At 37.5% G+C, this 57,671-nt stretch carries 47 protein-coding genes, 26 tRNA genes and 2 rRNA genes (1 of these 75 running past the window's edge); 14 read left to right on the top strand and 61 right to left on the bottom strand.

Translation table 11 applies throughout. From position 1 onward, the window contains the following. The 7 genes from AAA923_RS09585 to AAA923_RS09555 all read left to right on the top strand — a co-directional run. Nucleotides 1-166, top strand: partial view of a DMT family transporter gene (locus AAA923_RS09585; protein WP_338216646.1) — the 3' portion only. 155 nt of this gene lie to the left of the window's left edge; 166 of the gene's 321 nt are visible here — the last part of the coding sequence; the start codon falls outside the window, past its left edge; the stop codon is at nucleotides 164-166. 91 nt (nucleotides 167-257) lie between these two features. Continuing rightward, the gene (locus AAA923_RS09580) at nucleotides 258-575 is read left to right on the top strand and encodes a hypothetical protein (protein ID WP_338216644.1); all 318 of its coding nucleotides are present in this window, start codon (nucleotides 258-260) and stop codon (nucleotides 573-575) included. Nucleotides 576-659: 84 nt separating this feature from the next. Continuing rightward, nucleotides 660-1,523 (top strand): glycerophosphodiester phosphodiesterase, encoded by an 864-nt coding sequence (locus AAA923_RS09575; protein WP_338216643.1) that lies wholly within the window; start codon nucleotides 660-662, stop codon nucleotides 1,521-1,523. Nucleotides 1,524-1,869: 346 nt separating this feature from the next. Next, nucleotides 1,870-2,949: a glycosyltransferase gene (locus AAA923_RS09570; protein WP_338216641.1), complete on the top strand. Its 1,080-nt coding sequence runs from the start codon at nucleotides 1,870-1,872 to the stop codon at nucleotides 2,947-2,949. Next, nucleotides 2,942-4,927 carry a glycosyltransferase family 2 protein gene (locus tag AAA923_RS09565; protein WP_338216639.1) on the top strand — a complete coding sequence of 662 codons (1,986 nt, stop codon included), beginning with the start codon at nucleotides 2,942-2,944 and terminating at the stop codon, nucleotides 4,925-4,927. Before AAA923_RS09570 ends, AAA923_RS09565 begins: the two co-directional genes overlap by 8 nt. A 14-nt stretch (nucleotides 4,928-4,941) precedes the next feature. After that, the gene (locus AAA923_RS09560) at nucleotides 4,942-6,783 is read left to right on the top strand and encodes a glycosyltransferase family protein (protein WP_338216636.1); all 1,842 of its coding nucleotides are present in this window, start codon (nucleotides 4,942-4,944) and stop codon (nucleotides 6,781-6,783) included. 17 nt (nucleotides 6,784-6,800) lie between these two features. Next, entirely contained in the window at nucleotides 6,801-8,660 is a 1,860-nt protein-coding gene (locus AAA923_RS09555; protein ID WP_338216635.1) for a glycosyltransferase family protein, read from the top strand. A 47-nt stretch (nucleotides 8,661-8,707) separates the two neighbouring features. Here the strand turns inward: AAA923_RS09555 and AAA923_RS09550 are convergent, their stop codons facing one another. The 18 genes from AAA923_RS09550 to AAA923_RS09465 all read right to left on the bottom strand — a co-directional run bounded on the left by AAA923_RS09550 (nucleotide 8,708) and on the right by AAA923_RS09465 (nucleotide 31,942). Then, complete coding sequence (locus AAA923_RS09550; RefSeq protein WP_338216633.1) at nucleotides 8,708-9,952, bottom strand: MFS transporter; 1,245 nt, start codon at nucleotides 9,950-9,952, stop codon at nucleotides 8,708-8,710. A 157-nt stretch (nucleotides 9,953-10,109) separates the two neighbouring features. Continuing rightward, nucleotides 10,110-10,484 carry a hypothetical protein gene (locus AAA923_RS09545; protein WP_338216631.1) on the bottom strand — a complete coding sequence of 125 codons (375 nt, stop codon included), beginning with the start codon at nucleotides 10,482-10,484 and terminating at the stop codon, nucleotides 10,110-10,112. A 231-nt stretch (nucleotides 10,485-10,715) separates the two neighbouring features. Next, entirely contained in the window at nucleotides 10,716-13,325 is a 2,610-nt protein-coding gene (gene adhE / locus AAA923_RS09540; protein ID WP_338216629.1) for a bifunctional acetaldehyde-CoA/alcohol dehydrogenase, read from the bottom strand. 286 nt (nucleotides 13,326-13,611) lie between these two features. Next, a complete protein-coding gene (locus AAA923_RS09535; RefSeq protein ID WP_338216627.1) occupies nucleotides 13,612-15,288 on the bottom strand; it encodes an oleate hydratase in 1,677 nt (558 codons plus the stop codon). Nucleotides 15,289-15,798: 510 nt separating this feature from the next. Continuing rightward, on the bottom strand, nucleotides 15,799-16,995 hold the full coding sequence (locus AAA923_RS09530) for an acetate/propionate family kinase (RefSeq protein WP_338216625.1): 1,197 nt from the start codon (nucleotides 16,993-16,995) through the stop codon (nucleotides 15,799-15,801). A 10-nt stretch (nucleotides 16,996-17,005) separates the two neighbouring features. Further along, complete coding sequence (locus tag AAA923_RS09525; protein ID WP_041499335.1) at nucleotides 17,006-18,019, bottom strand: class I SAM-dependent methyltransferase; 1,014 nt, start codon at nucleotides 18,017-18,019, stop codon at nucleotides 17,006-17,008. A gap of 267 nt (nucleotides 18,020-18,286) precedes the next feature. Continuing rightward, nucleotides 18,287-18,733: a competence type IV pilus minor pilin ComGF gene (locus AAA923_RS09520; RefSeq protein WP_338216623.1), complete on the bottom strand. Its 447-nt coding sequence runs from the start codon at nucleotides 18,731-18,733 to the stop codon at nucleotides 18,287-18,289. Next, nucleotides 18,711-18,992, bottom strand: coding sequence for a hypothetical protein (locus tag AAA923_RS09515; protein ID WP_338216622.1), 282 nt, complete (start codon nucleotides 18,990-18,992; stop codon nucleotides 18,711-18,713). Before AAA923_RS09515 ends, AAA923_RS09520 begins: the two co-directional genes overlap by 23 nt. Beyond that, nucleotides 18,976-19,359, bottom strand: coding sequence for a hypothetical protein (locus AAA923_RS09510; RefSeq protein ID WP_338216620.1), 384 nt, complete (start codon nucleotides 19,357-19,359; stop codon nucleotides 18,976-18,978). The genes AAA923_RS09515 and AAA923_RS09510 overlap by 17 nt, the downstream gene beginning before the upstream one ends. Nucleotides 19,360-19,408: 49 nt before the next feature. After that, nucleotides 19,409-19,726, bottom strand: coding sequence for a competence type IV pilus major pilin ComGC (comGC, locus tag AAA923_RS09505; protein ID WP_338216618.1), 318 nt, complete (start codon nucleotides 19,724-19,726; stop codon nucleotides 19,409-19,411). Beyond that, nucleotides 19,726-20,739 carry a type II secretion system F family protein gene (locus AAA923_RS09500; RefSeq protein WP_338216616.1) on the bottom strand — a complete coding sequence of 338 codons (1,014 nt, stop codon included), beginning with the start codon at nucleotides 20,737-20,739 and terminating at the stop codon, nucleotides 19,726-19,728. The genes comGC and AAA923_RS09500 overlap by 1 nt, the downstream gene beginning before the upstream one ends. Beyond that, nucleotides 20,705-21,673 (bottom strand): competence type IV pilus ATPase ComGA, encoded by a 969-nt coding sequence (gene comGA, locus AAA923_RS09495; RefSeq protein WP_338216614.1) that lies wholly within the window; start codon nucleotides 21,671-21,673, stop codon nucleotides 20,705-20,707. Before comGA ends, AAA923_RS09500 begins: the two co-directional genes overlap by 35 nt. A gap of 78 nt (nucleotides 21,674-21,751) precedes the next feature. Continuing rightward, the gene (locus AAA923_RS09490) at nucleotides 21,752-22,486 is read right to left on the bottom strand and encodes a YebC/PmpR family DNA-binding transcriptional regulator (RefSeq protein WP_041499340.1); all 735 of its coding nucleotides are present in this window, start codon (nucleotides 22,484-22,486) and stop codon (nucleotides 21,752-21,754) included. A 112-nt stretch (nucleotides 22,487-22,598) separates the two neighbouring features. Then, on the bottom strand, nucleotides 22,599-26,138 hold the full coding sequence (locus AAA923_RS09485; protein WP_338216612.1) for a leucine-rich repeat protein: 3,540 nt from the start codon (nucleotides 26,136-26,138) through the stop codon (nucleotides 22,599-22,601). Nucleotides 26,139-26,360: 222 nt separating this feature from the next. Further along, entirely contained in the window at nucleotides 26,361-26,879 is a 519-nt protein-coding gene (locus tag AAA923_RS09480) for a VanZ family protein (RefSeq protein WP_338216610.1), read from the bottom strand. Continuing rightward, nucleotides 26,879-28,474, bottom strand: a complete 1,596-nt coding sequence (locus AAA923_RS09475) for an APC family permease (RefSeq protein ID WP_338216608.1) — start codon at nucleotides 28,472-28,474, stop codon at nucleotides 26,879-26,881. Before AAA923_RS09475 ends, AAA923_RS09480 begins: the two co-directional genes overlap by 1 nt. 490 nt (nucleotides 28,475-28,964) lie before the next feature. Further along, complete coding sequence (gene glmS, locus AAA923_RS09470; RefSeq protein WP_338216798.1) at nucleotides 28,965-30,776, bottom strand: glutamine--fructose-6-phosphate transaminase (isomerizing); 1,812 nt, start codon at nucleotides 30,774-30,776, stop codon at nucleotides 28,965-28,967. A 602-nt stretch (nucleotides 30,777-31,378) separates the two neighbouring features. Continuing rightward, entirely contained in the window at nucleotides 31,379-31,942 is a 564-nt protein-coding gene (locus AAA923_RS09465) for a TetR/AcrR family transcriptional regulator (RefSeq protein WP_338216606.1), read from the bottom strand. 78 nt (nucleotides 31,943-32,020) lie between these two features. Between AAA923_RS09465 and AAA923_RS09460 the strand changes: the two genes are divergently transcribed. After that, nucleotides 32,021-32,776 carry a sulfite exporter TauE/SafE family protein gene (locus tag AAA923_RS09460; RefSeq protein ID WP_338216604.1) on the top strand — a complete coding sequence of 252 codons (756 nt, stop codon included), beginning with the start codon at nucleotides 32,021-32,023 and terminating at the stop codon, nucleotides 32,774-32,776. Between the two features lie 468 nt (nucleotides 32,777-33,244). On the opposite strand, the gene glmM is transcribed toward AAA923_RS09460, so the two are convergent. From glmM to murB, 5 genes are all read right to left on the bottom strand, one after another. Then, nucleotides 33,245-34,597 carry a phosphoglucosamine mutase gene (gene glmM / locus AAA923_RS09455; RefSeq protein WP_338216602.1) on the bottom strand — a complete coding sequence of 451 codons (1,353 nt, stop codon included), beginning with the start codon at nucleotides 34,595-34,597 and terminating at the stop codon, nucleotides 33,245-33,247. A gap of 20 nt (nucleotides 34,598-34,617) precedes the next feature. Beyond that, complete coding sequence (locus AAA923_RS09450) at nucleotides 34,618-35,712, bottom strand: CdaR family protein (protein WP_338216600.1); 1,095 nt, start codon at nucleotides 35,710-35,712, stop codon at nucleotides 34,618-34,620. Continuing rightward, nucleotides 35,690-36,553, bottom strand: coding sequence for a diadenylate cyclase CdaA (gene cdaA, locus AAA923_RS09445; RefSeq protein ID WP_338216598.1), 864 nt, complete (start codon nucleotides 36,551-36,553; stop codon nucleotides 35,690-35,692). The genes AAA923_RS09450 and cdaA overlap by 23 nt, the downstream gene beginning before the upstream one ends. A gap of 75 nt (nucleotides 36,554-36,628) precedes the next feature. Then, nucleotides 36,629-38,755 (bottom strand): cation:proton antiporter, encoded by a 2,127-nt coding sequence (locus AAA923_RS09440; protein WP_338216596.1) that lies wholly within the window; start codon nucleotides 38,753-38,755, stop codon nucleotides 36,629-36,631. 494 nt (nucleotides 38,756-39,249) lie between these two features. Continuing rightward, the gene (gene murB, locus AAA923_RS09435) at nucleotides 39,250-40,152 is read right to left on the bottom strand and encodes a UDP-N-acetylmuramate dehydrogenase (RefSeq protein WP_338216595.1); all 903 of its coding nucleotides are present in this window, start codon (nucleotides 40,150-40,152) and stop codon (nucleotides 39,250-39,252) included. A 109-nt stretch (nucleotides 40,153-40,261) separates the two neighbouring features. Here murB and AAA923_RS09430 point away from each other — a divergent pair, with 109 nt between their 5' ends. Both AAA923_RS09430 and AAA923_RS09425 read left to right on the top strand, forming a co-directional pair. Beyond that, nucleotides 40,262-41,041: an exodeoxyribonuclease III gene (locus AAA923_RS09430; RefSeq protein WP_338216593.1), complete on the top strand. Its 780-nt coding sequence runs from the start codon at nucleotides 40,262-40,264 to the stop codon at nucleotides 41,039-41,041. A gap of 189 nt (nucleotides 41,042-41,230) precedes the next feature. Continuing rightward, nucleotides 41,231-41,767: a 3'-5' exonuclease gene (locus AAA923_RS09425; RefSeq protein WP_338216591.1), complete on the top strand. Its 537-nt coding sequence runs from the start codon at nucleotides 41,231-41,233 to the stop codon at nucleotides 41,765-41,767. A gap of 282 nt (nucleotides 41,768-42,049) precedes the next feature. Here the strand turns inward: AAA923_RS09425 and AAA923_RS09420 are convergent, their stop codons facing one another. Genes AAA923_RS09420 through AAA923_RS09405 form a run of 4 tightly spaced genes read right to left on the bottom strand, consistent with a single transcriptional unit; the run spans nucleotide 42,050 to nucleotide 44,645 of the window. Next, a complete protein-coding gene (locus AAA923_RS09420) occupies nucleotides 42,050-42,514 on the bottom strand; it encodes a GNAT family N-acetyltransferase (RefSeq protein ID WP_338216589.1) in 465 nt (154 codons plus the stop codon). Continuing rightward, a complete protein-coding gene (gene tsaE / locus AAA923_RS09415; RefSeq protein WP_338216588.1) occupies nucleotides 42,511-42,972 on the bottom strand; it encodes a tRNA (adenosine(37)-N6)-threonylcarbamoyltransferase complex ATPase subunit type 1 TsaE in 462 nt (153 codons plus the stop codon). Before tsaE ends, AAA923_RS09420 begins: the two co-directional genes overlap by 4 nt. Before the next feature lie 9 nt (nucleotides 42,973-42,981). Continuing rightward, the gene (gene pta, locus AAA923_RS09410) at nucleotides 42,982-43,950 is read right to left on the bottom strand and encodes a phosphate acetyltransferase (RefSeq protein WP_338216586.1); all 969 of its coding nucleotides are present in this window, start codon (nucleotides 43,948-43,950) and stop codon (nucleotides 42,982-42,984) included. Beyond that, the gene (locus AAA923_RS09405) at nucleotides 43,950-44,645 is read right to left on the bottom strand and encodes a uracil-DNA glycosylase (protein WP_338216585.1); all 696 of its coding nucleotides are present in this window, start codon (nucleotides 44,643-44,645) and stop codon (nucleotides 43,950-43,952) included. The genes pta and AAA923_RS09405 overlap by 1 nt, the downstream gene beginning before the upstream one ends. An 83-nt stretch (nucleotides 44,646-44,728) precedes the next feature. On the opposite strand from AAA923_RS09405, the gene AAA923_RS09400 reads away from it, so the two are divergent. Both AAA923_RS09400 and AAA923_RS09395 read left to right on the top strand, forming a co-directional pair. Then, the gene (locus AAA923_RS09400; RefSeq protein ID WP_338216583.1) at nucleotides 44,729-45,607 is read left to right on the top strand and encodes a Cof-type HAD-IIB family hydrolase; all 879 of its coding nucleotides are present in this window, start codon (nucleotides 44,729-44,731) and stop codon (nucleotides 45,605-45,607) included. 3 nt (nucleotides 45,608-45,610) lie between these two features. Then, nucleotides 45,611-46,159 carry a hypothetical protein gene (locus AAA923_RS09395; protein ID WP_338216581.1) on the top strand — a complete coding sequence of 183 codons (549 nt, stop codon included), beginning with the start codon at nucleotides 45,611-45,613 and terminating at the stop codon, nucleotides 46,157-46,159. Nucleotides 46,160-46,441: 282 nt separating this feature from the next. Here AAA923_RS09395 and AAA923_RS09390 read toward each other — a convergent pair whose 3' ends face one another. The 6 genes from AAA923_RS09390 to AAA923_RS09365 form a co-directional block, all read right to left on the bottom strand. Further along, nucleotides 46,442-48,784, bottom strand: a complete 2,343-nt coding sequence (locus tag AAA923_RS09390) for a glycosyl hydrolase family 65 domain-containing protein (protein WP_338216580.1) — start codon at nucleotides 48,782-48,784, stop codon at nucleotides 46,442-46,444. Between the two features lie 18 nt (nucleotides 48,785-48,802). Further along, entirely contained in the window at nucleotides 48,803-50,323 is a 1,521-nt protein-coding gene (locus tag AAA923_RS09385; protein WP_338216579.1) for a PTS transporter subunit EIIC, read from the bottom strand. A gap of 19 nt (nucleotides 50,324-50,342) precedes the next feature. Continuing rightward, the gene (locus tag AAA923_RS09380; protein WP_338216577.1) at nucleotides 50,343-50,825 is read right to left on the bottom strand and encodes a PTS sugar transporter subunit IIA; all 483 of its coding nucleotides are present in this window, start codon (nucleotides 50,823-50,825) and stop codon (nucleotides 50,343-50,345) included. A 29-nt stretch (nucleotides 50,826-50,854) separates the two neighbouring features. Further along, nucleotides 50,855-51,559: a trehalose operon repressor gene (gene treR / locus AAA923_RS09375; protein WP_338216575.1), complete on the bottom strand. Its 705-nt coding sequence runs from the start codon at nucleotides 51,557-51,559 to the stop codon at nucleotides 50,855-50,857. A gap of 358 nt (nucleotides 51,560-51,917) precedes the next feature. Continuing rightward, complete coding sequence (locus AAA923_RS09370; RefSeq protein WP_041501684.1) at nucleotides 51,918-52,484, bottom strand: GNAT family N-acetyltransferase; 567 nt, start codon at nucleotides 52,482-52,484, stop codon at nucleotides 51,918-51,920. Nucleotides 52,485-52,677: 193 nt separating this feature from the next. Then, nucleotides 52,678-53,181 (bottom strand): hypothetical protein, encoded by a 504-nt coding sequence (locus tag AAA923_RS09365; RefSeq protein ID WP_338216572.1) that lies wholly within the window; start codon nucleotides 53,179-53,181, stop codon nucleotides 52,678-52,680. A gap of 241 nt (nucleotides 53,182-53,422) precedes the next feature. On the opposite strand from AAA923_RS09365, the gene AAA923_RS09360 reads away from it, so the two are divergent. Both AAA923_RS09360 and AAA923_RS09355 read left to right on the top strand, forming a co-directional pair. Next, nucleotides 53,423-53,908, top strand: coding sequence for a hypothetical protein (locus tag AAA923_RS09360; protein ID WP_338216571.1), 486 nt, complete (start codon nucleotides 53,423-53,425; stop codon nucleotides 53,906-53,908). An 80-nt stretch (nucleotides 53,909-53,988) separates the two neighbouring features. Further along, nucleotides 53,989-54,660: a 3'-5' exonuclease gene (locus AAA923_RS09355; RefSeq protein ID WP_338216570.1), complete on the top strand. Its 672-nt coding sequence runs from the start codon at nucleotides 53,989-53,991 to the stop codon at nucleotides 54,658-54,660. Nucleotides 54,661-54,853: 193 nt separating this feature from the next. On the opposite strand, the gene AAA923_RS09350 is transcribed toward AAA923_RS09355, so the two are convergent. From AAA923_RS09350 to AAA923_RS09215, 28 genes are all read right to left on the bottom strand, one after another. Further along, nucleotides 54,854-54,937, bottom strand: a tRNA-Leu gene (locus tag AAA923_RS09350). A gap of 44 nt (nucleotides 54,938-54,981) precedes the next feature. Beyond that, a tRNA-Cys gene (locus AAA923_RS09345) sits at nucleotides 54,982-55,052 on the bottom strand. A gap of 20 nt (nucleotides 55,053-55,072) precedes the next feature. After that, nucleotides 55,073-55,144, bottom strand: a tRNA-Gln gene (locus tag AAA923_RS09340). A 9-nt stretch (nucleotides 55,145-55,153) separates the two neighbouring features. Further along, nucleotides 55,154-55,226 (bottom strand) — tRNA-His (locus tag AAA923_RS09335). A gap of 18 nt (nucleotides 55,227-55,244) precedes the next feature. Continuing rightward, nucleotides 55,245-55,315, bottom strand: a tRNA-Trp gene (locus AAA923_RS09330). 8 nt (nucleotides 55,316-55,323) lie between these two features. Next, nucleotides 55,324-55,406 (bottom strand) — tRNA-Tyr (locus AAA923_RS09325). A 4-nt stretch (nucleotides 55,407-55,410) separates the two neighbouring features. Continuing rightward, a tRNA-Phe gene (locus tag AAA923_RS09320) sits at nucleotides 55,411-55,483 on the bottom strand. 6 nt (nucleotides 55,484-55,489) lie between these two features. After that, nucleotides 55,490-55,563 (bottom strand) — tRNA-Asp (locus tag AAA923_RS09315). Between the two features lie 22 nt (nucleotides 55,564-55,585). Further along, nucleotides 55,586-55,659 (bottom strand) — tRNA-Met (locus tag AAA923_RS09310). A gap of 32 nt (nucleotides 55,660-55,691) precedes the next feature. Continuing rightward, a tRNA-Ser gene (locus AAA923_RS09305) sits at nucleotides 55,692-55,781 on the bottom strand. A gap of 48 nt (nucleotides 55,782-55,829) precedes the next feature. Then, nucleotides 55,830-55,901: transfer RNA gene (locus AAA923_RS09300), tRNA-Glu, on the bottom strand. A gap of 8 nt (nucleotides 55,902-55,909) precedes the next feature. After that, nucleotides 55,910-55,997: transfer RNA gene (locus AAA923_RS09295), tRNA-Ser, on the bottom strand. A gap of 8 nt (nucleotides 55,998-56,005) precedes the next feature. After that, nucleotides 56,006-56,080 (bottom strand) — tRNA-Ile (locus tag AAA923_RS09290). 13 nt (nucleotides 56,081-56,093) lie between these two features. Continuing rightward, nucleotides 56,094-56,164, bottom strand: a tRNA-Gly gene (locus AAA923_RS09285). A gap of 50 nt (nucleotides 56,165-56,214) precedes the next feature. Beyond that, nucleotides 56,215-56,288 (bottom strand) — tRNA-Asp (locus tag AAA923_RS09280). A 22-nt stretch (nucleotides 56,289-56,310) separates the two neighbouring features. Further along, nucleotides 56,311-56,384: transfer RNA gene (locus AAA923_RS09275), tRNA-Met, on the bottom strand. 37 nt (nucleotides 56,385-56,421) lie between these two features. Then, nucleotides 56,422-56,495 (bottom strand) — tRNA-Ile (locus tag AAA923_RS09270). Between the two features lie 8 nt (nucleotides 56,496-56,503). Next, a tRNA-Met gene (locus AAA923_RS09265) sits at nucleotides 56,504-56,577 on the bottom strand. Nucleotides 56,578-56,610: 33 nt separating this feature from the next. Next, nucleotides 56,611-56,684, bottom strand: a tRNA-Pro gene (locus AAA923_RS09260). Between the two features lie 13 nt (nucleotides 56,685-56,697). After that, nucleotides 56,698-56,771 (bottom strand) — tRNA-Arg (locus AAA923_RS09255). A 13-nt stretch (nucleotides 56,772-56,784) separates the two neighbouring features. Beyond that, a tRNA-Leu gene (locus tag AAA923_RS09250) sits at nucleotides 56,785-56,870 on the bottom strand. 14 nt (nucleotides 56,871-56,884) lie between these two features. After that, a tRNA-Gly gene (locus AAA923_RS09245) sits at nucleotides 56,885-56,956 on the bottom strand. 4 nt (nucleotides 56,957-56,960) lie between these two features. After that, nucleotides 56,961-57,033: transfer RNA gene (locus tag AAA923_RS09240), tRNA-Thr, on the bottom strand. Between the two features lie 61 nt (nucleotides 57,034-57,094). Next, a tRNA-Leu gene (locus tag AAA923_RS09235) sits at nucleotides 57,095-57,177 on the bottom strand. Nucleotides 57,178-57,203: 26 nt separating this feature from the next. Further along, a tRNA-Lys gene (locus AAA923_RS09230) sits at nucleotides 57,204-57,276 on the bottom strand. Between the two features lie 6 nt (nucleotides 57,277-57,282). Then, nucleotides 57,283-57,355 (bottom strand) — tRNA-Val (locus tag AAA923_RS09225). An 11-nt stretch (nucleotides 57,356-57,366) separates the two neighbouring features. Then, nucleotides 57,367-57,483 (bottom strand): 5S ribosomal RNA (gene rrf / locus AAA923_RS09220). A gap of 94 nt (nucleotides 57,484-57,577) precedes the next feature. Next, nucleotides 57,578-57,671: ribosomal RNA gene (locus tag AAA923_RS09215) — 23S ribosomal RNA — on the bottom strand; the annotation flags it as partial.

Below are 57,671 nucleotides of genomic sequence, written 5' to 3'. Positions count from 1 at the left end.
AATGCCCATGAGTTTAGCGTACCCAATTTGGACTGGCGTTGGGGCGGTCGGTTCCATCATCGTTGGAGTATTTCTCTTTGGCGATAAGTTGTCCCCACTAACTTGGGGTTTTGTTGTCCTACTACTAATCAGCATTATAGGCATCAAGTTCACCTCAGGCAGTTAATTTAATTCTAACAAATTTTGAAGGTTAATTGATGACATCGTTTACATTTTAGCTTATGCTTTAGTCATCAAAGTTAAAAGGATGGGATATTATGTTAACACCAGAAGAATTACACGCTGAAATGAAAGAATATAATGAATTCCAAATGAAACTTGTTCAAGAAAATCCTTGGTTGATTCCTGCATCAATTGCTCTAACGACCATTCCCATGGCTATTTGTGTTCACGGCTTTTGGAAGAACCGCCAACTAAGTAAAAAGCTCAAAATTGAACGTGAAAAAACTAAGCAATTGGTTTTAGGACCTGCAATTACTGCTAAAAACGACAAAGCTTGTTGCAGTAAAAAGCCTAAAAAGTTTGCGTTAGGTCATCATGAGGACAAGAACTACCGTCCATTTAAGTTCCATTAAATAATTTGTGTTACCCATTAGCTTGCGGTAACACTTTTTTTATGGGTAAAATATGAGTGATAATATCGTTTCCGAGGGGAAAAAATGAAGAAAATAAAAATTGCATCAATTCTATTGCTTTTGACAGTTTTGACAATGCCGCTGGTAGCTACTACTGCTCAGGCTGCTGCCGCTCCAAAGGCTAAAAATCTCACTCCTATAACTCAAAGTGTTAACCACGCCGCACCCGATTCACCGATAATTTTTTCACATCGTGGCAGTCCTTATAACAATCCGGATCATTCATTCAGTGGTTACAATCAAGCCATTAAAGATGGGACTCAATATATCGAACAAGATGTTTGGTTAAGCAAGGATAATAAATTGTATGTTTCTCACGATGACAATCTCAAAAAGTCGACTGGTCACAACGTTACGATTTCCACATCTAATTCAAGTAAAATCGACAAAGTAAAACTACATAACGGTGAGAAAATTCATCAATTGAAGGATGTCTTCAAACGTTATGGTAAAAAGGTCCACTATATTATAGAAACAAAAAAGAATGCTGGCGATAACACCGACACCGAAAAAGCTCTCATCAAAGAATTAAAAAATCATAAAATGACCAATAATATCATCATGCAAGATGAAAGTTTGCCTGGTATTGAAGCTGTCCACAAAGCTTTGAAAAATGTTCCCACTCTTTGGTTGCTAGATTCTGTAACTGAACGTCAATACAGTGAACAAATTGAAAACGCCCCACGTTACATCAAATTTATTTCAATCAAGTTAGATCAATGGACCCCTAAATTAGTTAAACTGGCTCACAAAAATGGTTTCAAAACTAACGGCTGGATTCTCAATACATATAACGATAACTACACTGCATTGAACACTTTGAAATTAGACAGTGTCTTCACGAATAACACTAAAGAAACTTCGAAATTGATTAATCGTTGGAAATAATTATCAACTGACACCATATATAAAAAAGTATCTTCATTAAAGTAATAGTCCCAATGTGAGAATCGTAAAGATTCATCAGATTGGGACCTTTTTTTATTTCTTATCATATGTATTAAAAGTTTCAATATAATCTTTGCTATTTTTTAATATAAAAAAGCTAATTAGTGTATCGAACTTAGTCGCCCCTTGAACTATAATAAGGCTATACGAGAACAAAATAATTTTATACAAAACTAGTTATATTTAATCAAGAATCGTATGTATTCTTTATAATTTATGAATAGTTTTTTATTAACTTTTACAGTGACTACCAGTATCTCTAAAGTTAATTGGGGGGAACATTATTTTGAAAATTGACATCATTATTCCGGCACTCAATCCGGACGAAAAATTAATCGAATTAATCAAAAATATCACTGAAACTGTATCTTTATATAACATCGTCAAACAAACTATCATTGTGGATGATGGCAGTGATATTCATCATCAAGATATTTTCACAAAATTAAACCAAAGTCACCCTGAATTGATCATACTGCACCATCCCAATAACCAAGGTAAAGGAGCAGCTTTAAAAACTGCCTTTTCTTATGTTCAAGAACACCTATCTGACGTAGATGGTGTAGCAACAATGGATTCCGATGGGCAACACACTGTATCCGCATTACAAAGTTGTCTGGATAAGTTTTCTTTAAATCCGCGGCGCTTGGTGATTGGAGTTAGGCATTTCACGAATAATATTCCATTTAGAAGTCAGTTTGGAAATCTTTTGACCAGTGGATTAGTTCGCTTATTAACACATCAAAATATTTCCGACACTCAAACTGGTCTACGAGTTATTCCAATCGATTACACTGCAGCCCTAATTAATTTTCCAGGTAATCGTTTCGAATTCGAATTTGACATGTTGCTACAAGCAAAAAAATATGACATTCAGGTTGTTGAACAACCTATTCCTACAATTTATTTAGACGGCAATTCCTCATCCCACTTTAGAGTAATTCGTGATTCAATCGCTATTTATTCACGTTTTCTAAAATTTGCTGCCAGCGGGCTAATATCTTTCCTAATCGATATTAGTCTATTTTATCTTGTCCTATTTTTCCTAGGAAACCACAGTTTAAACAGTATCTTATCGGCTACAATAACCTCTCGAGTCCTATCCTCTATCGCCAATTATGCAATTAATCATCAGGTTGTCTTCAACCGTGCTGGACATCAAACTTTAATAAAGTATGCACTTCTTTTTGTTGCACAAATGTTTGCCTCAGGATTTTTCACCGATTTGTTAACAGACCTTTTGCCTGTTACAAGTGGCCCGATTATGCCGACAATTGCCAAAATGATTGTTGATTTCATTCTCTTTATGATCAGCTATCGTATTCAGAGCAATTTTATCTTTAAAGAAGGTCCACAACATGTCTAACAGTCGCCGTTTATTATATTTTTTGGCAATTCTTCTCTCAGTAATTTATTTGCTATGGCGAATATTTTTCACAATTCCTTGGCATTCTAATATCTTTACATTGATTTTTGCCTTGTTACTAGTAATAAGTGAAATTTTATCCAACGCTACTGGATTTATTCTCATTTTCTTTCGAATGCTTTCAACTAAAACAAAATGGAACCTAAAAATACCTGATTACAGTAAAACTCAACCATTGCCAGACGTTGATATCATTATCGTAACTCACAATGAGGAAGTAGAACTCCTTCGTAAAACAGTTAATGCCGCGACATACATTGACTATCCTGATAAAAGCAAAGTTCATATTGTTATTGCTGATGATGGTAACCGTCCTGAAGTAATGGCATTAGCTAAGCAGTATCACATTGGATATTCTGGTATGGAAGACAACAAGCAAGCTAAATCTGGAAATATCAATCACACCTTGGAAAAAATGCATTCTCCGTTATTTGCAATCTTTGATACTGATATGATTCCATTTTCAGGTTTCCTAAACCATACCGTCCCACTATTTACCGAAAACTTTCAGCAATTGAAAGATGATCCTGACCACACTGATCCTTTGGGTTTCGTTCAAACGCCACAAAGTTTTTATAACGCCGATATTTTTCAATTTAATTTATTCTCAGAAAAAATCATCCCTAACGAACAAGACTTTTTCTCACGAGATATTAATGTCTTAAACGGTGGTAATAAACGAGCTCTGTTCACCGGATCCAATGCAGTATTTTTACGCAGTGCTGTTGACGAAGTTGGCGATTTTCCTACTGATACAATCACTGAGGATTTCGAACTAGGAACTGAACTAAATATGGCCGGTTACGTCAGTCTGGCTACTAAAGTTCCACAGTCTAGTGGTATCACCCCAATTGATATGAAGGGTGTTATCAAACAACGGACCAGATGGGCACGTGGTGTTATGCAAAGTTGTCGTAATTTACATATCTTCACCAATCCACACTTAACAATGATAAATCGTGTTATTTTAATTAACGCTTACTTCTATTGGTGGGCTTTCTTCAGACGAATGATATATATGATTGCGCCAATTCTATATGCACTCTTCAAAATTCAAGTCGTTAATGCTAACTTCTGGATTCTAATGGTTATTTGGGCTCCAGGTTACTTCCTTTTGCACTATGTTATGGGTGACACATCAGGTATGGGTGACGCTGCCAAAATACGTAATGAACGTTGGGGTGAAGTCCAAGAAACTTTCTTTGCTCCCTATCTATTCATCCCCGTATTTCTTGAATCAATCGGAATTAAGGCTAAAAAATTCAAAGTTACATCAAAAAATGTCACTTATTCTATTAAAGACAAACTCTATATTCTTCCATATTTAATTCTGTGGACTATTACGTTAGTCGCAATCATAAAGTTTAATTATGGTAAATATGGTTCAGAAATTCTGGTCGGTAGTGTTATTACGTTCTGGCTATTAATGCACTTCATCAACCTCAGTATGTGTTTGTTTATATCAATGGGACGCCCCGTTTATCGTAAAAATGAACGGTTTATTCGTCGAGTTCCTGGCAAGGTTCAAGGAAATGATGGTAAATGGCACCCAATGAAAACTGAAGATATTTCTGAAGGCGGCGTTGCCTTTACTACCACAGATGGTGCTGATAGTGATATTAAGGAAAATGATGTCGTGAACTTAACAGTAAAACATCAGGATTACAACGTTCAATTATCTGGTAAAGTCGTTCGGATCAGCCATCGTGATAAAACCACCATTTACAGTACACAAGTTAAGGTTAAATCTGGCGAGAGTCAAAATCACTATCTACAACTTGTTTATGATGGTGCCAACAAAACACTACCAAGTGTTCAAGATACTTGGGTAACACCATTTGATGAACTTTATATGAATTTGATTGTACGTGTCAGAACTTACGAACGTAAATTGAGTCATTACTTTAATCGTTTTTAAGAGGAGTAACTATAATGAACCCTTGGATTGGTTTGCTTATATATTTATTGGGACTATCGGGATATAACGGAACCCTAAGACGATTCGGATTTAGTCCCTACTTGACGTGGATTACTTCCATGTTGGTACAAATTTTAATTTTATATGTTTTTGCTATGACTGGACTACTCAACTTAGGGATTCAAGTTGTAACTTATTTTGGAATAGCTTTGCTATTACTTTGGTTTGCTTTAAGCTTCTGGCATAAAGGTCGATTGAAATTTGAAGGTATTCATTTATTTGACCTCTGGATGATTGGTTTAGGCCTCGCAATGTGCCAAACATTAATCAAAAGTCCACTAGTACACTATGATAATTTTTCACATTGGGCTGTTATGGTAAAGTTCATGACATTTACTGGTCATTTACCCGGAGCAACCGATAAACTAATCTCATTCACTTCATATCCTCCCGCCACAGCCTTATTCATTACTCAATTTGTTCACTGGACAGGCTTTAGTGACGGAACAATGTTAGTTGCACAATTCTTATTAATTTGGGCAGCCGGTTATTCTATCTTTGCGGGTCTTCGAGATCGTTCCAGAGCTTTGACTAGTTTTGCACTCTGCTTTACTTTGGCAATTTCATTTGTCTTTAACGTTGCTATTAGATTAAATAACCTACTAGTCGATTATGTTCTACCAATTATCATGGTCGCTGCATTGGTAGGGATTTTCGCATATCGTAAACATTCCCTATTGTTATGTATTCATACAGCCATATTTATTGGTGCATTAATGTTAGTGAAGAATTCCGCAACATTCTATGTTGTAATGATTGGCGTGTACTTTTTCTACACCCTATTAACTAACTCAAAAGGCCATTGGTATACAAATTTAATTACCATCCCCATAAAACTAGTAACTTCCATTGGCATCGGTCTCTTGCCATTTCTTTGGTGGGAACATCATGTTAAAGTAACTTTTCCAATTTCTAAACACCAAATCAGTGCACAGGCTTATTCCAAGCAATTAAATGGTGAAAATCATCAGGAACTACTCAAAATTGCTCACAAATTTATCAACCAAATTTTGAGTTTAAATTCACTATCAACTAAAGGGATTATATTAATCAATGTCGTTCTAATTGGAACCTGGGTGTATGCACGACTACTCAAACATCAAAAAAACAATCTTCTAGGAATGACCATCATTTTAGACATCGTATTTATTGCCTATTATGGAAGTTTATTCGGTATGTATATACTCTCAATGCCATACGCTGAAGCAATTGTTCTCGATGGATTTGAAAGATATATGGCCAGCATGGTAATTGCTAACTTACTTATTGGTTCAATTGCCCTCGTTCGAGTATTAGATCGACTACAGTTTGAACAGAACTTTCAAAAGAGAAATACTCAATCATTTAAAAGTGCAACATCCAAGAATATCTATCAAATTGCTACCTTAGTCGTTGGCTTTTTTGCCATAACCATGATGTATTCCGAAATTACCGGAACCAATTTCACAAATAGGATGAACCACAATATGTTGCCACTACAGATGAGTCGAATTGCTAAACCTTGGACTCACCTTAATCACAAAAAGGTTCTGATTGTCGATCCCGAGAAAGTCGATGTTGACGATTACTATGCGGGATATGTCGGCCGTTATTACTTCTTTACCGATAAGGCAGTCGGACAAGAGAATTTCATGATGACACCAGAAGCCTTTAAAAAAGCAGTTGAAAACTATGATTATGTGGCTATTCCTGAAACTCACAGAACATTCACTGTTTTAACTCAAAAAGTTTATCATCAACACGTGGTTACCGGATTCTTTAAAATCACCAATCACGGATTAAAACGGATTCACTAAATAACGGAGGTATCACTTTGGCATTCATTGGTCTTATTTTCTTTTCATTAGCCATTATCGGCTACAGCAGTGCCATGCGCTGGATTCATGTCAGTCCCTATCTAACGTGGATAACTGGCATATTAGTTCAAATCATACTTCTGTATATTTTTGCCATGCTGGGATTGTTAAAATTTGGTATCTGGGCAGTTACTAGCCTTGGCGTCATTTTACTGATAACACGTTTAACACTAGGCTACTTTGGAAAAGTTTCTTTCCACTATGAGGGCATCCATCTATTCGATGCTTGGATGGTTTTCTTAGGTTTCGTAATGGCATTGGTCTTACTCAGGAGTCCTCTGATTCATTATGATAACTTTTCACATTGGGCCACCATTGTGAAATTCATGACATACACCGGACATTTGCCAGGACCTAGTGATACGATTATTTCTTTCACTTCGTATCCTCCTGCTACCGCATTGTTTATTACTCAATTTGTAAACTTTGTAGGTTTCAACTCTGGAACAATGCTTGTGGCTCAATTTGCTCTAATTTGGGCAGCCAGTTATTCGATTTTTGCTACTTTACGAGATCGTACTCGTGGACTAAACTCAATGCTTTTATGCCTAGCAATTTCAATCTCATATGTATTCAACATCAATATCCGTTTAAATAATTTACTGGTAGACTACGTTTTAGCTATTCTAACCATGGCCGCACTAGTTGGTATTTTCATCTATCAACAACAGCCTAAGTTACAAATGGCACACGTTGCTTTATTCAGTGGAACATTATTATTAGTTAAAAATTCAGCGACTTTCTTTGTAATAATCATCGCTGCCTATTACTTATACATGCTCATTCAAAGAATCAACGTAGGTACTTGGTTCAAACGAACTTTGAAAATTGCTGGAACTTGGTTAGGAACACTATTCGTTGGTGCACTACCTTTTATTTGGTGGGAAATTCATGTCAAAATGACATTCACAACTTCAAAACACGAAATCAGTGCGCAAGCTTATTCTCATCAATTATCACATGACGGCATGCGCGGCTTTATTGGTATCGGACAACAATTTCTCAAGCAGATTTTTAATCCAGGATCATTATCTACTCAAGGATTCCTAGCTTTGAATATTTTACTAATTGGTGCTTGGGCTATTATTAAATATACCTGTCATCATCCCAATGATTTACTAAAACTTCTTGGAATACTCGATTTAATTTCTATTCTTTATTACTTCAGTTTACTGGGAATGTATGTCCTTTCAATGCCATTTGATGAAGCAATCACGCTTGATGGTTTCGAACGATACATGTCCACGACAGTTGTTTTAAACTTATTTATTGGCGCGATTGTCCTCGTCAGAGTTATTGATGAAACATTTTATGAACAAAATTTAAATAAGCGTGGACCACGTAATTTTCAATCAATTTGGACAAAAAACGGTTATCAACTGGCAACATTTTTAATCATGTTCTTTTCCGTCATTATGATGTACTCAGAAATCAATGGTACCAACTTTACCAATAATTATAATCGTCGAACATTACCTGTTATGGTGACAAAAATTGCCCAACCTTGGACCAAATTAAATGATACTAAAATACTTATTGTTGATCCGCAAAAAGTGGAAGTTACTACGTATTACGCCGGCTATTTAGCAAATTATTATTTCTTCACCAACAATGCCACTGGACAAGCAGTCTTCAGTACTAAAGAAAAGGCATTCCGTAAGAACTTGCAGCAATATGAATACGTTGCCGTTCCAAAGTATGATAAAAAATTTACCAAAGGTATGAAGAAGTTTTATCATCAAAAAGTTCGTACTGGATTTTATAAGGTTCATAAAAATCATTTAGCATTAATCTCGTCGAAGAAAAAGATTAATTGAATTTATCCAAATAAAAAAATCGTCGAATTAATCGACGATTTTTTTATTTACTCTTTAGCTGTAATTCGTGGCAAAATTGCAAAAATAATCAAACCAATCAAGAACAACACACTAATTGAAGCAGCTCCAATTGTTGACTGCCCAGTCATCTGTGTAACAATAGCCACAATAAATGGCCCCATAACTGCTGAAAATTTACCTAAAATATTATAAAATCCATAAAATTCACTACCTGAATCCTTAGGAATAATTTTCCCAAAGTATGAACGACTCAATGCTTGTAAACCGCCCTGACTTGTCCCAACTAATAATGCTAAAATCCAAAAGTCGCGACTAGTCTTGAGATTCAAAGCATACAAACAAATAATAAAATACACGCTGATTCCTAATAGGATACCTTTACGTGTTGAAGTTTTATCAGCCAACCATCCAAATAAAATTGAGAACGGAAAAGCCACTAATTGCACCACTAACATCACAATCATCAGTTCATTAGTCTTAATACCAATATCCATCCCAATTGCTGTAGCCATCGTAAAAATGGTATCTACGCCATCAATATAGAAGAAATAGGCAACTAGGAACCAAGCAACTTTTTTATATTGCTTGATATGATAAAGCGTTTGGATAACTCGCTTAAAACTATCGGTCAACGGTGCTGAATTACTGGCGACTGAAAACTTTTGATGAACATTTTTTTGTAGCGGAATGTAGAAAATAATCCACCAGACCGCTGCAATTACAAAACTCCACCTAGCAATTCCTGTACCGTCTAATTTTCCAAAACCACTGGTCAATTGTAGGATTAAAAAGAATATGAAGGCTATCACTCCACCAAGATAGCCATAGGCATACCCGTGTGTGGAAATCCTGTTCATATCTTTATCCTCGGCAACATCTATCAAAAAACTGTCGTAATACAAATTACTAGCCGAATAACCGATAGCAGAAAAAACATAAACAATTAACAACCACTGCCACTGATCTGCTGGTACCAACGCCAGACCGAAAGTCATGACGATTCCTAACCAGCAAAAAATATTTAACATTTTCTTTTTGAAATTGGGATAGTCTGCCATGGCACCCAAAAATGGTGCTAATAATGACACTAACAACGTGCTAAAACTGTTGGCATAACCCCAAATGGCCGTTGATCCAGCTGCTGAAACATGCTGAGTTTGGGCAATGGATTTAAAGTAAACTGGCAAAACAGCTGTCGTCACAATGATTCCATACGCTGAATTGGCCCAGTCATAAAAAATCCAACTCCACTGCTCTTTATTAATTCTCAAATAGATAACCCCTTTTCAGAGCTTTCTCCCCAGTAAATTCAGTATAGCTTAGTTGGGCTGGGCTTTTGATTGGTATATTGGTATAAGAAAACATAAAGAAATTAGTAAATGTTTATTTAAATTTTAAACTCTTTTTTTAAATTAAAGTTCCTAAAAATTAAGGATTTGTTCTTTTTCCACTGTTATTTCTAATTTCTCTATACCACAAATATATAAAGATACTTCCGATAACAAAATCAATCAGGTAATCTAGCCAATCAAGTAAAGTAAATTTACTGGAAAACATGTCCAAGCTTGGAAATATAAGAATTATCCCTATCAACATATTTAAAGATTTATACCATTTAAACGTCTTATATAGATTTTTTCCAGTTATATCCTTACGCGCCTTAAGCATGAAAAGAACTGCCATAACTGCATCAAATAAATTTTGCACTAAATCTGATTTGGTTATTCCTTCTGGATATGTGAATGAAATTGAAAGTAGGAAAAACATTCCAATCCAGAAATTTACGGATTTATACCATTTCATAATTTTCATCTTTTTTCTGATTTAATAAGTAAATTTCTTATCAGAATTATATTCTCTAAAGCCTGATTGGAACTTGGATAGATTCTCATTTTTACATAATGTACAAAAAAAGAGCTAGTCTCAAATCTACCTAACTTGGTAAATTCAGGATTAGCTCTTGTTTGTATTTATATATTCAATGGCTCTAAAACGAGTTCCGCAGGCCAATTCCCGGGCCTGCTCCACTCTCTACTACTTACTTTCGATTCCTTTTCCGACGTAAGTATCTTCAAGTACTTGTTTCAATTCTGAGATTAATGGTTCTTTAGGGTTAGTGAATGAGAATTGATCTCCAAATGTTGCGGCTGCTAAGTCATCTAACTTGCTATCGAAGTCTTTCTTATCGATGTAGTTATCTTTAAGGCTTAGTTTGATACCAACAGCATGTGCCAAATCAACAATCTTCTTAACTAAGGCATCTTTCAAAGCACGTTCATCTTTACCACTCAAGCCAATGTAACTAGCGATTGCAGCGTAATCTGAATCGGCTCTGAAGCTTTCGTATGCAGGCCATGTTGTCATCTTTGTAGGTTGTTCAAAGTTATAGTTAATAACTTGTGGCAAGGCTACGATTGATGCTAGACCATGTCTGATTCCGTAGACGTTTGTCAAAACATCTGTGATTGAGTGCGCTACACCAGCAAAGGCATTTCCATATGAAAGTCCCGCTAATGTTGAAGCATTGTGCATTTCTTCTTGGGCATCTTTGTCACCGGCAACAGCTTTCTCTAAGTTATCAAAGACTAGCTTGATAGCTTGAAGTGCTGATGGTCTTGTGTAATCTGATGCCATGTTGGCAACATATGATTCAACGGCGTTAGTCAATACATCCATACCAGATTCAGCCATGATGTCTTTTGGCATTGTTTCAACAAATTGTGAATCAATGATAGCAACATCAGGGGTCAATGCATAGTCAGCGATTGGGTACTTTGTACCTGTCTTTGTATCGATGATTGAACTAAATGGTGTAACTTGGTCGCCTGAACCAAATGTTGTAGGGATAGCAACAAATTGAGCTTTTTCAGGCTTAGGGAACTTGTATGCACGTTTTCTAATATCGATGAATCCTTGTTTTGCACCAAATAGATCAACATCTGGATGCTCGTAGAATAACCACATATCCTTAGCAGTTTCCATTGTTGTACCACCACCTAAGGCGATGATTGTATCAGGTTTGAACAAGTTCATTTGTGTAACACCACGTTGAACAATATCAGTTGTAACGATGTTATCAACGTCAGAGAACATTGAATATTCAACGTTAACTTTACTACGCTTCAATTCATCAGTAATTGTATCTACATAACCGAGTTGAACCATCACTGGATCACAGACGATAAAGGCACGTTTCATACCTTGTAGGTCCTCTAAGTAACGAACTGATGTCTTTTCATAGTAAACTCTTGGTTGTTTAATCCATTGCATATTATTTCTCCGTTTAGCGATTGTCTTAATATTAAGCAAATCAAATGAAGATACGTTATGAGAAATAGAATTCTTCCCCCATGAACCAGTACCAAGAGTCAATGATGGGATCATTTCGTTGTAAAGATTACCAATACCACCAATAGCAGCAGGAGTATTAACTAGTACACGACTAGCTTTCATCTTGATACCAAATTCAGTAGCTAAATCTTCATCCATTGTGTGGATACCAACTGTGTGACCAAGACCACCAAAGTGCAATAATTCATCAGCCTTTTCAAAGCCTTCTTTGTGACCAGCAACTTTGTAAACTGATAGAACTGGTGAAAGTTTTTCAGCTGAAAGTGGTTCGTCTGGACCAACCTTGCTCAATTCAACACCAAGAACCTTTGTATCATCAGGAACTTTGATACCAGCAAGTTTAGCGATAGCTAGAGCTGATTGACCGGCGATAGGACCTTTAACTCCGCCTTCTGGTCTAAACATTGCATCAGCTAACTTCTTGTAATCAGCCTTCTTAATAAAGAATACTTTGTTCTTTTCTAATAATGATTTAACTTCTGTATAAATGTCAGCATCAATGATAGCACTATTTTCAGCGGCACAAACCATACCATTATCGAAAGTCTTTGAAATCATAATATCGTTAACAGCACGTTTGATATTAGCAGTCTTTTCGATATATGCAGGACCATTACCAGGACCAACACCTAAAGCAGGTTTACCAGTTGAGTAAGCTGCCTTAACCATACCAGGACCACCAGTAGCCAAGACACTGGCAACGCCATCGTTATTCATCAAGTATGAAGTAGCTTCGATACTTGGTTTTTCAACCCATTGGATAACACCTTCAGGAGCACCAGCTTCAACAGCGGCTTTTAACATAACCTTAGCTGCGGCAACTGAACACTTTTGAGCTTGAGGATGGAAACCAAAGATAATTGGGTTACGTGTCTTCAAGGCAATCAATGATTTAAACATAGCTGTTGAAGTTGGGTTAGTAACAGGTGTAACACCGGCTAAAACACCAAGTGGTTCAGCAACTTTGATTAAACGATGTTCTTTGTCGTTCTCAATGATACCAACAGTCTTATCACGTTTGATTGAGTGCCAAATTTCTTCGGTAGCAAACATATTCTTGATAACTTTATCTTCAACTAAACCACGACCAGTTTCTTCGTAAGCAAGTTTAGCTAAATCAAAGCTGGCATTCAAACCAGCGATAGCCATTTGGTGAACAATATGATCAACTTGTTCTTGTGTAAATCCGTCCATAATCTCCAAAGCCTTTTGAGCTTTAGCAACCATCGCGTCAATAACAGGTTTTACATCTTCTTTTTCTTCAACCTTTGTATCTTTAGAACCTTTCAACATCTGATTACCTCCAAGATTTAAAAGCATATTTGTTAACTAATTCACGTTTTATCTTATCACTGTGTATCTTTTGTTCAAGCATTTTATTTCAATTAATCAATGTAAACGTATTCACGTTGATATATCAACACGTAGCAATAAAAAATTGGTATCTTCAAAAATTTCACATCAAAAAAATATGCAATCCAATTGTGAATATTTCTTCACAAAGTGGGCTGAATCGGCCTTTATAATTCACAAAAAAAGAAGCTGAATTGAATTTCAGCTCCAGTTTGTGAATTATTTTTTATCTAAACATCGTCTTTGTTGCACGAGCCATTACCTTTGGATCCTTTTCGTAATGGTGCATTGGTGTCATTTCTGATAATGGAATGTTGAGCAATGTGTAAACAGCACGTTGAGCAGCACGGAATGAATATTGTTCTGTAAAGACCATATCGAATGGTTGTTCACAGAATTGACTGATGAATGCCAAGTTCTTACTGTGTTCTGGCACAACATCAGGACGATCTCCGACAGCTCTTTGATTGAACAAAGCACTGGCATATGGCATGTGTGTTGGAATTACGTTAACGATACTGTCCATAATTTCTTCTTTATGGTTAGCAATATTGTCTTTACTTGGATCAACTGATGCCAATTGACCAAGGAATTCTTCCAACATTTCCTTACCCGTCATTTCGATAACAGGCTTTTGAACGTAGTCACCATTTCTTCTAGGATACATGAAGTAACCCCAGAAGACTGATTCATTAGGCTTTTGTGCCTTAAAGTGTGGTTGATGGTGAACAACGATAGACATCAAAGGTGTACTGTGAATCCATGTGTTCAAAGCATTACCTGGTTCTTGTTGTGTAATACGAGAAATTTCATTGACCAAGTAGTGGTTGTTAGTTGTAACTGTAAAACTCATCCACTCACTTTGCGTACGGTCATTAAAGAATTTATCAGGATTACCTAGTGAGTAGAACTTCTCGGCGGCTTTCTTCCAAAGCATAGCACTTGGTGCATATTCCATATTTTCTTTAACAGGTGTGTCGTAATCACCGATTGATGAACTGTCAGTGATTGAACCATTAGTATCAAAGACTAAGTCGTTTTCAGCAATGTCGATGTGACCTTCCTTGTTGTCATTGTCGACTTCTTCATACTTCAAACCTGTAACGATAATATCATCTTGAAGTGGTGTGTCCTTAAATTCCAAATCAGTAACTTTACGGTTATTAATAAAGGTTACGCCACGGTCTTCCAAATACTTGCGCATTGGAATGATAATACTTTCGTATTGGTTATAAGGTGTTCTAGTTACACCTTCCAAAGTATTGATACGAGTGAATTCAAGAATCATACGGTTCATATAACGACGTAATTCCATTGCAGAACTAGCACGTTTGAATGCGAAAGTTGTTTGCCACATGTACCAGAAATTAGTTGTGAAGAAGTGTGGTGTACTTGCAAACCATTCAGCAATACTAATATTGTTTAAAGTCTCTTCATCCTTTTCAGGAGTTAACATCAACTTACTTAACAAGTAACGTTCCTTGTTAGTAAATTGCATATGTCTGTAATTATCTTTATTAGGCTTGTTACGAGGACCATCATCGTCCATCAAACGACCAACATCATGTGTTGGATGTGCGTGGTCAAAGTTCAAAATATCATCGGTAACAGTTTGACCAGGGTGATCCAAAGATGGCACTGAACGCAATAAGTCCCAAAGGTTTTCATATGTTTCTTCGTTCAACATACGGCCACCCTTAGCTAGAAATCCCTTATTGTTAGCCAAAACCGGGTTACTATATTCATCCTCGTAGTCCTTAACTGGGGCACCATCATTGGCACCATGTGTTTCTAGACCCATCATAGTGATTTGATCACCATTGAAACCACCGTCACGAATTAAATAAATACCAGCAGCTAAATTCCCAATACCGGTACCAATCATGTAGGCTTTTCTTGTCATAATAACTGACCTCCATTCAAATCTTCCTATTTCATCTATACAACTTAAATATAGCAGTTCCAAATAAAAAGTAAAGGCTTTCATTACCGATATATCAAACATTTCCAGTCTAATTTGTGATACAAAAATGAGGATTTGTTTCTTTTTTTGGCCGTCTCCAGGGCAGAACACATTCACCTGCTATGCGGACCGGTCCGAGCCACAGTTCGGTCTCGAACCTCGGTTTGAAACCTTGCAAAGTTCGCAAGTTTCCAAACACGCCCGGTGGTGTAAGAGCTAAAGCTCTAACGCCACACCCACAGCTGGTGAATGTGTTCTGCCCTTCCAACTAATTTGATTTTTCTGATTATTAATTGTTAAACCTGTTAATTATAAATTTACTTCCTTAAAGCAAAAAAATATCGCATGTAATCATTTTTTGATTACTTTGCGATATTTTTTTTAATTATTTATGACGGTGATTTTTAGAAAACTTTCTTGAGACAATTGTTCTCATTTGTTCCAAGCCAATTAGTCACTGTATTTTGTTAATCTGACAACATCTCTAACAATCATCAATTCCTCGTCTGTTGGTACAACTAGGACTTTAACAGTTGAATCTTTACTACTGATAATTGCTGTTCCATTAGCCTTTTCATTGGCTTCTTTATCGATTTTTACGCCCATATAGTTAAAACTATTAGCGATTGCAGCACGGATTTCAGCATTCTTAGCTCCAGTTCCGGCTGTGAAAATCAATACGTCGACACCACTTAGTAAAGCAATGTATGAACCGATGTATTTAACGATTCGGTTGATATAAATTCTAATTGCCAAGTCGGAACGGTCATTTTCATCTCTGGTTGCTAATAAATCACGCATGTCAGGTGAGACTCCAGAAATTCCTAATAGACCTGACTTAGTATTCAGGATTTTAACCATTTCAGTTGGATCAGTAATCTTTAATTTTTGCATCAAATAAGCAACTAGTGATGGATCAATATCACCAGAACGTGTGCTCATTGTGATACCAGCTAAAGGTGTGAAACCCATTGACGTATCAACGGATTTTCCATCTTCAATAGCATCAATTGAAGCACCACTACCTAAGTGACATGAAATAATCTTCAAGTCGTTTAGTGGTTTGTGCAAGTAATCGGCGGCAGCTTGGGAGACATATCTGTGACTTGTTCCGTGAGCTCCAAATTTACGAACACCATATTTTTCATAATATTCGTAAGGAATACTATACAAATAATTGACTGGATCCATTGTCTGATGGAATGACGTGTCAAAAACAGCTACTTGTGGCACATCAGGAAGAATTTTTTCGAACGCTTCGATACCATCGGCTTGACCAGGGTTGTGCAAAGGTGCGAATTCAGAAAGATTCTTAATTTGTTGAACAACACGTGGTGTTACAACGGCGGAATCCTTAAAAATACTACCACCAGCAACTACTCGGTGACCGACACCTGTAATTTCATCGTAACTATTGATGATTTTAAGGTCGATCAATTTATCGAGCATCTTGTTAACGGCGGTTGTGTGATCAGGAATATCACCCATCTCACTGATCTTTTTGCCATCGAACTCAACTTCAAAAACTGAGTCAGATAGACCTAAACGATCAACCATCCCTTTAGCAACAACTTTTTCATCGGGTACTGTGTATAGTTTCCACTTCAGTGTAGAGCTACCAGAATTAACGGCCATGATTTTAGACATTTAATCTCACCTAACCTTTAAAATTTTTCGCCCAGTCTTGCAACTGGTCCTTAAACCCTTCAAACAACTTTGGATTATTGGTATCTGGTATTGTGCCCATCAAAACATTTCCTACTTGCTTAGCATTGCCACCGTGTTTTTGTAAAACAACGATTGCTTTTTGAGCTTCTTTTGAAGCAAATAATGTAGCAGGTAAATCAAGAACAGCTTGTAAATAAACACTTGAAACCATCCATTCGGATAATTTCTTAGCTTGATCTGTTTGGAAAATTTGTGAAGGTACAATGAATATACCGATTCCACCATCATTTAAATTTTTCATCGTTTGTTCAATCAATAAATGATGAGCATAAGAATGGCCCTTATCGGCTTTCGTCTTGAACTTCAATGCATTCTCGTCAACTGGATAATAACCAACTGGCAAATCAGCAACGGCCATATCAATGTCAGTAATGTCCCATTCGGCGATGCTATCTTGATGATAAGCATCCAAATTAAGGTTCATCACTTCACTGAAAGACTTTGCCAAAGCAACCAAAGTATCGTCATTATCAAGTGCAGCAGCATTGATCTTGAACTTGTCTGTCATGTTCAATTGCTCAATAAACTCAATCAATAAGTTACCAGTTCCAACAGTTGGATCAACTACGTTGACACTCGTCTTATTTTGAACATTTAGTACTTCATAAGCAATGAGACTAGCAATCAAACCAATTGCATCTGGAGTCATCAATTTGTTGACTTCAGTTTTATCATCCTTTTGAGCTTTAATAATTGCAACAGTGATAGCTTGCTTTAATTGCGAAGGCGTAAGATTTAAATCTTTCAAATCTTTGTAAATAGCCTCTAACTTAGCGACAGTATCTTTATCTGGAACATCATTCTCCACATAAACTTTATTGTCGGAAATATTAGTCAATGTTTCAGCAAGTGCATCAACGTTGCCTACTTTCAAGGACTTTCCCAATAATGTATTGGCTTCATTTAACTTATCAAAATACGACTGCATATCTTTTTCGGACATAGTTAACCTCTTTGCTTAATAATAAAATTTTAACGTTGGAACTGATTTAATTCAAGGATTCACAAATTACTTAAGGATTTTTCTTTAGGTTTATTATGAATTTCATCTTTAATTTGTTGCCGGTAAATCTTGTCTAACTGCCGGTAATCATTGATCTGATTGCTTAAATACGACGTGCTATAACCGACAACCATAATTGAAACCGCAAGTACTAATATACTATTTAACAGTACGGTTCCGCTATGTTTTTGATTGCCGAAAAGTATTTTACGGATCATTGATCAGACACATCTGTGAAGTTTGACCGGCTTTATTCTCTGTTGTAATGATAACCAATTTATCTTTTTTTTCAATGTTTATATCATTTAAATTTGTCATCATTGGTTCATAACCTCCATTATCAGCGTTTTCAATTGCCAATATTGCTCGGCCATAATTACCGAACATTTTAATCGCCTTTGTCTTATCATTCTCATCTTTATAAAAAAGTCTATTCCCAAAAACTCCTGTAATTTGACTTTTTCCTAATAGTTCTTGCAACTTTTCTTGAGTAATATGCCAGCGCAGTTGATCTCGAAATGTTGTTTTTTGGACATTATGTAAAATCTGAAGCGACTGTTGCAATATTCCTAACGTCATAATCGTTATCATTAGCGAAACTACAGCCTCGTACAGAACAAAACCTGAACGTTTATTTTTTAATTTGATAAACATTTTTATTTGCTTCCACTTGGTAGGAATTTGAGGTATTTGTAAAAGAATACTCTTTGCCCTTAATAATCAGTACATTGGGAATTTCTTTGCTTTTTAGATGCATCAAAATTATTTTATCCGCATTAACTTGCTCTTCCCATTGACTCAACAATTTGAATTGTTCATTTACGCAATAACTTAAAGTCAAAATAATCATCAATGAAATGGCAAATCCAGTCAAAGACTCCAGTAGAATAAATCCCTCATGTTTTTTCTTCAATAATCTCGCCCCATCCCATCTGAATCTTATAAATATATTTCTTGTGAGTCAGACTTGAACTAAAGGTTATCTTAGCAGCAGAGCTTTTTCCTGTACCATAAATCATATGTTGACCAGAGGAGTTGTCAAAAACAGTCATTGTTGAAGGCAGTTTCCTTCTTACCACCTTGTCACCATTCTTACCGTTTTGTGTTATATCAAAAACAATAGTATTTTTATTTTCGATAATCATTTTGCTACCCTGATGTGTCAGATATGCTCGATTATAAGCACCTTTAAAGGTATCTTTAAACCATTCTAATGCCTGTTTTTCTTCCAATTTTGCTTGGTAATCTTTGAGGTTATGCAGTGAAATAGTTGTTAACAAACAAAATATCCCTAAACCAATTACTGTTTCAATAAGTGTTAAACCTAATCTAGCTTCCTGCTTCAACATTGGCGGTGGTTGGATCAACTATTTTAAGTTTTGTAGCTCGTTCTGCTTGCTTAATAGTAATATATTTTTCACTTTTTAATTTCTCGATTGTGACATCTTTACTTTCTATATCAGGGTTATTTTCCAAATAGAGTCCTGCCTGCGTAACCAACGTAGTTCTAAAAGCCTCTTCAGATTTCTTATCTGCATGATCCTTTTGTTGAACCAAGTTAGGAATCATAATCAACAACAACAACGAGATAATAAACAGCACAATTACCATTTCAATTAGTGTAAAACCTTTACGAATTTTCTTCATTAGGACATCCCTTTCATCATTCCATATATTGGCATTAAAACCATTAAATAAGTCACTACCACCACTAAGGCAATGATTCCAAACAGTATTGGTTGGACTAAATTTAACAATTTTTTCAAACCTCTTTGAGTTTCTTCAAACTTTAATTCCGACATCAGAAATAAATCATCTGCTAACTGCGAGCCACTTTCGCCCGCTTCTAAAAGTACTCGCAATTGCGTTGGCAATAGTGGTTCATTATCAATCAATTCCAGCATGCTTTTACCCACTGTCAGATTTTTAACAAATTTATCTGCTAAGTAAACTTGGATTGAGCCTTTTTGAAAGCGGTTGTTGGATTCACAAATATCAAATAAATTCATTCCACTTCCCAGTTGCATTCCCAGTCCCTGTAAAATTAAAAATTGGAAAAAGTTCAAATATATTTGACCAATTGCTGGTAATTTCACAAGAACTAATGCCCTTTGGTACTCATGTTTTTTTCGTATCTTCCAAGTAAAAATCAGACCACTTACTAATATAATCACAATTGATATGAGCAATAATTGTAAAAATAGATCAATATTTTTACCACCATCAGCAATTTCTAACTGCGGAATGATATATATTTTCATCCCTATCAACATCGTAAAAAGAAAGGCCAAGATGAAACATGGATAAGCCAGTAGCTCTTTCAATTTACTTTTCTGTCGTGCTTGATTCTTCAATAACAGACCAGTCTGCTCCAAAGATAGTGCAATATTTCCGTGCTCTTGAGCAATCACCAGTTGATTAAAAATCACCGTCGGCAACTGTAAATGTCTGAGCGATTGTGAAATCATCTGGCCACTCTGTAAATCTTGATTAATCTTTTCAAATATTTTTTGGCGGTCATCAAGTAAGCGTAAACAATTAATTGACTGACTTAGTGAAAATCCATTCTTCAACAACTTGCTAATAATCAGTAAATACTCAGCCTGTTGACTAGTCTTGATTTTCTTATCCGAAAATAAATTCTTGGTAAGTATCTTCATTAATCTGTCCCATTTGATACGAATTTTGTAACAGTTGTTTCCAATTGTCATCAGTAATATCTTGCTTGATAAAAGCTCGGATTTCGTCATTCTCCATAATATCGAGGAATAATTTTAAATCATACTCAGCCGGAACCAGTCTTTGATAGGAAATATAATTAACGGCGTTGAGAATTTCAGTATCGTTCACCCCAAATTGTCGCAATCGTTGGATGACTGAATACTTAGACTTCCCATGAATCGTCGTCATTACCGTATAGCCACAGATAGCTGCCTGTACAGCTTGTTTGGCTGTTTGACTATCACGGATTTCTCCAATGATTAAAACCTCAGGGCGGTGCCGTAAACTAGTTTTAATCAACTCCTCATAAGTCATTCCTGCCTCAGTATTGACCTGTAACTGGAGAAAATTATCTTCCGCAATTTCTATGGGATCTTCAATGCACATTACTTTCTTATTCCAACTCAATTGGCGTCCCAAAGCGTACATTAATGACGTCTTCCCTGAGCCCATTGGACCGGCAAAAATCATCATGCCTTTACGTTTAGAAATTGGCATCAACTCTTCAATGATTCCCTCATCAATCTGTGAATTCAATTCTGGTGGATAAATCAAGCGGACAACCATTGACTCACGATTTTTGAAATCACCGACCGAGGATATTCGGATAAAAATATTACGGTTTTGATAAACAAAATTGAACGCACCTTTCTGCGCCCGTCTTCTTTCCGAAACATCCAAACCAGAATTAAATTTCAAATAATTCATAATTGCCATTGTCTCCTCAATCGTTAAATCAGCCACGGTATAACTCTGCAGTGAATTCCGAGCTTCCAAATGATAAAATCCATCACGTGGAAAAAAGTAAATATCTGAGATTTTATTCGTACATGCTTCGGTTAATAAATTACTAACCATCGTTTCAGCGGTCATATCTCAACCTCCCTTCTCTAAAAAATTACGTAAAAAAAAAGACTACCGACAAAAGTCAGTAGTCTTTAATTATTTAAATTATTCTTCATCGTCATCTGCAGCAGCAGTATAAACTTCAGAAACATCTTCATCATCTTCCAATTGGTCGATCATGTGTTCGAATTGTTCTTGTTTATCTTCTGGAACTGGAGTTGTATTTTGAGGGATCATTGTCAACTCTGAGTCGGCAAGTTCATAACCCTTTTCAATTAATCCGTCACGAACAGCAGCGAATTCTTTAGCTTCAGTATAGATTTCATAAGCGTCATCTGATGTTTGAAGATCATCAGCGCCAAGATCCATGATATCCATTAAAACAGTATCTTCATCTTGAGAGTTCTTTGTACGGTCAAGAACGATATAACCTTTACGGTCAAACATGTAAGCAACTGAGCCACTTGAGCCCATGCTTCCTCCGTTACGGGTAAATGCAACACGTACGGCAGAAGCAGTTCTGTTTTTGTTATCTGTCAAAGCTTCTACTAGAACTGCAACTCCACCTGGAGCGTAGCCTTCGTATGTAACTTCATCATAATGTTCATCACTACCGCCATCAGCCTTGTCTAAGGCACGTTTAATGTTGTCCTTTGGCATATTGGCTGCACGAGCTTTATCTACTATCAAACGAAGGGCAGCATTATCGTTAGGATCGGAGCCACCCGCCTTAGCTGCCATAAATAACTCACGAGACAACTTTTGGAAGATTTTACCACGCTTGGCATCTTGGGCACTTTTTCTACCTTGGATGTTATGCCATTTTGAATGTCCTGACATTTCTGTTTCCTTCTTTCATGATTATTATAAACCGCATTTTATTTTATCAAAGTAAACGCGTTATTACAATATTTGTAGCACAAATAACCACGAAATTTAGCAGATATTTGTCCTAATGGTGTACTTTTTTGATATCGATTACACCAAAAGTTAAAATACCGATTAATACACCCAAAATTTGCATCCCGATTCCGCTTTCATTTCCTGTTTGAGGGAACGTTGCGACACTTGATTTTTGATATGTTGGATGGTAGTCAGTGGCAATTAAACTACCACTACTCTTGCCCTGTGATCCAGGAACATAATAGACATTTCCAGAAACGACATATTGACCATTATTATTAGATTCAGTAACAGGAGCGGATGGATCTTTAGGATCTACTGGGTCTGTTGGATCCGTTGGGTCCGTTGGATCTGTTGGATCTGTTGGATCTGTTGGATCTGTTGGATCTGTTGGATCTGTTGGATCTGTTGGATCTGTTGGATCTGTTGGATCTGTTGGATCTGTTGGATCTGTTGGATCTGTTGGATCTGTTGGATCTGTTGGATCTGTTGGATCTGTTGGATCTGTTGGATCGACTGATCCATTTGTATCTTTTGCAAGAACAGTCAAACTAACAGTCTTCGATTGTCCGTCAGATGTACTCAAAACAACATTATATGTACCGGCAGTATTCAGATTGGCCTGAGTGAGATCGACATTAACTGTCTGAGATTGACCATTTTCATTCGTTGATGTGGCTTTAAAATCATCAGCAGTTGGCGCTGGATCACCAACGTGCATTGTATAGTCACTGCCATTGATAGTTTTAGTGGCGGCTGTAATTGTTAATTTTCCTGTATTTACCGTTGTAATATCGTAATTAGGATTGTCAGCGGCATTAGCAACAACTGATAAATCATAACTACCAACTGTTTGACCATCAGGTCTACTAAAACTATAAACTAGCTGATCACCATCAGTAACACCTTCCGGCATCGTTACAGTAGCGGTAAATTCAGGATCAGCAGTTCCAGCAACTTTAGTAGCGTCATTACTTGTAATGGTAACTGGAGCCTTACTAATATTAAATGAAGCTGTATCCTTCCCCATCGTTAAATCATATAAACTATTCTGTCCATAATTTTCAATATTATTAATACCCTGTTGTGTCAAAGTAACCGTATAATTTCCAGCATTCTTAGCTGTTTGATTCAATTCCAAATCACCATTTTGAATTTGATAGTTTGTCCCATTTGATAGAATAACTTGGTAATCACTATTATCAAAAGATTGGTTTTGACCATTATAAGTTTTAGAACCCGTACCACCTAAGTCAAATGTTCCCGTACGCTTATATACCTCGACATTGACCGTACTTTCAAAGGTTTCATAACTATAAGTGACTGCATAATTACCCGCTACCGTTGTATCTATTGTATTAAGGTAATCTCCATCAGAATTTTTTATACTTACGCCAATTTCCGAAAATGGTATATCTTTTCCAGATGAAGTAGATGCGCTGATAAAATTATCCGCACGTTCCCAATTAGTCCCAGCAGGAATACTAGAATTAATTGCTTTAATATTAGGGTCATCCAAAACTACATCGTAAATACCGCTGTAACCTTTATCGACTTCAGAATCTGGCGATAGAATCCAACTAAATGTAAAACTGTCCACACCTGCCGGAATATCGAAAACACCATTGCTATACGTTACTCCGTTGGATAATTCAGTAATGCCTAAGGCATTCTCAGTAAGTCCACCAATATCAAGGTTAAAGTAATCAGAAATATTATTCTTACTTGAATCAGTGAAAATAGCCGCAAATTGATTAGTTGCACTGTCTATATTGTAAGCAGTCGTTCCAATTTTAACGTTTGGGGCATTGACTTGGGTAATTCGATTGTACGAAAAAGCATTCTCACCTAGCGAGAAATCTGAAGCGGTAGTAGAAACACTCGTCAACTGGTTACCAATAAATGATTCATTACCGATATTTTTAATCGTACTAGGAATAGTTAAGTCCTTATTCAGATCATTGTAAGAAAAGGCTGATTCTCCAATTGACTGCAATCCTTCATTCAAATTCAATGTTCCAATATGATTGCCGCTAAATGCTTGATTGCCGATTGTAACCAAGCTACTTGGTAACGTTAAAGTTCCAGTCAGATTAGCAAATTCAAAGGCTCCATTACCGATACTATTCAATTTGTTGGCATTAGAAAAATCAGCACTAGTCAAACCACCATCATAAGTGAAAGCCTGATCGCCAATTGATGTTAAATTAGGTCCAAAGCTAATACTTTGCAGACCTAAATTTGATAGAAAAGCTTGTTCACCAATCGTCTGCAAGCTATCAGGCAACTTAACTTCAGTGCTTCTACTGTTATATACAAACGCCTGATTGCCAATAGATATCAAATTATTATTATTGCTCAAATCAATTTTATTATTTTCAGAATCTCCAGAAAAAGCTGATTCTCCAATGCTTGTCAAAGCCGTATCTTTTGAAAAATCAATATTTTGTAAACTGGTATTTGCGGCAAAAGCTTGGTCACCGATTGTCTGCAAACTAGCTGGCAATGTTATTGAAGTAACTGCATTATTATAAGTAAACGCCTCGTTACCAATAGTTTGAACAGAGTCAGGCAAATCGATTGTTGGAATTTGATTACCCCAAAAAGCTAAATCACCAATACTTTTCAGAGTAGTATCATCCGTCAAATCAATATTCTTCAAAGTTGAATAAATAAATGCACTATTGCCAATACTTGTAACTCCACTGTTGACCTTCACATTGGTTATCGTTTCATTGCTGGCAAAGGCATCATTACCAATGCTCGTAACGTTATATTGTTTACTATCCTTGGAACTATTATTCGTAACTGTAATTTGAGTAGGGATATTTATTGATGAGTCCGTCAATTGACTAGTTGTACCCGTCAAAGAAGCTTCACCAGTATCATCGTTGGTACTCCAAGTAAAGTCATTGGCATCGGTATGATCAGCATCTGATGTAATTGTATTAGCCGTAGTATCCACTGGTGTTAAAGCCGTTGGTGCTGGGGTAGTCGGCGTGGCTGTTGACGGTGTCGTAGTTGAATCAGTAACAGTTGATGTTGCTGAATTCGTGGAGTCATTTTCAATTGTTGTGCTTTCAACAACTGCAGTCGTACCCGATTGTGTCGTAGGAAAAGTTGATGTTACGGCTGTACCGGTAGTTTTAACTGTACTTGCTGATGTCGCTGGAGCCGTTTCTGAATCTGTAGTTACTGGTGCTTTTGGAGTTGCAGGATCAATTTCGTCCGAAATTGCAGACGACAATGTGGAGACTGGTGCTACATCAGGACTTGTTGTACCAGTTGAACTTCCGTTCTCTCCTCCACTAACATCAGTTGGTGTTGGAGTACTTGTTGTATTAGATTCTTTATTTTCATTTGTTGTATTTGAAGTTGTTAATGAACTGCCACTATCAGTCGTCGTAACATCCTTCACACTTGTATTTGAGCTTTCAGAAGGTGTTGGAACAGAACTAGTATCATCGGTAGTAGTAGCCGCATGAATAATGGCCTCATGGCCGAGTGTAGTTCCAAGTCCCAAAGTCATGGCTGCACCTGCAGCAATCAATAACTGTTTCTTGTTTAACATGATCTTCTTATTTGCCATAATAATAAACCGTCCTATTGAGATGGATTTCTCTGAACTTGTCTAAACATCTCAACCGTATACTATAACAATTCTTATTATTTTTTAAATATTTAGCACATGGTATTTATGCAGCAAGTTCATAAAAAAGAATGAACAAATAATATAGCAAAAAAGCCGACCATCTAGGTCGACTTTTATAAATAGATTTTAAAAAGATTGACTCATTTTTCAATAACAAATTCAAGCTTTTTTCACATTTTTATGTCTCATGACAAAAAACATAACAATAACCACAATCAAAGTACCCGTAAGCGCTCCAGCACTATCCAGTATAACATCTGTCACTGAGGGGGTTCGTCCACCAGTCAATCCTTGATGAAATTCATCGAAAGCCGCTAGACCAGTTGTCATTAACCATGGAACAAATACATTTAAAAAATGATTCTTTTTGAAGTACGTATAAAGTGCTAAACATAGAAATACCGCCAGAATCAAATATGTGCCAAAATGAGCTCCTTTACGAATAAAAAACTCTACAAAGTGATAATAGCCATCATTCGCAATCGACTGTTCCTTACCACCATAATTAAAATGGATCCGACTCAAACTGCTATTAAGCGGTTTGCCATGTACATATTTTTCTAGAAATGGGACTGAAGTTTGTTGCTTGTAGGTCATAGACGAACTGTAAAACAGAATCAGTTCAATCAAAACCACGCCGCCCCAGAACCACTTTTCATTTTTCTTTAACTTATCCATTATTTTTCATCCCAATTCACGGTTGAATTAAGTCTCTTGGCATCGTCAAAATAGCCCGAATGATATGAGGAATTAATTGCCCAATAATAAATTACGATTGAAAATATCATAATTACGAGAAAATCCCAAGGATATTGAATCAGATTGATCCCGCCAAAATGACTGCTACCAATCCACGAAATAATTGACAGTCCGACTAGATGAACAATCAGCCAAAGACTTGCATAAAACTTCTGTTTGAACTCTTTAAATCCACGACGAAAATCGTAAACAAAATATATAGGCAATCCCACAATAATAATCACGATAACTTCGACAGTTGTTGGAAACATTGACCAGTAAATTGCCAAACTAATTAAATCAAAAACCAATGGTGCCAATAATTTCATTCCTTGAATCTTCGTTGGGCGTTTGAAATTTGATCCCATTTTACGCAAACTACCGGCAACAACTGGGCCTGATAATAACGAAATCAAAGTTGAAGCTGCAACAACTCGTGACAATAATGCCCAATTTTTAAATAACATAATTAAAATCACACTGACAAAAAAATCGACCATTAGGGCAATTCTTGGCGTGCTGTAATTATTATTAGTATTACTCAAAATTTTAGGCAAATGCTTATTCTTAGGCATCGAAGACAATGATTTACTTGCTGAAGCGGAGAAAGCTATCCCACTTCCAATTGGCGAAATGAACGCTGTGAAGTAGATCAAAGTTGACAACCAATATACATTTAGGAGAATTGCCAGATCTGCGAATGGTGAGTTGAAACTAATCTGTGACCAACCACCACTGACGATTGATTTTGGCAAAGCTCCAATAAAGACAATTTGTAAAGCAATATAAATTAAAGCACTTATCAACAATGAATAAATAATTCCTCGACGAATATTAACCGCCGGTTTGACAATATCATTACCTAAATTAATTACCGTTTGAAAAGCCACATACGAATAAATAATTCCTGCACTACCAATGGCTACGAAAATTGATGACGTTCCATTAGGCATAAACTGATGAATCGTTGTTCCCATATTATTCAAATCAAAATGAGCTGAAACTAGCAAAATCATTGTAATAATTGGAACAGCAATTTTGAAAACTGAAATGAAATTATTAAATTTAGCCATAATCGTAACTGACCAATAATTTATCAACGTAAAAACTAAAATTAAAACCGTTGCCATAAGAATACCGCTGAAAGACAACTGCCCATTTTTCATGAAACCATGCGTCCATTGGGCCCATTTCCAAGGCCAAGTACTCATATACTGCGTGGATGCCACCGCCTCAATCGGTAAAATTGCTAAAAGTGAAAGCCAATTTGCCCATGAAAAAACGTGTCCTAACAGTGAACCATGCGTATACATTGTAAAGCGACTCATCGCCCCATCTTCAGGAAACATCGTTCCAATCTCAACGTAAACCATCGCAATCATCGCTACTAAAATGGCTCCCAAGATCCAAGCCACAATTGCAGCTGGTCCGGCTATTTTAGCAGCCTGACTGGAACCAAACATCCATCCTGAACCAATAATGGCACTTAGACCAAACATTACAGTTGAGAACAAATTTAATTTTTTATCCCTCATAAAATCACCAATCTATTATTTGCCGTCTCCAGAAACGAGAGTTTTCACCTGCTATGCGGACCGACTCGAGCCACAGTGCGGTGAAACTCTCATTTCATCCGACTAGTTTATTTCTCTAAATTAATACAACTAAATATTCTACATTATTAACCTCTATCGACATACGATAAAGGTCTGTTTGTGTTTCGATTTTGAATTAAATATGAAAATAAGCGAGATAACATATCCAATCCAAAACCAATTTAGCCTGCGGGTGACATCGATGCAGCGGCTATGGAGGTGGCGTTAGAGCTTTAGCTCTTACACCACAGGGCGAGTTTTGAAATTCGCGTACTTTGCGAAGTTCAAAATCGAGGTGCGAGACTTTGGCTCGCACCGGTCCTCGTAGCAGACTGCATCGATGTCACCCGCAGGCGGAACTGCCCCAAACCCAAAACAAAAAAATAGCCTCCATATTGGAAGCTATCATTACATTTTCTACTAAATTAGACTACTCTACCGTAACACTTTTGGCAAGATTACGAGGCTTGTCGACATCATTGCCACGAGCCAAACTTGCATAGTAAGCAATAAGTTGAGCAGGTACAACACTGATAATTGGTGAAATTAATTCGTCAATTTCAGGGATAATAATTTGGTCTCCAGCTTCAGCGTATTTTTGACTGGCAATAACAAGCACATGAGCGCCACGAGCTTTAACTTCTTGAATATTACCACGTGTATGACTGGCACCAACACCGTCATTTACATAGGCAATAACTGGGGTATTTTGTTCGATCAAGGCGATTGTTCCGTGCTTCAACTCACCAGCAGCAAAGCCTTCAGCGTGAATGTATGAAATTTCTTTCAACTTCAAAGCGGCTTCAAGTGATAAGGCATAATCAATACCACGACCAATGTAGAAAGCATCTTTTTGATCTGTTAGGAAGTCAGCAGTTAATTTCTTGATTGTTTCTTTTTCATCAACGATTGTTTGAATTCCATTAGCTGCTAAAGCTAATTGTTTCTTAACATCGAATTTCTTCGCATCATCCAGACCTTTTGCCATACCAAGAGCTTTTGCCAAGACTGCTTCAACAGCAATTTGAGCTGTATAAGCTTTAGTTGAGGCAACGGCAATTTCAGGACCAGCAAGCAATTCCATTGTGAAAGTTGCTTCACGTGAAAGTGTTGAATTTGGCACGTTAGTCATAGTCAAACTTGGCAAGTTCAATTCGTTAACTTTAACAAGGACTTGACGACTATCGGCAGTTTCACCACTTTGTGATAGGAAGATGAAGAATGGATGCTTAGATAATTTAGGCATGTGATAACCGAATTCACTACCAAGTTCAACGTCAACTGGTACATCAGCAACTTGTTCAAAAATATTTTGACCAACTAAACCAGCGTGATAACTAGTTCCGGCAGCGACAATGTACAAACGGTCAGCTTTCTTCATTTCTTCTAGCAAAGCAGGTTCAATGTTCATACTGCCATCGTCATTGAGATAATTTTGAGAAATCTTTCTCATAACGTTTGGTTGTTCGTCAATTTCCTTGAGCATGTAGTGTTCATAAGTACCTTTAGAAATATCACTAGCATCAAGATCAACTGTGTAAGAATCTCTCTTAACTGGAGTACCATCAAGCTTACTAATTTCAACGGAACCTTTTTTGAGAATAACAACTTCGCCATCTTGAATTTCAACAAATTGGTGAGTTTGATCAAGCATGGCCATCGCATCGGAACAGATAACGTTAAAGTCATCACCCAAACCAATTAACAATGGACTCTTATTTTTAGCAACGAAAATACGGTCAGGTTGTTCCTTGTCGACCATTGCAAAAGCATATGAGCCTTCAATCAAGCTAAGTGCTTTTCTAAAAGCAGCCTCACCATCAAGTCCTTCTTTTGCAAAGTGATCGACTAATTGAACAGCAACTTCAGTATCTGTTTGACTGCTGAAGTGAACGTCTGATAAATATTTAGTTTTGAGTTCTTCAAAGTTTGTTAGGACACCGTTATGTACGAGGTAGAAACGGTTATCTTCTGAAAAGTGAGGGTGGGCGTTTTCGATAGTTGGTGTTCCATGAGTAGCCCATCTTGTATGTCCAATACCGACAAGACCTTGAACATCGTCTGTTACGGCATTTTCCAATTTACTAATTTTACCAACTTCTTTAACCAAGTAATCTTTGCCCTCTTGGTTGTTAACGTAAATCCCGGCTGAATCATAGCCACGATACTCAAGCTTCTCTAATCCGTTTAATAAAATATCAGTAGTTTTATTATTTCCAATAACTCCAACAATTCCACACATATTAATCAATGCCTTTCTCGTATTGGTATAGTTCTTTTATTTTTAATGGTATAGTTCATTTCTTATACTTTATCATCTTGCGACAATGCCTAGAATACTAATCAAATGGTTTTTTGTCAAGAAAAGTTTAATATTTTTAAAAATTGGTACGGTTGGTATGTACCGATATTGTCTATATGGTATATATGTATAGGCCATTTGGGGTTTGCCGCCTGAGCAGAACGGTGATTATTGATGGATCTCATAAATACCAAAAAATGCACAAAAAAATAGATATTGAAGAATTATTTCCTCAATATCTGTTATTTATATTCGATTAAGATAAAAATCCGATACAACAGTAGTTCTAGCAATTCCAGCAACATTTTATTTAAAAACAACATCTCACTAAAAAATAAACTAGTTGGAAGAGCTGAGAGTATTCATCCGCAGCGAAAGTGGCGTTAGAGCTTTAGCTCTTACACCACCGGGCGTGTTGGAGACTTTTCGGTCTTTGAAAAGGCTTCAACCGAGGTTCGAGACCGCACTTTGGCTCGAACTGTACCGCGCAGCAGATGAATACTCTCAGCTCTGGAAACGGACCACTACAATACAACATGTATTTATTCCTTAATATCTAATATCTTATTCAAATTAATCTCAAAACTTTCAGTATTCTTGATCAACGGATTATGGAACCAGCCAATCCCTTCATTGACAACCTCACCAATCACTAAGGAACGGATACCACGGGTGATAGTCATTTTCACCTTGTCATCTGTAACAAATTTCTCGATAAAAGTATTCATCATCATTCTCAAATGCAAAGTTTCGTCACCAATAATTTCATCTTTAGAAATTTCAGCCGTTTTTAACACCAGCAACGACAAAGACAAATTGCTTAAACCAAACTTACGCATTACTTTGGCAACTTGAATTATGCCTGTCTTGCCACTGTACCCTAAGCATTCAGTCTTAATTTCATCGTCCAGTTTATCGAAATAATATTTGGTCAACGCTAAGTTCAAGTCGTCTCTATTTTTAAAATAAAAATACAGAGCCTGTGTTTTACAATCTAACTTTTCAGCAATACTTTTGAAAGTCGCTGAATCATAGTTGCTATCAGTGATTATCTCAATTGCTGCTTGAATAATTTTGTCTTCAGACAGATCACGTTTCTGTGTCATACGTGTTCCTCCTTGCTTCCACTTTACATTTTACACTCTGTAAATTACAATTACCAATAGTAAATAGGAGATGCTAAAATGACATTTTTGTCTTTGATTCTAATTGGTTTCGTAATTGGTGTTTTTGTAATATCGACTGGTGGTGGCGGTGCTGCCTTCTACTTAGGAGTACTAACAAGTCTGTTTCATTTGAGTGCTCCAGTAGCTGCAGCAACTTCACTTTTAACAGCTTTTCCATCCCTAGTGGTCGGTGCCTACGGTCATTATCGCACAGGAAATATTCGATTCAAAGTCGGCAATAGAATGATGATTTCAGCCATTCCTGCAGTCATAATCGGTGCTTGGCTTGCACCTTATATTCCAATAAAAATTTACACATGGATTGTTGCAATTATTCTGGTTGTCTTGGGAGTTCAAATCTTAATACAACATTTCTTCCCATCCAAATCCAAAGATTCCAAAAAGAAGTCCAGTAATGATGCTGTGAAAGCATCTGTATTCGGTGCCATCAGTGGTCTAATGGTCGGAGTTGCCGGATTAAGTGGCGGTGGTCCCATTTTAGCTGGATTATTATTACTCAATCTGGATATGGTTCGTGCAGCCGCTACATCCTCATACGTACTTGTTGGTACTACTGGCGTTGGGCTATTATTCCATCTATCTGGTGGCAATGTTGATTGGTCGATTGGCTTAAACCTAATGATTGGAGCAATTCTCGGTGCATTAGTAGCTCCCATTTTACTTGCAAAAGTAAATCCAGTTAAATTTAATAATTATGTCAGACCTGTTATAGGGGTATTGTTGGTCGTTATGGGATTAAAAATGGTCCTTTAAAATTTCAGATACTTCGGTCAATTTCTATTTTATTAACATAGTAAAGACCGAAAGTTTATTATAAAAAAATAGACATGAGTTTACCCATATCTTTATATATTGAGTCGCTTAAATCAATGTATAAAGAAGTGCTCATGTCTATTTTTGTGTTTTCATTTTTTTGAAGTTGTTGCCCATTTGGGGAAATAAAAGCCCTTTTTATATTGGCAGTGGCTCTAAAACGAGCTACACAAGGCCAATTTCTTCCGCTTTGCATAACTTCCCAAATCACGCACAAGTTCGGTGCGTAATTCGTGAAGCTACGCAAATGCTCGGAAATTCCCGGGCCTGTTCCACTCTCTCACCAAAACGAGCTACACAAGGGCAGCTTCCTCCGCTTTTCATAATTTTGTAAATCACACGCAAGTTCGGCGTGTAATTCACAAAACTACGAAAATGCTCAGGAGCTAACCGCCCTTGTTCCGCTCTCTAATTTAATTCACTCTTCACAACTTCCACAATCTGATCACAATATTCATTAACTTTTTCTTCTGTAGGTGCTTCACACATAACTCTCAACAATGCTTGTGTACCACTAGGACGTACTAGCACACGACCATCGCCATCCATTTCATCTTCAACCGCTTTAATTGAGTCAAGGATTGGTTGGTGTTGATCCCATGAGTTTTTATCTGCTACGGGAACGTTAACTAGCTTTTGTGGATAAATCTTAACGGGTGCGCCTAATTCTGCTAGGGTCTTGCCTGTTTCTTTCATGACGTGCAACAAGTGGATTCCTGTTAGCATTCCGTCTCCAGTATTCATGTATTCATACAAAACAACGTGTCCTGATTGTTCTCCACCGATGTTGTAATTGTTGGCACGGATTTCTTCAACAACGTGACGGTCACCAACGGCTGTTTGAACTGACTTCATGCCATTAGCTTCGATAGCTTTGTACAAACCTAGGTTACTCATAACTGTTGTTACGATTGTGTCTTTCTTTAAACGACCACCATCGTGCAAATACTTACCAAGGATGAACATAATCTTGTCACCGTCAACGATATTACCGTCAGCATCAACGGCAATACAACGGTCTCCATCACCATCAAAAGCTAATCCAGCAATGGCATCTGATTCTTTAACACGTCTTGCTAATTCTTCTGGATGTGTTGAACCAACGTTTTTGTTGATATTGATTCCATCTGGATGTGAAGCCATGATTTCAAAGTCAACGCCCAAGTCAGCAAACAATGTACTTGCTAAACGGCTTGTTGAACCATTGGCTGTATCCAAAACAATCTTCATACCACTCAAATCATCTGACAATGTTTGTTTCAAGAATTGGAGATACTTTTGAGCACCTTCTGGATAATCTGAAACGCTACCTAAACCTTCAGCTGATGGTCTTGGCAAAGTATCTTCTTTGGCATCCAATAATTCTTCAATTTCATCTTCAACGTCATCTGGCAATTTGTAACCATCTGAACCAAAGAACTTGATTCCGTTATCTTCAGCAGGATTGTGTGATGCAGAAATCATAATTCCGGCATCAGCTGAAACGGCACGTATTAAATAGGCAACGGCTGGAGTTGTAATTACATCAAGATCTAGCACTTCAATACCTACAGACAATAGTCCTGAGATTAAACTTGATTGCAACATTTGACCAGAAATACGTGTATCTCTGGCAACTAGAACACGTGGACGTGAGTCATTATTCTCTGAATGTTGTGTTAGAACGTAGCCACCAAAACGACCTAGCTTGAATGCTAGTTCAGGACTCAATTCCTTATTTGCAATACCTCTTACTCCGTCTGTTCCAAAATATTTTGTCATGAAAACTTACCCCCAGCGTATTATTCTTCGCTATTATTATTATCTTCAGTCGAGTCGTTATTTGACGAACTCGAATTATTGTTAGTACTACTACTGTCATTAGTTGACGTATTAGTACCATTACTGCTATTAGTGCTGTTCGATGAAGAACTGGATGACGAACCAGTATTAATCGTCACACTAATGCTATCAGGATCCGTAAAGGCTACTTTACTACCCAAAGCATCACTTAAATCAATTGACTTCTTGGTATTTCCGGTAACATCACTTACATCAACTGGCACATCAATTGAATCATCAATCGCATCCATTTGATCTTGCGTTCCGAAAATTCTGATGCTTTTCACATCAGATTCAAATGTGAAATTCGAGTTATTAGAATTTCCTGACTGTTTCAAGTTGATTGTTACTTGTTTGCTTTGAATAGTAATTGGAATTTTTACGTGAACCGTTTGTGGATCCAACGTAACATTTACAGTTTTACCATTTTTATCGAGTGCTTGCACTAAAACTTCTTGATCAAATGAAGATTTTATTCCTTTTGGCAAAATTGGTTTAACGATCACCTTGTTGATTTTTTCAATCTCAGAGGCAGCACCAGTAACTGTGACAGTATCAGGAGACACGTCAACTTTACCGGTTTCGTAACCAGTTGCTAAAGAATCTTTGTTGTAATCTACATCGACCGCAAACTTCTTAGTCTCACGTTGTTGAATATTAACGGTGACATACTTCGGTTTAATGCTATAAGTTAATTCACTGTTCAAGCCAGACTCCTTGATTTGAACACGGTGCTGTCCAATCGATAAGTCTTTTAAATTCAAATATAAGTTAAAATTTTGTGTGTTTTTTGTTGCTGTAACTAGAGCTGCCGGTCCTTCAATTGTTACTTTTACATTTTCTGGATAACCAGTGATGTAATATTTATCGACATCCGCCTGTAACTGTAAAGGTACTGTAAAAGTAGCCTTTTTTGTCACAGTTGAAGTGTTTGATTGATTAGAATTTCTGGTCGATCCAACGCCTGGCGTGCTTACAAAAAAGAACAACCATAAGGCACCGCAGAGGGCGATAAAGGCATAAAAATAATTACTATTTATTATCTTCTTTATCATCTTGGCCCTCCTTCTTCTTCCGACCAATTCTAAAGAAATCTAGTATTGAATGATTGTCACTTTCATTCGGATCCTTTAATTGTGCGTGAAGATACTTAAGATAATCTTCTCGAGAAAGATCAAGCATCATATGACCATTTCTGGTAATCATGACGCTACCAGTCTCTTCAGAAACAACAATTGTAATCGCATCAGTTACTTCACTGATACCAACTGCCGCTCTGTGACGCGTTCCCAATTCCTTAGGAATAGTATTACTCTCTGACAACGGCAAGTAGGCTGCCGCAACCGATATACGGTTATTTCGGACAATTACCGCCCCATCATGCAACGGCGTATTCGGTATGAAAATATTGATTAATAAAGCTCCCGTAACTTCAGCATCCAAATCAATACCAGTTTCGACATATTCTTCCAAACCAGTATTCATTTCCAAAGTTATCAAAGCACCGATTCGACGCTTACTCATGTACTGAATCGCCTGATCCAAACTTTCAATCAAGTGATTCTTTGTTTTGCCTTCTTCGTTACTCGTTGAACTAAACAGCGGCATTCGTCCCAAATGTTCCAACCCACGACGAATTTCAGGCTGAAAGATTATCACAATTACAATAATCCCCCAGTTGATCAATTGATCCATTAAAAAAGAAACCGTGTGTAGGTTCAAAGCCCAACTAATAAGCTTGATAACAAAAATTATCACGATTCCTTTTAGAAGCTGTACCGCTTTCGTGCCTCGTAACATCGACAGAACTTTATACAGAAAATACCAGACTACTAGGATATCAACCAAGTTAGCCAAGTTCTGCCATGTAAATATATTGCTTGGTATAAAATTCATTTTTATAGCTCCTTAGCAGTTCGAACTAATTATAACAAACAATAAAAATTATAAAAGTTCATCATATTTTAAATACTAGTCAGCTCCTATATTAATAACTTCTTCACTGTAATTTATATTTTGACGTAATTCATTGGCAGTCGCCTTACTGATTTTACCTTGTTCCAACATATCTTGGACAAAAGCTCTTTGATAACTCAAGGCCTTAACTTCCAAAGCTGCCCGGTCACCACTAAATTGCGGTGTCCGACCACGATACTTACCTTGTAGCAATTCCAAGCGATCTTCATAGTGACGTTGGAAAATATAAATCAAATTATCAGTAAATTCTTCATTATCCGACTGACTCAATTCTTGCAATTTAGCCAAAGCACGTTTAGCCCCAGCAGTTGAAATTTTGATAGAATCTTGATTCAACTGCTTGATATCATCATACTTCACAGAACGATAGAACCAGCGTCTTATTTGAAGATAAGTTCTTCTAAAGTAACTCAAGAAAAACTCAATCGTTGAATTGTATCGGCGATGCACAATATCTTTTTTATATTTAGCAATCTTGCGGTTCGCAATATCATACGAGTCATCCGAAATTTCATGATTAACGTATAATTCTTCAATTGCCTCAAGCTCACAATTAAAGCAAATGTCCCATAGTTCAGCATCTTTCTTACTCTTAACCCGACGTTTACTAATTTGATGACTAGCCATCTTCGGATTATGATTGCGAATACTCAAATTACGAATATCCTGCAAGTATTCCCCAATGACTGATGAATAGACAGCTGTATCACCATCATCCATCTCGCCACGTAATTTCTTGATAGTCTTATCCAAAATCACACGGTTAGCTTCAGCCTGCGTTAATTTGACAATTACTGGTTCATCTTCCGCGTCGTCTTCGTCCTCATCGTCAGTAGAGACAAACGTATTACCACGATAAGCAACCGGTGCACTATTTTTAGTTAGTAAAGGAATTAGAATTGTTGCCCCTAACAAACTAAAGATAATCACAGCACTAGCTAGAAACAACAGTAATGTTCGAGATGGGAATGGCGCCCCACCTTTAATAGTCATCGGTAATGATAAAACACCGACCATTGTAACGGCGCCACGCACACCAGAAATACCAGACATCAGGCAATCATCCAGTCTCGATTTAGACCAAAGCACGATTTTATTATCGCCATTATTAGAGAACGTCGAATAGACATAACTCCACGTTGCCCGAATCACAACTAACATTATCCAAATAATAAAGGCTAAGAAAGTTGCTCCAATAGTATTTATATTGTCGTTATGAACTAGTTCTTCCATGGCAAACGGAATTTCGATACCCAACAGCACGAAAACAATTCCATTGAGGACGTACACAACTAAATCCCAGGTTCGCGAGGTGACCATTTTAATTTCAGGTGTAAAGCTACTGAGGTTACGATTTGATGAAATATTCAAAATTCCAGCGATAACAACCGCTACAACTCCGGAAACATCAAATATATCTTCAGCAACATAATAGATAATAAATGGAATAATAATCTGAATTATGGCATGTAGAATCGAATCATCGACACCTTGGTTCATCAAGTACAATCTAACACCGTTGAAAATCCAGATCATCACGGCACCAACTAGGGCACCGACGATAGAAATATGAAAGAAATCAATCGTTGCATCCTTCAATGAGAACATCCCAGTGACTGTAGCAGCGACACCGTATTTAAAACAGATCAATCCGGATGCATCATTGATCAAACTTTCCCCACTGATCAAATGCATCAGTTTATCGGGAATATGTGCCTTTTTAGCAATTGACTGTACCGCAATTGGATCGGTTGGTGATAAAACAGCAACCAGCGTAAAGGCCGTAGCCCATGGTAATGTTGGAATGAGCCATTTAACAAAAACTCCTCCAACCAAGGTTGAAATAACAACCAGCACAATCGCATTTCCTAAAATGGGACCTTTTAATTTCCACAGCTCTCGTTTCGGAAAATTATTCCCATCGTTAAACAGAATTGGCGCAATAAACGCTAACAAAAACCACTCGGTATCGACATATATCTTAACGTGCATAAACAAAGCAGCTAAAATACCAGCAGCAATTTGTAGCAAACTGGGCGGAATCGACACAAAGTAGTGACTTACAATATTGGCAATAATTAAGAGTGAAAGAATCAAAATAATTGATTCAAGTATTTCCACAGACAACACCTACCTATTAATTTTAATGAAGGTTGACTGTCTACAGGGATGAGAATATTAACCTGCTATGCGGACCGGCCCGAGCCAAAGAACGGTCTCGCACCTCGGTTTGAAGCCTTACCAAAGTTCGGCAAGTCTCCAAACTCGCCCGGTGGTGTAATGGCTAAAGCCATAACGCCACACCCACAGCTGGTTAATATTCTCATCCCTTCCGACTAATTTATTTTTTAAATAACACAAATAACTGTCACAACATTATGTAAAGTTAATTTAGTTATACAACCTTAATTTCTCTTAGTTCAAAAGTTCAAAATCAATCCAAATACCGTCTCCGGTTGTCAGTAATGCAGTCTGATGTGTGATCCAAGGTATCACTATTCAACAGATTACATTACTGACAACCGGAGATTAAAAACATAATAAATACTCAGATTAAGAAAATGACCAGATTATTCATTAGTCTGATCACAGTAAATTCATTTAAAAAGGCTTTTTTACTTCTTATCCTCACCGATAATACGGACTTCCGTTTTTAGTTCAACGTCAAATTTCTCTTTAACAGTCTTTTGAATCAAGTGAATCAAGTTCAAATAATCGGTTGCTGTTGCATGCTTAATATTGACGATAAACCCAGCATGTTTCATGGAATCTTGTGCCCCACCAACTATCTTGCCTTGAAGTCCAGCTTTAATAATCAAAGGACCAGTGAAATGACCCTTTGGACGTTTGAAGACACTACCACATGAAGGATATTCCAATGGTTGCTTTGAACGTCTCAACTCATTTAGTCGATCCATTTCCTCTTGAATAGCATCTTTATTACCACGTTTTAATGCGAACGTAGCGCTTATAACGATGCCACCGTTCTCTTGAACGATACTGTGACGGTAACCGAATTGCATATCTTCATGCGTTAACGTTGTAATTCGACCATCTGGCATCAAGACTTCAGCTGATTCAAAGACATCAGTGATTTCACCACCATAAGCACCGGCATTCATAAAGACTGCACCACCGACACTTCCGGGAATTCCAGCAGCAAATTCGATACCAGTTAAACCAGCTTTTTGAGCCGCAATTGTTGTATTAATGATTGTAGCGCCCGCTTCGGCTGTAACGCTGGTTTCAGAAACTTTGATTTCATGGAAGTTAGGCAAAATAATTACAATGCCTCTGATTCCACCATCTTTGATAATCAAGTTGCTGGCATTACCGATTACTGTGATAGCAACTTTACTAACTCTTGCTGTATCAACGATTTCAACTAGTTCATCACGTGTTTTGGGAAAGGCCAAAACATCAGCCGGACCGCCGGTTTTGGTAAAGGTATATTTACTTAAAGGTTCATTTAATTTAAATTCAATATTTGGTAATTTTTCAACTGGAAAATTCAACATTCATCATCCTTTTGCTACTAAGACTTACTGTATAATTTTATCACATAGTTAGAAACATAACGAACTAACAAGCCTAACAATAATGCTATAATATTTGCGAGGTGATTTTATGAAACTTATATCTTGGAACGTCAATGGTTTACGTGCCGTGGTTAAAAAAGATTTTGCTGAAATATTCAAAGAATTGGATGCCGATGTCTTTAGTATTCAAGAGACTAAGCTTCAAGAAGGCCAAATTGATCTCGACCTAGATGGTTATCATCAATACTTCTTCTATGCTCAGAAAAAAGGTTATTCTGGGACAGCTGTTTTCACTAAACAAGAACCTATTAGCTTCAAACAAGGACTTAATATTGAGGAGTTTGATGATGAAGGTCGTACTATCACACTCGAATTTCCTAATTTTTACTTAATCAATAGTTACACTCCAAATTCACAACCAAAATTAAAACGGATCGATTATCGGATGCGTTATGACGATGCTTTAAGAGCATATATGTTAAAATTATCGGCCGATAAACCAGTTGTTCTTTGTGGTGATCTAAACGTTGCCCACGAAGAAATTGATTTGAAAAACCCTAAGAGTAACCACAAGAATCCGGGATTTTCTGATCAAGAACGCGACAAGTTTACGGAATTATTAGACAGTGGCTTTATTGACAGTTTCCGTTCACTTCATCCTGACGAAGCTAAATATTCATGGTGGAGTTATCGTTTTAATGCTCGCAAGAATAATGCGGGTTGGCGTATTGACTACTTTGTTGTTTCTCAAAATGGCAAAGATTTAATTAGTAACGCCGATATACTCAACGATGTTTACGGATCGGATCACTGCCCAATCGAATTGGATTTAGATATTCCGTCTACAGAGCCGGGAAATATTCACTAGCTGTGCGGACCGGTCCGAGCCAAAATGCGGTCTCGAACCTCGGCACACAAATATTTCCCAGCTCTTCCGACTAGTTAATCAGTAATAATAAAATGTAAAAGTATACAAATGTATTTATCAATTTCTAAACGATGAACTATTTTTAATAGGTTATCAACTCACATCGTTCATATTAAAGGAGAATAATTAATGGATTTTGTTTCTATGGATTTTGAAACTGCCAATGGTAGTCGTAGCAGTGCCTGTTCACTGGCTCTAGTTTTAGTACGTGAAAGCCAAATTGTCGACAGCTTTTACACATTGATCAATCCCCGCGAATACTTCAGTCCTCGCAATATTCAAATTCACCATATTCGCCCTGAAGATGTAGCGGACGCTCCAACATTTGACCAAGTCTGGACCCATATCAGTCCTTTATTTGACAACAGTCACTTAGTTGCCGCTCATAACGCTAGTTTTGATAACAGTGTTTTAAAAAATACCCTATCAAATTACAACATTATGGTGCCTAAGTATCAGACAATTGATACTTTACGGACAAGTCGCAAATTTTATCCACAGTTTCCTAATCACAAATTAAATACTGTTTCCGATGAGTTAAATATCGACTTAAAGAATCACCACAATGCCTTAGCCGATAGCGTGGCCTGTGCAGAAATTCTTTTGAAAACTGAGCAACAATTTGGAATCGAACAAATCAAAAAAATGGTTAAAATTACAGGCTAATACCTAAATAAATAGGAGTTATATCATACCTGATCATCTCAGGCGTGTGATATAACTCCTATTTTTATATAGTTAACTGTTTAAATTTCAAATTAGTCGGAATGAATGAGAATATTTACCTGCCGTGGGCGTGGCGTTATGGCTTTAGCCATTACACCACCGGGCGTGTTTGGAGACTTGCCGAACTTTGGCAAGTCTTCAAACCGAGATTCGAGACCGCACCTTGGCTCGGATCGGTCCGCATAGCAGGTAAAATATTCTCATTCCTGTGGACGTCCCCAGTTAAACCATCTTTTTCATTATTAATGTTTTTTTAGTTTCAGACTCAGTTGTAAAACCATATTTTTGATAGATATGGATAGCAACTGGGTTATTTTTGTATACTTCTAGAAAGATTTCTTTTACTGGTGATTCAGATGCCCAATCGAGTGCCTCTTCTAAAAGAAACGAAGCGATACCGTTATTCCAAAATTCCTTATCAACAACGACACCAAATTCAACTTTATCGTCATCAGAATTTTCCAAACGACAATAACCAACAATTTGACCGTCAAAGTCAGCCACAATCAATTCATCATAATCAGAATGATAAATTGCATCCAATGCAATCTCTTCATCAGAAACTGTGACATCTTTCATATCATCATATGAAATGAAATCACTCTGCTGACTAGCTTTTTTCAAAAAATCTAGCAGACTCTGAGCGTCATCTGGAATTGCTTCACGTAATTTTAGTTGTTCGCTCATACTAAGTCACCGAAACCACGATCATCAAATGTGTCACCATGCAATTTAAAGACAACTTCACGATCAGTATCAGACAAACGTTTGATATTAATTGAAATGTGTTCGTCAGGAATCTCATCCTTAATAAATTGTGGCCACTCAACAATGGTAATTCCATCGCCGTCAAAGTATTCGTCAAAGCCTAAATCCTCATCTGGACTGCTTTCCAAACGATAAGCATCCATATGATAAAGTGGCACACGACCATCTTTATACTCACGAATCAATGTAAAAGTTGGACTCTTAACGTTACGCTTGATTCCCAATCCGCGAGCCAAACCACGAGTTAGAGTAGTTTTACCAACACCAAGGTCACCATTCAAAACGACAACATCCCCCGCTTGTAACAAATGGGAAACCTTCTCGCCTAGTTTTTCTGTATCCTCATATGAATGAGTTGTTAATTGATATTCAAGCATAATTTCTCCTTAAAGTGCTAAAGCGGCTGTTAAAATAGCTGACTTGTAGACGTCCTCTTCGTTACAACCACGTGATAAGTCAGAAATTGGCTTAGCGAGTCCTTGCAAGATGGGTCCGATAGCTTCAAAGCCACCAAATCTTTGGGCAATCTTGTAGCCAATATTAGCTGATTGTAGTTCTGGGAAAACGAAGACATTAGCGTGACCAGCAACTTTTGAACCGGGAGCCTTTTGGACACCAACACTTGGGACAAAAGCGGCATCAAATTGTAACTCACCATCTAATGGCAAGTCTGGAGCTAATTTGTGGGCAATTTCTGTTGCTTCAGCTACTTTAGTAACATCGTCACTCTTGGCACTACCTTTGGTTGAAAAACTAAGCATAGCAACTTTAGGGTCAATATCAAACAATTTTGCATCGTGAGCCGTTTGAACAGCAATTTCAGCCAACTCTTGGGCATTGGGATTAATGTTGATAGCACAATCAGCAAACATGTAACGTTCGTCACCCTTTTGCATGATAAATGAACCACTAATTCTTGAGTTACCAGGAGCAGTCTTAACAATTTGTAAGGCAGGACGAACTGTATCGCCAGTTGAGTGAATTGCACCAGAAACCATTCCGTCAGCTTTGTCCATATAAACGAGCATCGTACCGAAGTAGTTGTTATCTAGTAACATTGTTTCAGCTTGTTCTTTGGTATTCTTACCCTTGCGACGTTCCACGAATTTTTCAACCATTGTTTCAAAATCAGCGTATTTCTTAGGATCAATGATTTCAACACCAGTGATATCAAATGATTTTTCAGCAGCAATCTTTTCAATTTCAGCTCGATTACCAATTAAAATAGGTTTCAAAATATTTTCTTTAACTAATCGAGTTGCAGCACCTAGAATTCTAGGTTCTTCACCTTCTGGGAAAACAATCGTTAAATTCTTTCCGTCAATCTTACTTTTTAGGCTGTCAAATAAATCCATTACTTTTCCTCCGTTTCATCGGCACTTGCAGGTAATTGCCAATTAATTTCTTCTTCATTATAGTTTAAAAGAGCTTGATTTGCTTTAGAAAATGGCTTGGAACCAAAGAAGCCATAACGTGCAGCAAATGGACTGGGGTGTGTTGATGAGATAACAGTATTCTTAGTTTCATCAATCAAAGGAATCTTGCTCTTAGCCGCGTTGCCCCATAATAGGAAAACAACTCCGCCACGTTCTGATAGCGCATGGATTGCATAGTCGGTTAATTCTTCCCAGCCTTGACCCTTGTGAGAGTTAGCTTGTCCACGTCTAACGGTTAAAACCGAGTTCAACAATAAAACACCTTGTTTAGCCCATGACTTCAAATAACCGTGATTAACTGGGGTACAACCAAGATCATCTTGCAATTCTTTGTAAATATTGCGCAATGATGGTGGAATCGTTATTCCCGGTGCGACTGCAAAACTGCAACCGATAGCTTGGTTTGGTTCGTGATAAGGATCTTGTCCTAAAATAACAACCTTAGTTTCTGAAAAAGGTGTCCAGTCAAAAGCTTGGTAAATTTTGTGCATTTCCGGATAAATAGTTTGTGTATTGTACTCGTTTACAAGAAATTCTCGCAACTTTTCGTAATACGGTTTGTCAAATTCGCTATTTAAAACTTCTTGCCAATCATTTTTTATTAAGTTTTTCAAATTTACACCTACCTGTTTTGATATAAAACTACGTAAAATATGGTAACATTCACTTATAGCATAACGCATTCGGAGGAAACTTTATGATTAAATTAATCGCATCCGATATGGATGGTACATTACTAAATGAGAAGATGGAGGTGTCCAGCCGTAATATCCAAGCAATCAAGGACGCTGAAAAAAATGGCATCGAGTTTCTAATTGCGACTGGACGTGGATTAAGTGAGGCCAAACCATTTTTGAAAAATCATGTTCATCCTGGTTTCATCACTTTAAACGGGGCTGAAGTCTTTGACCCCAAGGAAAAACTAATCTCAAGTAATCCTCTTTCTCGCGAGGCACAAAAGAAAGTTGTCGCATTATTCAACAAATACAATGTCTACTTTGAAGTCATTACCGATAAAGGTATCTTTTCCAACGACCGTGAAGCTAGAGTTACTAACCTAGCTAACTTGTTAATGAAGTTGAACCCTGGTACTTCCTTCAAACAAGCTCTCAAAGATACACAAGAACGTGTCAAAATGATGCCAATGAATTTTGTCGACAATTACAATGACGTTCTTAACAATGATTCATATCAAATCATGAAGTTAATTGGTTTCAACGAACACGAACATCGTATTTTAGCACCACTAAAGAAAGAAATTACCAAAACAATCAAGGATGTTGTTCCAACATCTTCTTCACCTAACAACGTAGAAGTTAATAGTATCGACGCTCAAAAAGGAATTGCCCTTTTACAATACGCCGATAACAAGAATATTTTACCAGAAGAAATCATGGCTATTGGTGACAATTTAAACGACTACTCAATGATCAAGAGTGCTGGAGTCGGTGTCGCTATGGCAAATGCCATCCCTGCAATCAAGGCAATTGCTCAAACGCAAACTGATAGTAATATCAACGATGGCGTTGCCCAAATAATTGAGCAGACCATTGCGGATAATCAGACCCAAGGTTAATTAATGGAACTTTATATTCGAAAAGCAGATTTGGCAGTTGGTAATATTCTTGTCGTTGCAAATCAGAATAAGGAAACAACTTTTATTGCTTCGCGTGATAAAGACAATCCGTTTCTGATTAAATTATACAATCGCTTAAATACGTTAATTGGTGAAATAAAGCTTAAAAATAATTTTTTGAAAATTTATTCAATCGAGATCAACGGCGAAGAAAAAGCTACTATCAACGCTGTGCCAGTGATCGACTTAAAGTATGTTTATCTCAGCCAAGCCAATTGGAACGTCGTCGGTAACCTAGTCGCTTCCAAATACCATGTCACTAAGGCGGGCAAAGAAATTCTCAGAGTTCAACCGACAATTCTGAGTCAAGGACATCCTGGATTGGAGCTTTCGTTTGAAAACATGGATGACAGTCCGATGGGCACTCTCTTAGCAATCTTTTTGGATAAATATATCAAGTTACCTATGTTAGCCCCAAAAGCCGATTTAGATAATTTAGGCATGAAGTCAAAGATGTCTTATTTGAATAATTTTAAGAACAAGTGTGAATAAGGGCCGCCTCCGGTTGTCAGAAAAAATAGTCCTGCTATGGGGACCGGTCCGAGCCAAGGTCTCGGACCTCGATTTGAAGCCTCGCAAAAACCGCGAGTCTCCAAAATCTTCCCGTGGTGTAATGGCTAAAGCCATAACGCCACCTCCATTGCTGGACTATTTTTCTGACAACCTCCGGCTAGTTGAACTGCTTGATTCAGTATAAATCTATATCAAAAAAACATTATACAAACACATTTAGTTCACAAAAAGAACCCCATGAAAATCATGGAGTTCTTTTTGTTATATCAAAACATTTTCTTTAATTTTATAATCAAACGCTTCATTAGCTTTCAACGAAATCACCTGATCCACAACCTTAACCGTACAATCATGGTCGGCTTTAATCGACAACTCCTGATCATGGAAATCAAAATGATATTGAACTCCACGATAAGTTTGGCTAAACGACAACTTCGTCCAAGTTGTTGGCAATTGTGGATTAACTGTCAATTGCTCGTCTTCAAAGCGAACGCCCGCAAAGTCACGCATGATAACTGTCAAATCAGCTCCCATTACTCCGGTATGAATACCTTCTGCAGTGGTACCTCCTTGAATATCATCATAATCTGACCTGACCGCAACCTTTAGTTTCTTCCAAGCAGCATCAGCATCCCCTAATGCTGCATCGACACTGGCATAAACCGGACGAGAAACGGTTGAACCATGAACTGTTCTGGATAGATAGTAATCACGATTTTGCAAAAGCCATTCCTTAGGCAATTTATTACCTAACTTTTCAATCACCGAAGCCATGACTTTGGGTCCCAAGTTATAAATCATCATCAAAGTATCAGCTTGTTTATCAACTTGATAATCATTAGATGACTTACCTTCTGACTTCAAAATCCGATCAATTCGGTGAATATCACCATATTTCTTCGCATAAGCTGGCAAATCTAACTCTTGCAATTCAAAGTAATGATTATACTGCTCGATAACCCCATCTCTTGTCACATTAACGGCCAAATTTTGACTGACTTCTTGAGCTTTTGCTAACAAGTCATCATCGAAATCTGACTCTTGACAAGCCTTTTCGAAAGCCTCGGGAACGGCGTCTTTCAAATCTAATAACCATGATAACGACCAAGCTAACATCAAATTGGTATAGGCGTTATCTGACAATCCACCTGTCTTCGTATTAGGATAAGCTTCATGAAATTCATCTGGTCCCATTATACCTGACAAGTGATATTTATTGCCGTCATACTCAACTTTATTCAACCAGAATTTGCTTGTTTGGAGTAATAAATTTAAACCACCATTGACTAACAAATCATTCTTACCAGTAATTTGAGTATAGCTCCAAAGATCGTAGACGATTGCCAAAGATACATGGCGTTGCAACCTTGAATTGTCAGGATACCACGAATTTGTCATTGGATTGAGGTGAATAAATTGTGCTTGTTCATCCCCAATACCAGCTGATTGCCAAGGATACATTGCTCCGTGTTCCAACTGCAAATGAGCATTTTCCATAGCAGCTTTTAACCGATCGATGCGATATTGAATAATAGCTTTAGCTGCCAAAGGTTCATTAGCTGAATAATAAGGAACCATGAATAACTCATCCCAGAAAATGTGACCACGATAGCCTTCACCTGTTAGTCCACGAGAACCAACCGAGGCATCGAAATGGGGATTGGATAATTCTGAAGCAGCTTGGTGAAGTTGGAAAATATGCAATCGAATTAACTTTTGAATATCACTGTCATCAGTTGTCAATTTAATATCTGACTTCTGCCAGAATCCTTGCCAATGATCCAAGTTAGTCTGATAAATATTTTCAAAACTACTTTGCTTGAGAGCTTCTTCAACAATATTCAAAACATTAGCTGTTTCATGACTTGTAGCAACGGCCATAACTCGATTAATTATTAAAGGCTCATCTTTTTGTAAGTGAACCGTAGCAGAATCAACCACAGATTCATCAGTATAAGTCGTCGCAAAGTCAGTCAGATCACTAGTTGTCTTAGCTCCGAGTACAAAGTTTATTTCCGACTGTAATGTCTCGCCTTGTAACATGTGATCAGAAGTTTTAGTTACAGCAAACTCCTGGCTATTAAAGTTACGATAACGAGCAACATTCTTATTCTGAACTTTGCCATCAATAACCAATTCAACTTTTACATCAGCTTCAAAATCCAAGCTCAACTCGATTTTCAAAGCAAATTGATGGTAATTTACTGGATCACAGATTTTAGTTGTCTTGAGAAATAGCTTTCCCTTTTCAATTGAGAACGTCATTTTTTCAATTAAAGTACCGTGTTCCATATCTAATTGTGCCAATCTATCGCTATAAGGAACCAATAGTTGCGTTTGATTGACAGTGATTTTTAATAATTGCGGATTCGGGAAGTTAACCAAATCTTCATTAACGACCTCTCGATCATTAACCTCTGTTTTAGTTTGATTAAAAACACCTGCTACATATAGACCGGGATAATGATCATCGCTATAACGGCTAATTACAGGTGCTCCTCGCCATCCTAGATAACCATTACCTAGAGTGAGGATTGATTCTTGTCCATAAGATTTAACACCAGTTGGCGTATCCCGATAAGTAATTTTCCAATCTTCAGTCATAGTCTAAAAACTCCTTAGCTATTTATTTGTAGCATCTTTAAAGACGTTCTTCTTTTGAGCAGCCTTAACTTTATCCAAGTCAGCATCACTAAAGCCCCAGAAATATACACAAATGAAGGAGACGATTATTGTAGCAGCACTAGCAATTACGAAAGTCCAAATATTACTTGGGTTTGTCTTTGAGAAGAATGATGGGAATCCGATCAATGAACCTGTGAAACCAAACATATCAACTTTCAATAGTCCAGCGATGAAACCACCGACAGCACCACCGATATTAGCCATCCAGAATACGTGACCATACTTCAAGTTAATACCATACATAGCGGGTTCTGTAACACCAGCATAACCTGATAAAGCACCGGCTAGTGATAAACCTTTGATGTCAGCACGTTTTGTTTTAGCCCAAACAGCCAAAGCACCAGTACCTTGAGCAATCATAGTAAAGTTGATCAAAGCGTTTAGAACAGAGTGTCCAGTCATAGCGATATCGTTTGAAACGATAGGAACAACCATCCAGTGAAGTCCGAAGATAACTAGAACTTGATACAAACCACCGATTACTAATCCAGCAACAGCTTCATTTGCTGTAACAAGCATGTTGATGCCGGCAGCCAAACCACTTGAAATCAATGAAATAACTGGTCCCATAATTACTAAAACAGCACTTGCAACGATAAACAATGTGAACAATGGTTGTAAAATTGAACGAAGACTTAAAGGTAGAACTTTCTTAAGCCAATTACCAACTGGTCTAGCCAACCAAGCAGCAAAGATAATTGGGAAAATTGAATATGTGTACTGTGGGATGTGAATTGGTAGGCCAAAGAATTCAGCGTTCATTGGAATGCCTAAGAAAGTTGCCATCCCTTTTGTTGGTGCAGCCCAGAGAGCGGCAATTGTAGGGTGAACTAAAACACCGGCAATCGCACCAACAACGATTGGATCAGAATGCAACTGTTTAGCTGCAGAGAATCCAACCAAGATAGGTAGGAAGTAAAAGGCGGAATCGCCCATTGCGTTAATAATAATGTACGTTGTTGACTTAGTATCAATTAAATTCAAGTTAAATGTGAATAATGTTAAAAATCCCTTTAAAATACCAGAAGCAGCTAGCAAGCCGATAATTGGAATCATTGATCCGGTAATTGTTCCAATCAAAACTTGGAAAGCCTTAGTAATCCAGCCCCAAAGGTTCTTAGGACGTTCAGCTTTTTGTGCAGCAGCTCCAGTTTCAGCAACAGCTGATTGAGTAGCTTCTTCATCTGCAAAACCTTCACCCAATTGGGCGATAACTTCGTCATAAACCTCTGTAACAGCAGGTCCAATAACAACCTGATATTGACCTAAACCGGCGTTATACAAAGCTCCGGCTACACCATCAAGTGCAGTAATCTTATCTGTTTGAGCTTTCTTTTCATCTTTCAAATAAAATCTCAAACGAGAAATACAGTGAATAACTTTATTTATATTTTCAGCTCCCCCGACACCAGCAATTATCTCTGATGCTAAAGCTGAATAATCTTTACTCTTTGACATTTTGTTCAGTCCCTCCATATCATTTTGCGGTTGCTTGTCCGATTGATTGATTCTTAGTTACTGGTTCTTCAGCAACATTCAAAGACTTTAAATTAGTTTTTGAATTAGGAATCAAAACCATTACGGTCGGATCAAGTTTATTTGTTATAATTTGATTCCAATCGATATCGACTAACGGTGTCCCCGCCTTAACATTTTTACCTTGTTTAACAAAAATCGTAAATGGTGCACCTTTCAATGAAACTGTATCAATACCAATATGAATCAAAAATTCTAGACCATCATCACGTTCAATACCAACTGCATGTCCTTGCGCAACGGTTACTTTGCCACTGATTGGTGCAAGCAATTCAGAACTACTTAGGTCAGGCTTAATTGCAAAACCATCACCCATCATCCCCTGCGCAAAAACAGGATCTGAGACAGTCTTCAGATTTACGATTGTCCCGTCAATTGGCGCAATCAGTTCATCTGTTGATTCATGTTTATTAAATCCAAACATAATTTTTACCCCCTCTGTTGTTGGTATTTTTAATGATGCCTTCGAGCAAATTCAACACTACTGAACTTATCAGCTCGGTGTCGTGATTCGGTATAAGATAATATTCGACTATCCGTTAAATGAGTTTCACTACGGACGACCACCATCGGCATTGATTGGTCAATTTTCAAAAGATTACAATCATCATATTCAGCGTTTTCAACTGTCAAATGTTTGATTGCATAATCGACTGTCAAACCCAACTTACTTTCAAAGTAATTGAATAATGAATCCTCAGCATCCGCTTTGGGAACATCTTTGGCAACGTCCTCATTGATATAATCATAATCAAGAATCGTTGGAATACCATTAACTACCCGTGCGCGGACAATCAATTGAGAATACATTTCTGGTGATCCAAAACGTAATCGCTCCGGAACTAAGACGTGATTTTGAATTTTCAGTACGCGGTTGACTGAATCCAATCCACTCTCTTTAACAATTTCTTTATAACTTTTTATTGATGAAACGGGGAAAAGAAATCTTTTCTTAGCTAAGACTAAACTGCCTTTTCCACGAATCGTCTGAATATATCCTTCATCAGCTAGCAGCTGCATCGCCTTACGCACCGTTTCCCGGGATACATGGTAACGCATGACCAATTGCTGATTACTGGGAAGGATTTCTCCGGATTGATATTTCTTGGTTTGAATATCACTTAACAAATCATGATATATCGTCAAATACTTCTTCATATGCCCTCCAACAACTCCTAGACTACCACAACCAGAAACCGCTTACATCACTGCTTATGCGGGATTGAGCTAAAAACCTAGACAAGTTGGTCGTCATTAGTACTACACAACGGCATTAAAACTAGACAAGTTTTTAGTAAACTTTGTTGTGGTATGAATTGGTTAATATTTCAAGCTTAGATTTTAATCGTATTTATTTCAAATATATTTAAAGAATTGTAAAAGATTAGTTGTTTCAGTATGTGTCATGAATTATAAAGGCATTTTATCCAATAAATTTTTCTCATATTTGAAATCTTCTTTAAAGCAAAAAACGACAAATATTCAGCTAGAAACTGAATATTTGTCGTTTTTCTGGTTATTTTGTTAAATCATATTGCATATGATCATACAAGTGGCTACCAATATATAATTGGCCAACCTTCTTAAAACCAGTCTTTGTGTATACATGTTGAGCTGGCTCATTATTTACATCAACGTTCAAACTTAAAATCTTTTCACCACGATCACGAATCACGTCAATGAAGTGTTCCATAGTTTTGGTTCCGATTCCCTTGCCCTGGAATTCAGGAGCAACAGCAAATGAATCCAAGTACCATTCACCAGGCCAAGCTTCCTTATCACCAAACAAGTTCTTCTCTTTAATGCCGTATTTGTGCATAATCTTGACTAATGGTTCGTCAATACCATCCTCAAGTTCTTCAGGATAGCCGACCATAATGGCTACAACTTTGCCATCAATCTCGTTTACAAGGATATTTCCAAGACCATAACGATAGCCAGGTTGGAAGAAACCTTCTTTGATAACCTGTGCCATCTTTTCGTCGCCAACTTCTTTAAAAACATCTAATTCCATCTCATCGAAGATTTGGAACAAAATTGGCAATATCTGGTCTGCATCCTCTTCTTTTGCATATCTAAACATCTTTTCACCTCAATTATATATGATACATGATTTTTAGAATTTCTCAAATTTACTCGGGTTTGTTTTCCTTTATTCCACATAAAAAAAGGTAATGATTTTTATTTAAATCATTACCTCAGGGGTTTGTAAAATTATTGTCAGTAATATCCCCTTTTTTTATTTTTGTATGAAAATTAAATGCCGATTTCAGAAATTAAGCCAAAATTTCTCTATGGTTTAATAACAATTGTTTTCTAATTTCTTCTATAACTTCGTTGCTTAGAATATAGTAACGTTCTGTAGACCATTGCTGAAATATTCTTATATAACCAACAATCAAATACAATCTTTCTTTTGAATCAGTGTTTTCACAATAATTAAGAATCAAATCATTAAGTAATTCGATTACTTTCTTAAAGCGAATCACCTCTTCTGTTTGCTTGTACAAATTTAAACAAAAGGTCTTGTTCTCAGAAACATAATTAATAAAATTATTAATTACATCTTCAAACGTTTCACTATTTTCGGTAACATTTTTCAAAATCACTTCATCAAAAACAGTTTTGTAGACATCTTCCATAAATCCGATTTCCGTATAAATGGTCAGAATATCTAATTTAGATTTACTTGATAGATCATAAACCGTAAAACGTTCAAATCCAGGTGCTGATAATATATTACACACCGTCTGAATCACGCAATTTTTTGTATTATTCAAGCTTCTAGGCTCCATTCTTAGATTTGATAGCGCCTCATCTCTTGGTGCTTCATTATAGTAGCAAACGACCATACAATTAGATAGCCATTTTGTACGATTTATCAATTTACTTTGTTATAAAAATTGACTATCCAATAAATAAAAATTTAAAATCTATCAATATTTAACTATGCTTTCCGCTGTTAAACAACCATTTGCCAGAATTATAATTAATAAACGAATTGTCTGAGGAGGAACCAATATGAATCGTAAACGAATCGCTCTATTAACCGGTCTAACGATTTTAACAGGCACCATAGTCAATACCACTAATCCATTACGTTATGCTACAAAAGCGCATGCTGAAACCGCTCAAAACAAACCTAACTTAAAACCCAATTCCAAGTATCCAGACATTTCCAAAGAACTGGATCTCACCTCGATGGAGCAATATAGCAGCGTTAATTTATTCATGAACGTCACTTTGAAGAATTTCTACGTTAAAGATTTAACAATTGACGACTATGGACAATATCATCTACTATTAGCCCCTATCAAGAGCAGTAACCAATATTTTCTAATTGTGACTAAGTCTAAGCAAGTCATTAAAAAGAACAGTAGAATCAGCGTACAGGGATTCTTAAACGGTAAAACCAGAATTGATGATAAACAGATTAATTCCGGATTAAATCAGAAGTATTTGAATAAGAAAGTTGTTTCAATGCTTGCTGACAATATCAGCTTATAAAAAATTTCAACCGGCCTAATCTAAACTGCTCTGTTAAGGTAGAATTAAACTATCAGACTAGAAATAAAGAAGGCCGTTTTATGGTTACCTATAAAGAAAAATCACAAGCCATCCTACAAGATGAAAAAATATCCAATGCACTCGATGCTGCTGGACTTACATATGAAGAAAAAATCAAATTGGTTACTAGAATATTGTCAGTCAACAAATCAGTTGCATCATCTATTAAGAAACAAAGCTATCAACATCTTCCCGATTCTTACATAGTTTTAGACTTGGAAACAACTGGTTTAACAAACTATGACGAAATTATTCAATTTGCTGCATTAAAGGTGCAAAATAATCAAATTATAGATACTTTCGACACTTATGTACATCCAACGCATAAAAGGATAAGTCGTAATATAACTCGTTTAACTGGAATTGATAATGAACTCGTCTCATCCTCACCAACAATTGATGACATAACTCCAAATATTCTATCCTTTATAAGCGATTATAGTATCGTTGGCCATAATGTTAGTTTTGATCTTAGATTTCTAAGAAATGCGGGTATTGAAACAGATGAGCATACAATTTTAGATACCCTACGATTAGCAAAACAAAAAGATTTACCAGTCGCTAATTATAAGTTATCAACTTTGAAAGACTATTTTGGCGTTTCAAATCGATCTCATAATGCGTTGAATGATTGTGAGACTACCAATATTGTATTTCAGAATCTTAAAAATGATATGAAATCTGAAAACTGATGCTTTTATATTGTAAACACAATTAATACCTAAACCTAATCAAGACTTAGGTATTTTTTCATATACAGACATTGGCCGTTGCCAAATGGAAAGATGTGATAAATGTGTGCAGAACGTGCACAAATATTAAGGACAAAAAAAGCTTCAAACATTGATATATCAACGTTCAAAGCTAACTGTCATTCTATTCTAGTGCCGGTGATCGGAGTCGAACCGATACTTCCTAGTGGAAACAGGATTTTGAATCCTGCGCGTCTGCCAATTCCGCCACACCGGCATAATATTACTAACTATCATGCCCGATTACTTTAGCATAACCAAAGGCGGTAACCGGATTTGAACCGGTGATGAAGGTTTTGCAGACCTCTGCCTTACCACTTGGCTATACCGCCATATTCATTTATTACAGCAATTGGGTTAGCTGGATTCGAACCAGCGCATGATGGAGTCAAAGTCCATTGCCTTACCGCTTGGCTATAACCCAATAAAAAAGGGCGGTATGTGGGAATCGAACCCACGTGTGTCGGTACCACAAACCGATGTGTTAACCACTTCACCAATACCGCCATGATAAAAGGTAGAAACAGGGATAGTAGGAATTGAACCCACACCGACGGTTTTGGAGACCGTAGTTCTACCTTTAAACTATATCCCTAAAAAATATGGAGGGGAGTGGATTCGAACCACCGAACCCGAAGGAGCGGATTTACAGTCCGCCGCGTTTAGCCAGACTTCGCTACCCCTCCAAAATGGCGCGGGACGGAATCGAACCGCCGACACATGGAGCTTCAATCCATTGCTCTACCAACTGAGCTACCGAGCCATTTAACGGTCCCTGCGGGAATCGAACCCGCGATCTCCTGCGTGACAGGCAGGCGTCCTAACCAACTAGACCAAGGAACCAAATTTAATTATTTGAAGCTAATTGCGGGAGCAGGATTTGAACCTACGACCTTCGGGTTATGAGCCCGACGAGCTACCAGACTGCTCCATCCCGCGATAATAAAAAGTAAATCAACTGTTACCCACTAAGGAGGATGTGGGATTCGAACCCACGCGCCGCTTTCGCGACCTGACGGTTTTCAAGACCGTTCCCTTAAGCCGGACTTGGGTAATCCTCCATTGCTTAAAAAAGTAAAACTATTAATATAATGATGCAACAGCATCAATGACCCCTACGGGATTTGAACCCATGTTACCGCCGTGAAAGGGCGGTGTCTTAACCACTTGACCAAGGGGTCATATCTAACGGAGAAGGAGGGATTTGAACCCTCGCGCCGCTTGCGCGACCTACACCCTTAGCAGGGGCGCCTCTTCAGCCACTTGAGTACTTCTCCAGATATAGTGGGCCTAAATGGACTTGAACCATCGACCTCACGCTTATCAGGCGTGCGCTCTAAACCAGCTGAGCTATAGGCCCATAAAAGTGGCAAAGCGGGTGACGAGAATCGAACTCGCGACAACAGCTTGGAAGGCTGTGGTTTTACCACTAAACTACACCCGCATATTACCTTTGCGACTACTTCTACCATAGCAAACATATCAATCTGCTAACGGTCCCTGCGGGAATCGAACCCGCGATCTCCTGCGTGACAGGCAGGCGTCCTAACCAACTAGACCAAGGAACCAAATTTAATTATTTGAAGCTAATTGCGGGAGCAGGATTTGAACCTACGACCTTCGGGTTATGAGCCCGACGAGCTACCAGACTGCTCCATCCCGCGATAACATTAATAAAATGCAAGGTCCATTCAAAATCGATGGACCCTGTAGGACTCGAACCTACGACCGAGCGGTTATGAGCCGCCTGCTCTAACCAACTGAGCTAAAGGTCCGGAATAAATAGCGGCGAAGGGGATCGAACCCCCGACCTCCCGGGTATGAACCGGACGCTCTAGCCAGCTGAGCTACACCGCCAAAAACTATGATACTGACAACATACATTGCCTATCGGGAAGACAGGATTCGAACCTGCGACCCCCTGGTCCCAAACCAGGTGCTCTACCAAGCTGAGCCACTTCCCGAAAATAAAACAAATGCACCTAGTAGGAGTCGAACCTACAACCTTCTGATTCGTAGTCAGACACTCTATCCAATTGCGCTATAGGTGCATATTCATTATAGTGCCGAGGACCGGAATCGAACCGGTACGGTAATTACTTACCGCAGGATTTTAAGTCCTGTGCGTCTGCCAGTTCCGCCACCCCGGCGTTACTATAATGAAAGCGGAAGACGGGATTCGAACCCGCGACCCCCACCATGGCAAGGTGATGTTCTACCACTGAACTACTTCCGCATTATGCCGACTAGAGGATTCGAACCTCCGACCCCCTGTTTACAAGACAGGTGCTCTGCCAACTGAGCTAAGTCGGCATAAAACGTTACTTTCATATTCTACTAAATGAAACACAATATCGCAACAACAATATTGAAATACGGGTGAAAGGACTTGAACCTTCATGTCCACTGGACACTAGAACCTAAATCTAGCGCGTCTGCCAATTCCGCCACACCCGCATGGTGTGTTATATATATGTTGCAAATGAGCCGTGACAGGTTCGAACTGTCGACCCTCTGATTAAAAGTCAGATGCTCTACCGGCTGAGCTAACGGCTCATGATATGGAGGATACAGGGATCGAACCTGTGACCTCCTGCTTGTAAGGCAGATGCTCTCCCAGCTGAGCTAATCCTCCATCATGAGACAGCGTAGCAACTCTCTATCCTCGCGGGTAGTTTCCCACCAACTACTTTCGACGCGGAGAAGCTTAACTTCTGTGTTCGGCATGGGAACAGGTGTATCCTTCTCACTATCGTCACTACACTGTATTCTACTATGACACTCGTACCCTGAAAACTAGATATTAAGAACAATGAATTAAATTTTTGAATCACTTCGAACTGCTGTAAACTCTTACTCGATTAAGTCCTCGATCTATTAGTACTGCTCAGCTCCATGTATCGCTACACTTCCACCCGCAGCCTATCTACGTCATAATCTCTAACGGATCT

The organism is Companilactobacillus muriivasis (genome assembly GCF_036246245.1).
In the GTDB taxonomy this organism is placed as follows: Bacteria; Bacillota; Bacilli; order Lactobacillales; family Lactobacillaceae; genus Companilactobacillus; species Companilactobacillus muriivasis.
This window is presented reverse-complemented; position numbering and strand designations above follow the sequence as displayed.

Bases quoted from the DNA above. Each gene is read 5' to 3' on its own strand.
- AAA923_RS09580 (WP_338216644.1), top strand. From the start codon at position 258: ATGTTAACACCAGAAGAATTACACGCTGAAATGAAAGAATATAATGAA.
- AAA923_RS09575 (WP_338216643.1), top strand. From the start codon at position 660: ATGAAGAAAATAAAAATTGCATCAATTCTATTGCTTTTGACAGTTTTG.
- AAA923_RS09565 (WP_338216639.1), top strand. From the start codon at position 2,942: ATGTCTAACAGTCGCCGTTTATTATATTTTTTGGCAATTCTTCTCTCA.
- AAA923_RS09560 (WP_338216636.1), top strand. From the start codon at position 4,942: ATGAACCCTTGGATTGGTTTGCTTATATATTTATTGGGACTATCGGGA.
- AAA923_RS09545 (WP_338216631.1), bottom strand. From the start codon at position 10,484: ATGAAATGGTATAAATCCGTAAATTTCTGGATTGGAATGTTTTTCCTA.
- adhE (WP_338216629.1), bottom strand. From the start codon at position 13,325: ATGTTGAAAGGTTCTAAAGATACAAAGGTTGAAGAAAAAGAAGATGTA.
- AAA923_RS09535 (WP_338216627.1), bottom strand. From the start codon at position 15,288: ATGACAAGAAAAGCCTACATGATTGGTACCGGTATTGGGAATTTAGCT.
- AAA923_RS09530 (WP_338216625.1), bottom strand. From the start codon at position 16,995: ATGTCTAAAATCATGGCCGTTAATTCTGGTAGCTCTACACTGAAGTGG.
- AAA923_RS09525 (WP_041499335.1), bottom strand. From the start codon at position 18,019: ATGTCCGAAAAAGATATGCAGTCGTATTTTGATAAGTTAAATGAAGCC.
- AAA923_RS09520 (WP_338216623.1), bottom strand. From the start codon at position 18,733: ATGTTTATCAAATTAAAAAATAAACGTTCAGGTTTTGTTCTGTACGAG.
- comGC (WP_338216618.1), bottom strand. From the start codon at position 19,726: ATGAAGAAAATTCGTAAAGGTTTTACACTAATTGAAATGGTAATTGTG.
- AAA923_RS09500 (WP_338216616.1), bottom strand. From the start codon at position 20,739: ATGAAGATACTTACCAAGAATTTATTTTCGGATAAGAAAATCAAGACT.
- comGA (WP_338216614.1), bottom strand. From the start codon at position 21,673: ATGACCGCTGAAACGATGGTTAGTAATTTATTAACCGAAGCATGTACG.
- AAA923_RS09490 (WP_041499340.1), bottom strand. From the start codon at position 22,486: ATGTCAGGACATTCAAAATGGCATAACATCCAAGGTAGAAAAAGTGCC.
- AAA923_RS09485 (WP_338216612.1), bottom strand. From the start codon at position 26,138: ATGGCAAATAAGAAGATCATGTTAAACAAGAAACAGTTATTGATTGCT.
- AAA923_RS09480 (WP_338216610.1), bottom strand. From the start codon at position 26,879: ATGGATAAGTTAAAGAAAAATGAAAAGTGGTTCTGGGGCGGCGTGGTT.
- AAA923_RS09475 (WP_338216608.1), bottom strand. From the start codon at position 28,474: ATGAGGGATAAAAAATTAAATTTGTTCTCAACTGTAATGTTTGGTCTA.
- glmS (WP_338216798.1), bottom strand. From the start codon at position 30,776: ATGTGTGGAATTGTTGGAGTTATTGGAAATAATAAAACTACTGATATT.
- AAA923_RS09465 (WP_338216606.1), bottom strand. From the start codon at position 31,942: ATGACACAGAAACGTGATCTGTCTGAAGACAAAATTATTCAAGCAGCA.
- AAA923_RS09460 (WP_338216604.1), top strand. From the start codon at position 32,021: ATGACATTTTTGTCTTTGATTCTAATTGGTTTCGTAATTGGTGTTTTT.
- glmM (WP_338216602.1), bottom strand. From the start codon at position 34,597: ATGACAAAATATTTTGGAACAGACGGAGTAAGAGGTATTGCAAATAAG.
- AAA923_RS09450 (WP_338216600.1), bottom strand. From the start codon at position 35,712: ATGATAAAGAAGATAATAAATAGTAATTATTTTTATGCCTTTATCGCC.
- cdaA (WP_338216598.1), bottom strand. From the start codon at position 36,553: ATGAATTTTATACCAAGCAATATATTTACATGGCAGAACTTGGCTAAC.
- murB (WP_338216595.1), bottom strand. From the start codon at position 40,152: ATGTTGAATTTTCCAGTTGAAAAATTACCAAATATTGAATTTAAATTA.
- AAA923_RS09430 (WP_338216593.1), top strand. From the start codon at position 40,262: ATGAAACTTATATCTTGGAACGTCAATGGTTTACGTGCCGTGGTTAAA.
- AAA923_RS09425 (WP_338216591.1), top strand. From the start codon at position 41,231: ATGGATTTTGTTTCTATGGATTTTGAAACTGCCAATGGTAGTCGTAGC.
- AAA923_RS09420 (WP_338216589.1), bottom strand. From the start codon at position 42,514: ATGAGCGAACAACTAAAATTACGTGAAGCAATTCCAGATGACGCTCAG.
- tsaE (WP_338216588.1), bottom strand. From the start codon at position 42,972: ATGCTTGAATATCAATTAACAACTCATTCATATGAGGATACAGAAAAA.
- pta (WP_338216586.1), bottom strand. From the start codon at position 43,950: ATGGATTTATTTGACAGCCTAAAAAGTAAGATTGACGGAAAGAATTTA.
- AAA923_RS09400 (WP_338216583.1), top strand. From the start codon at position 44,729: ATGATTAAATTAATCGCATCCGATATGGATGGTACATTACTAAATGAG.
- AAA923_RS09395 (WP_338216581.1), top strand. From the start codon at position 45,611: ATGGAACTTTATATTCGAAAAGCAGATTTGGCAGTTGGTAATATTCTT.
- AAA923_RS09390 (WP_338216580.1), bottom strand. From the start codon at position 48,784: ATGACTGAAGATTGGAAAATTACTTATCGGGATACGCCAACTGGTGTT.
- AAA923_RS09385 (WP_338216579.1), bottom strand. From the start codon at position 50,323: ATGTCAAAGAGTAAAGATTATTCAGCTTTAGCATCAGAGATAATTGCT.
- AAA923_RS09380 (WP_338216577.1), bottom strand. From the start codon at position 50,825: ATGTTTGGATTTAATAAACATGAATCAACAGATGAACTGATTGCGCCA.
- treR (WP_338216575.1), bottom strand. From the start codon at position 51,559: ATGAAGAAGTATTTGACGATATATCATGATTTGTTAAGTGATATTCAA.
- AAA923_RS09370 (WP_041501684.1), bottom strand. From the start codon at position 52,484: ATGTTTAGATATGCAAAAGAAGAGGATGCAGACCAGATATTGCCAATT.
- AAA923_RS09360 (WP_338216571.1), top strand. From the start codon at position 53,423: ATGAATCGTAAACGAATCGCTCTATTAACCGGTCTAACGATTTTAACA.
- AAA923_RS09355 (WP_338216570.1), top strand. From the start codon at position 53,989: ATGGTTACCTATAAAGAAAAATCACAAGCCATCCTACAAGATGAAAAA.